At 69.8% G+C, this 52,694-nt stretch carries 51 protein-coding genes and 2 pseudogenes; 31 read left to right on the top strand and 22 right to left on the bottom strand.

Going from position 1 to position 52,694, the window contains the following annotated elements; all coding sequences use genetic code 11:
- Both C1I98_RS40265 and C1I98_RS41085 read right to left on the bottom strand, forming a co-directional pair.
- A pseudogene (locus C1I98_RS40265) lies at positions 1–579 on the bottom strand (hypothetical protein); the annotation flags it as partial.
- A gap of 35 nt (positions 580–614) precedes the next feature.
- Complete coding sequence (locus C1I98_RS41085; RefSeq protein WP_233506997.1) at positions 615–1,352, bottom strand: CAP domain-containing protein; 738 nt, start codon at positions 1,350–1,352, stop codon at positions 615–617.
- A 444-nt stretch (positions 1,353–1,796) separates the two neighbouring features.
- Here C1I98_RS41085 and rplM point away from each other — a divergent pair, with 444 nt between their 5' ends.
- The 3 genes from rplM to glmM are packed head-to-tail and all read left to right on the top strand — an operon-like array spanning position 1,797 to position 4,201.
- Complete coding sequence (gene rplM, locus C1I98_RS01850; protein ID WP_111165294.1) at positions 1,797–2,240, top strand: 50S ribosomal protein L13; 444 nt, start codon at positions 1,797–1,799, stop codon at positions 2,238–2,240.
- Between the two features lie 45 nt (positions 2,241–2,285).
- Positions 2,286–2,807 carry a 30S ribosomal protein S9 gene (gene rpsI, locus C1I98_RS01845; protein WP_111165293.1) on the top strand — a complete coding sequence of 174 codons (522 nt, stop codon included), beginning with the start codon at positions 2,286–2,288 and terminating at the stop codon, positions 2,805–2,807.
- Complete coding sequence (gene glmM / locus C1I98_RS01840; RefSeq protein WP_111165292.1) at positions 2,804–4,201, top strand: phosphoglucosamine mutase; 1,398 nt, start codon at positions 2,804–2,806, stop codon at positions 4,199–4,201. The genes rpsI and glmM overlap by 4 nt, the downstream gene beginning before the upstream one ends.
- 62 nt (positions 4,202–4,263) lie before the next feature.
- Here glmM and C1I98_RS01835 read toward each other — a convergent pair whose 3' ends face one another.
- Positions 4,264–4,845: a TetR/AcrR family transcriptional regulator gene (locus C1I98_RS01835; RefSeq protein ID WP_111165291.1), complete on the bottom strand. Its 582-nt coding sequence runs from the start codon at positions 4,843–4,845 to the stop codon at positions 4,264–4,266.
- A gap of 69 nt (positions 4,846–4,914) precedes the next feature.
- Between C1I98_RS01835 and C1I98_RS45265 the strand changes: the two genes are divergently transcribed.
- Positions 4,915–5,550: a heavy-metal-associated domain-containing protein gene (locus C1I98_RS45265; protein WP_306461830.1), complete on the top strand. Its 636-nt coding sequence runs from the start codon at positions 4,915–4,917 to the stop codon at positions 5,548–5,550.
- On the opposite strand, the gene C1I98_RS01820 is transcribed toward C1I98_RS45265, so the two are convergent.
- The 11 genes and pseudogenes from C1I98_RS01820 to coaA all read right to left on the bottom strand — a co-directional run bounded on the left by C1I98_RS01820 (position 5,532) and on the right by coaA (position 14,573).
- Entirely contained in the window at positions 5,532–5,936 is a 405-nt protein-coding gene (locus tag C1I98_RS01820) for an alpha/beta hydrolase (RefSeq protein WP_158557857.1), read from the bottom strand. The genes C1I98_RS45265 and C1I98_RS01820 overlap by 19 nt on opposite strands.
- Positions 5,937–6,622: 686 nt before the next feature.
- Entirely contained in the window at positions 6,623–6,949 is a 327-nt protein-coding gene (locus C1I98_RS01810; RefSeq protein ID WP_111165287.1) for an STAS domain-containing protein, read from the bottom strand.
- Between the two features lie 90 nt (positions 6,950–7,039).
- Complete coding sequence (locus C1I98_RS01805; protein ID WP_146607243.1) at positions 7,040–7,510, bottom strand: DUF5994 family protein; 471 nt, start codon at positions 7,508–7,510, stop codon at positions 7,040–7,042.
- A gap of 176 nt (positions 7,511–7,686) precedes the next feature.
- Entirely contained in the window at positions 7,687–8,208 is a 522-nt protein-coding gene (locus C1I98_RS43485) for an MmyB family transcriptional regulator (RefSeq protein WP_233506995.1), read from the bottom strand.
- A gap of 139 nt (positions 8,209–8,347) precedes the next feature.
- A pseudogene (locus C1I98_RS43480) lies at positions 8,348–8,488 on the bottom strand (helix-turn-helix transcriptional regulator); the annotation flags it as partial.
- A gap of 456 nt (positions 8,489–8,944) precedes the next feature.
- Positions 8,945–9,661 (bottom strand): ABC transporter permease, encoded by a 717-nt coding sequence (locus C1I98_RS01795; protein ID WP_111165285.1) that lies wholly within the window; start codon positions 9,659–9,661, stop codon positions 8,945–8,947.
- A gap of 49 nt (positions 9,662–9,710) precedes the next feature.
- Positions 9,711–10,682 (bottom strand): ABC transporter ATP-binding protein, encoded by a 972-nt coding sequence (locus tag C1I98_RS01790; protein WP_233506993.1) that lies wholly within the window; start codon positions 10,680–10,682, stop codon positions 9,711–9,713.
- On the bottom strand, positions 10,679–11,575 hold the full coding sequence (locus tag C1I98_RS01785) for an ABC transporter permease (RefSeq protein WP_111165284.1): 897 nt from the start codon (positions 11,573–11,575) through the stop codon (positions 10,679–10,681). Before C1I98_RS01785 ends, C1I98_RS01790 begins: the two co-directional genes overlap by 4 nt.
- Positions 11,572–12,549, bottom strand: a complete 978-nt coding sequence (locus tag C1I98_RS01780; RefSeq protein WP_111165283.1) for an ABC transporter ATP-binding protein — start codon at positions 12,547–12,549, stop codon at positions 11,572–11,574. Before C1I98_RS01780 ends, C1I98_RS01785 begins: the two co-directional genes overlap by 4 nt.
- 60 nt (positions 12,550–12,609) lie before the next feature.
- Positions 12,610–13,575 carry a DUF389 domain-containing protein gene (locus C1I98_RS01775; protein WP_233506998.1) on the bottom strand — a complete coding sequence of 322 codons (966 nt, stop codon included), beginning with the start codon at positions 13,573–13,575 and terminating at the stop codon, positions 12,610–12,612.
- Positions 13,576–13,631: 56 nt separating this feature from the next.
- Complete coding sequence (coaA, locus tag C1I98_RS01770; protein ID WP_111165281.1) at positions 13,632–14,573, bottom strand: type I pantothenate kinase; 942 nt, start codon at positions 14,571–14,573, stop codon at positions 13,632–13,634.
- Positions 14,574–14,635: 62 nt separating this feature from the next.
- Between coaA and C1I98_RS01765 the strand changes: the two genes are divergently transcribed.
- The 11 genes from C1I98_RS01765 to tsaD all read left to right on the top strand — a co-directional run bounded on the left by C1I98_RS01765 (position 14,636) and on the right by tsaD (position 24,842).
- Positions 14,636–14,986, top strand: coding sequence for a holo-ACP synthase (locus tag C1I98_RS01765; RefSeq protein ID WP_111165280.1), 351 nt, complete (start codon positions 14,636–14,638; stop codon positions 14,984–14,986).
- A gap of 15 nt (positions 14,987–15,001) precedes the next feature.
- On the top strand, positions 15,002–16,465 hold the full coding sequence (locus C1I98_RS01760) for an NAD(P)H-hydrate dehydratase (protein WP_111165279.1): 1,464 nt from the start codon (positions 15,002–15,004) through the stop codon (positions 16,463–16,465).
- Between the two features lie 64 nt (positions 16,466–16,529).
- On the top strand, positions 16,530–17,648 hold the full coding sequence (gene alr, locus C1I98_RS01755) for an alanine racemase (RefSeq protein WP_111165278.1): 1,119 nt from the start codon (positions 16,530–16,532) through the stop codon (positions 17,646–17,648).
- Positions 17,649–18,222: 574 nt separating this feature from the next.
- Positions 18,223–19,272, top strand: coding sequence for an alpha/beta fold hydrolase (locus tag C1I98_RS01750; RefSeq protein ID WP_111165277.1), 1,050 nt, complete (start codon positions 18,223–18,225; stop codon positions 19,270–19,272).
- Positions 19,273–19,277: 5 nt separating this feature from the next.
- On the top strand, positions 19,278–19,742 hold the full coding sequence (gene tsaE, locus C1I98_RS01745; RefSeq protein ID WP_111165276.1) for a tRNA (adenosine(37)-N6)-threonylcarbamoyltransferase complex ATPase subunit type 1 TsaE: 465 nt from the start codon (positions 19,278–19,280) through the stop codon (positions 19,740–19,742).
- A gap of 646 nt (positions 19,743–20,388) precedes the next feature.
- The gene (locus C1I98_RS01740) at positions 20,389–21,039 is read left to right on the top strand and encodes a hypothetical protein (protein ID WP_146607242.1); all 651 of its coding nucleotides are present in this window, start codon (positions 20,389–20,391) and stop codon (positions 21,037–21,039) included.
- A gap of 30 nt (positions 21,040–21,069) precedes the next feature.
- Positions 21,070–21,621, top strand: coding sequence for a class F sortase (locus C1I98_RS01735; RefSeq protein WP_111165274.1), 552 nt, complete (start codon positions 21,070–21,072; stop codon positions 21,619–21,621).
- Positions 21,622–21,676: 55 nt separating this feature from the next.
- On the top strand, positions 21,677–22,636 hold the full coding sequence (locus C1I98_RS01730; protein ID WP_111165300.1) for a phosphotransferase: 960 nt from the start codon (positions 21,677–21,679) through the stop codon (positions 22,634–22,636).
- A gap of 70 nt (positions 22,637–22,706) precedes the next feature.
- The gene (gene tsaB, locus C1I98_RS01725) at positions 22,707–23,357 is read left to right on the top strand and encodes a tRNA (adenosine(37)-N6)-threonylcarbamoyltransferase complex dimerization subunit type 1 TsaB (protein WP_111165273.1); all 651 of its coding nucleotides are present in this window, start codon (positions 22,707–22,709) and stop codon (positions 23,355–23,357) included.
- Positions 23,354–23,818: a ribosomal protein S18-alanine N-acetyltransferase gene (gene rimI / locus C1I98_RS01720; protein ID WP_199536654.1), complete on the top strand. Its 465-nt coding sequence runs from the start codon at positions 23,354–23,356 to the stop codon at positions 23,816–23,818. The genes tsaB and rimI overlap by 4 nt, the downstream gene beginning before the upstream one ends.
- Positions 23,811–24,842 (top strand): tRNA (adenosine(37)-N6)-threonylcarbamoyltransferase complex transferase subunit TsaD, encoded by a 1,032-nt coding sequence (gene tsaD / locus C1I98_RS01715; RefSeq protein ID WP_111165272.1) that lies wholly within the window; start codon positions 23,811–23,813, stop codon positions 24,840–24,842. Before rimI ends, tsaD begins: the two co-directional genes overlap by 8 nt.
- Positions 24,843–24,859: 17 nt before the next feature.
- On the opposite strand, the gene C1I98_RS01710 is transcribed toward tsaD, so the two are convergent.
- Positions 24,860–26,308, bottom strand: a complete 1,449-nt coding sequence (locus C1I98_RS01710; RefSeq protein ID WP_111165271.1) for an apolipoprotein A1/A4/E domain-containing protein — start codon at positions 26,306–26,308, stop codon at positions 24,860–24,862.
- A gap of 208 nt (positions 26,309–26,516) precedes the next feature.
- On the bottom strand, positions 26,517–27,761 hold the full coding sequence (locus C1I98_RS01705) for a class I SAM-dependent methyltransferase (RefSeq protein WP_111165270.1): 1,245 nt from the start codon (positions 27,759–27,761) through the stop codon (positions 26,517–26,519).
- 309 nt (positions 27,762–28,070) lie between these two features.
- Between C1I98_RS01705 and C1I98_RS01700 the strand changes: the two genes are divergently transcribed.
- The 9 genes from C1I98_RS01700 to C1I98_RS01660 all read left to right on the top strand — a co-directional run bounded on the left by C1I98_RS01700 (position 28,071) and on the right by C1I98_RS01660 (position 36,312).
- Positions 28,071–28,718, top strand: a complete 648-nt coding sequence (locus C1I98_RS01700) for a hypothetical protein (RefSeq protein ID WP_146607241.1) — start codon at positions 28,071–28,073, stop codon at positions 28,716–28,718.
- A gap of 886 nt (positions 28,719–29,604) precedes the next feature.
- Positions 29,605–29,844: a hypothetical protein gene (locus tag C1I98_RS01695; protein WP_111165268.1), complete on the top strand. Its 240-nt coding sequence runs from the start codon at positions 29,605–29,607 to the stop codon at positions 29,842–29,844.
- 653 nt (positions 29,845–30,497) lie between these two features.
- Positions 30,498–30,755 carry a hypothetical protein gene (locus tag C1I98_RS01690; RefSeq protein WP_111165267.1) on the top strand — a complete coding sequence of 86 codons (258 nt, stop codon included), beginning with the start codon at positions 30,498–30,500 and terminating at the stop codon, positions 30,753–30,755.
- An 867-nt stretch (positions 30,756–31,622) separates the two neighbouring features.
- Positions 31,623–31,868 carry a hypothetical protein gene (locus C1I98_RS01685; RefSeq protein ID WP_111165266.1) on the top strand — a complete coding sequence of 82 codons (246 nt, stop codon included), beginning with the start codon at positions 31,623–31,625 and terminating at the stop codon, positions 31,866–31,868.
- Between the two features lie 546 nt (positions 31,869–32,414).
- A complete protein-coding gene (locus C1I98_RS01680; RefSeq protein WP_111165265.1) occupies positions 32,415–32,666 on the top strand; it encodes a hypothetical protein in 252 nt (83 codons plus the stop codon).
- Positions 32,667–33,054: 388 nt separating this feature from the next.
- Entirely contained in the window at positions 33,055–33,366 is a 312-nt protein-coding gene (groES, locus tag C1I98_RS01675; protein WP_055482820.1) for a co-chaperone GroES, read from the top strand.
- Positions 33,367–33,482: 116 nt separating this feature from the next.
- The gene (gene groL / locus C1I98_RS01670) at positions 33,483–35,108 is read left to right on the top strand and encodes a chaperonin GroEL (protein ID WP_111165264.1); all 1,626 of its coding nucleotides are present in this window, start codon (positions 33,483–33,485) and stop codon (positions 35,106–35,108) included.
- Between the two features lie 371 nt (positions 35,109–35,479).
- Entirely contained in the window at positions 35,480–36,106 is a 627-nt protein-coding gene (locus tag C1I98_RS01665; protein WP_111165298.1) for a sigma-70 family RNA polymerase sigma factor, read from the top strand.
- The gene (locus tag C1I98_RS01660; protein ID WP_111165263.1) at positions 36,103–36,312 is read left to right on the top strand and encodes a hypothetical protein; all 210 of its coding nucleotides are present in this window, start codon (positions 36,103–36,105) and stop codon (positions 36,310–36,312) included. The genes C1I98_RS01665 and C1I98_RS01660 overlap by 4 nt, the downstream gene beginning before the upstream one ends.
- Here the strand turns inward: C1I98_RS01660 and C1I98_RS01655 are convergent.
- Complete coding sequence (locus tag C1I98_RS01655) at positions 36,273–36,647, bottom strand: DUF5319 domain-containing protein (RefSeq protein ID WP_111165262.1); 375 nt, start codon at positions 36,645–36,647, stop codon at positions 36,273–36,275. The genes C1I98_RS01660 and C1I98_RS01655 overlap by 40 nt on opposite strands.
- Before the next feature lie 133 nt (positions 36,648–36,780).
- The gene (locus tag C1I98_RS01650) at positions 36,781–37,803 is read right to left on the bottom strand and encodes a helix-turn-helix transcriptional regulator (protein WP_111165261.1); all 1,023 of its coding nucleotides are present in this window, start codon (positions 37,801–37,803) and stop codon (positions 36,781–36,783) included.
- Between the two features lie 563 nt (positions 37,804–38,366).
- Here C1I98_RS01650 and guaB point away from each other — a divergent pair.
- From guaB to C1I98_RS01625, 5 genes are all read left to right on the top strand, one after another.
- On the top strand, positions 38,367–39,845 hold the full coding sequence (gene guaB / locus C1I98_RS01645) for an IMP dehydrogenase (protein WP_111165260.1): 1,479 nt from the start codon (positions 38,367–38,369) through the stop codon (positions 39,843–39,845).
- Between the two features lie 35 nt (positions 39,846–39,880).
- On the top strand, positions 39,881–40,984 hold the full coding sequence (locus C1I98_RS01640; RefSeq protein WP_111165297.1) for a GuaB3 family IMP dehydrogenase-related protein: 1,104 nt from the start codon (positions 39,881–39,883) through the stop codon (positions 40,982–40,984).
- Positions 40,985–41,727: 743 nt separating this feature from the next.
- The gene (locus C1I98_RS01635) at positions 41,728–47,274 is read left to right on the top strand and encodes a LamG-like jellyroll fold domain-containing protein (protein ID WP_111165259.1); all 5,547 of its coding nucleotides are present in this window, start codon (positions 41,728–41,730) and stop codon (positions 47,272–47,274) included.
- 107 nt (positions 47,275–47,381) lie between these two features.
- A complete protein-coding gene (locus C1I98_RS01630; protein WP_146607240.1) occupies positions 47,382–47,804 on the top strand; it encodes a hypothetical protein in 423 nt (140 codons plus the stop codon).
- Between the two features lie 310 nt (positions 47,805–48,114).
- The gene (locus C1I98_RS01625; RefSeq protein WP_111165257.1) at positions 48,115–48,561 is read left to right on the top strand and encodes a hypothetical protein; all 447 of its coding nucleotides are present in this window, start codon (positions 48,115–48,117) and stop codon (positions 48,559–48,561) included.
- Here the strand turns inward: C1I98_RS01625 and C1I98_RS01620 are convergent.
- Both C1I98_RS01620 and C1I98_RS01615 read right to left on the bottom strand, forming a co-directional pair.
- Entirely contained in the window at positions 48,521–48,766 is a 246-nt protein-coding gene (locus C1I98_RS01620; protein ID WP_111165296.1) for a DUF397 domain-containing protein, read from the bottom strand. The two genes, C1I98_RS01625 and C1I98_RS01620, sit on opposite strands and share 41 nt — an antisense overlap.
- Positions 48,751–49,569: a helix-turn-helix domain-containing protein gene (locus tag C1I98_RS01615; RefSeq protein WP_146607239.1), complete on the bottom strand. Its 819-nt coding sequence runs from the start codon at positions 49,567–49,569 to the stop codon at positions 48,751–48,753. The genes C1I98_RS01620 and C1I98_RS01615 overlap by 16 nt, the downstream gene beginning before the upstream one ends.
- A gap of 158 nt (positions 49,570–49,727) precedes the next feature.
- Between C1I98_RS01615 and C1I98_RS01610 the strand changes: the two genes are divergently transcribed.
- Together C1I98_RS01610 and C1I98_RS01605 are read left to right on the top strand one after the other, a co-directional pair.
- On the top strand, positions 49,728–50,207 hold the full coding sequence (locus C1I98_RS01610) for an ATP-binding protein (RefSeq protein WP_111165255.1): 480 nt from the start codon (positions 49,728–49,730) through the stop codon (positions 50,205–50,207).
- A 463-nt stretch (positions 50,208–50,670) separates the two neighbouring features.
- Positions 50,671–51,453: a nuclease-related domain-containing protein gene (locus C1I98_RS01605; protein WP_146607238.1), complete on the top strand. Its 783-nt coding sequence runs from the start codon at positions 50,671–50,673 to the stop codon at positions 51,451–51,453.
- A gap of 129 nt (positions 51,454–51,582) precedes the next feature.
- Here the strand turns inward: C1I98_RS01605 and C1I98_RS01600 are convergent, their stop codons facing one another.
- Both C1I98_RS01600 and C1I98_RS01595 read right to left on the bottom strand, forming a co-directional pair.
- Entirely contained in the window at positions 51,583–52,407 is an 825-nt protein-coding gene (locus tag C1I98_RS01600; RefSeq protein WP_111165253.1) for a class II fructose-bisphosphate aldolase, read from the bottom strand.
- 4 nt (positions 52,408–52,411) lie between these two features.
- A partial coding sequence (locus tag C1I98_RS01595; RefSeq protein ID WP_233506992.1) for a PfkB family carbohydrate kinase occupies positions 52,412–52,694 on the bottom strand: 283 nt, incomplete at its 5' end.

Here is a 52,694-nt window from a genome sequence, read left to right as displayed (position 1 = left end):
GCTCCGGAAGGGTTCGCCGAGCCCGAACGGCTCGCCGAGCCCGGAGCCCGGGCCGGTCCTGATGTCGGGGTTCGTGCTGGCCCCGGGATCGGTGTTGGGACCGTTGTCGAAGTCCTGCGGCCCCGGTCCGCCACCGAGGATCGGACCGACCCCCAAAGGGTCCGCCGAACCAGAGCCGACAGGGCCAGAGCCGGAGCCAGGACCCGAACCCGGCCCCTCGGGACGCCCGCGCCCGAAGACCTCGCTCGTCCCCAGCCCCAACGGGTCGCTCCCCGGCACGCTCTCCCCAGAAGGGGCCGCCCCCGTCGGCCTCGGCGCGCCCAGCGGCCGGCTGAGGTCCAAGGGATCGAAGTCCGGGTCGAGCGCCCGCTCGAACCCCGGGTTCAGCCCGTAATCCGGGTGGTCGGGATGGTCAGGGCCGGTCTCCGGGCCGGTGCCGGGCGCGCGCTGGGAGTCGTGCGGCGGCTCGGCGGGCTGCTGGTTGTGCGGCGAGGCCGCGAACCAGTTCTCATTGGCCGGTGGCGAAGAGCCGGACTGCTCATACGGCTGGCGACGTGACGGTTCCCCGGGGTTACCCATGCGCAGAGATTAACTGTGAACGGGCACCGAGATGGTCATGAATATCCGAAGTCCTGTGTCCACCACAGCCCGCCGGGCCCCTCCGCGACCCCCACTCCGATGGCCACCATCCTGCAGTTGAGGATGTTCGCGCGGTGGCTCCGGCTGTTCATCCAGCCCTGCACGGCCTCCTTCGCGCTGAGGTACCCACGGCCGATGTTCTCCGCGCCGCCGTCCTTATAGCCCGCCCGTTCCATCCGCTTCCACGGCGACGAGCCGTCCGGAGAGTTATGGGTGAATTGCCCGCTTTCCGCCATCTCGGCGGAGTGCTGCCGCGCGGACCGCACCAGCCGCTGGTCCAGACGCAACGGCCGGCAGCCGTGCTTGCGCCTGGCCCGGTTGGTCAGTCGTACCGCCTGGCTCTCCATCGCGCGCAGCGAGCCGTACGGCGAACTCGGGACGATCCGCGGCTGCTCACTGAGCTGCCCGCCGACATCGGCGCCGACGGTCGCCTGCGCCCCCACGGCGTCCTGCGGCCCTGGCATGTGCTCGCCGGTGGCATCGCTGGTCGAGCGGGGACGTGGGGCCTGCGTGTGCTTGGCGTGCGGCGCGGAGGGCGTGGGGCGCATGACGGCGCCGAGCGGCGCGCGGCTGCGGCCGGCGCGCGGTTGGGCCAGTACGGTGGGCGTCGCCGGCTCGACGTTGTTCAGGAACACCGGCTCCGGCTCCTCCGGGCCGCGTGAGACCCGTCCGATGACGATGCCGGTGATGAGTACCGACACCAGGCACGCCACGATCCCCAGGTGACTCCGGCGCCGGAGCATCGCCTGGGGTGACCGAACGTGAGGGGGCTGCCGCATTCCGCCCCCAACGATAGAGATGTTGAGTCTTGGGGAAAAAGGGAATCGCGGGAACGAAACCCAACCGTTCTCCTTCCGTCCCCCGTGCGCATCAGCGATCTTCGCCGTGGAGCCCGGTCCAAGTCCCGTAGGAGCCCCGCAGGAGCCTTGGGGCAGCGTGGTCCGGCGCGGCTGTTTTGACCCATGCCGCCAAGGGGCGGTATTCTGCTTGTTCGTTGTGTGCGAGCCAGTCCTTGGCGACTGGAGCGCGGCGCGTCCGGCGTCTTCTCCCGTGTGCGGAGACGGAAGGTCCGGGTCGCCGTGTGCCCGCACCTTCCCACCACAGGCTGCCATCCCGAAGGCAGCGCCGAAGACGCGAGCAAAGAAGGCCATACGACCGTGCGCACGTACTCAACCAAGCCCGCCGAAGTTCAGCGCCAGTGGTTCGTGATCGACGCGACCGACGTCGTGCTGGGCAGGCTCGCCAGTCAGGTGGCGACGCTGCTTCGCGGTAAGCACAAGCCGATCTTCGCCCCGCATGTCGACACCGGCGACTTCGTCATCGTCGTCAACGCCGACAAGATCGCGTTGACCGGTGACAAGCTTCTGCAGAAGAAGGCGTACCGCCACTCGGGCTACCCCGGCGGTCTGCGTTCCGTCAGCTACGGCGAGCTGATGGAAAAGCGCCCCGACCGCGCCGTGGAGAAGGCCGTCAAGGGAATGCTCCCGAAGAACGCCCTCGGCCGGAGGATGGTCAAGAAGCTGAAGGTCTACGCCGGTGGGGAGCACCCGCACCAGGCGCAGCAGCCGGTCCCGTTCGAGATCACCCAGATCTCTCAGTAGCCCAGAGCATCCCACCAGTAGCGCCGAGAAAGTAAGAGGAGAACCGTGGCCGAGCCCACCGGTGTCGAGACGCCCGTCGAAGGCGAGCTGGAAGAACTCTCCGGCGAGGACTTCCCGACCGAATACACCAGCGAGTCCGTCCCCGCCGGCGACGCGCCTGTCCGCAAGCCCATCACGACGGGCAACTCCTACGGCACCGGCCGCCGCAAGGAGGCCGTGGCGCGGGTCCGCATCGTGCCCGGCACGGGCAAGTGGAAGATCAATGGTCGCACCCTCGACACCTACTTCCCGAACAAGGTCCACCAGCAGATCGTGAACGAGCCGTTCGTCACGCTGGGGGCCGAGGAGCAGTTCGACATCGTCGCGCGGATCGACGGCGGCGGCGTGACCGGCCAGGCCGGCGCGCTGCGCATGGGCCTGGCCCGTGCGCTCTCCGTGCTCGACGTCGAGACCAACCGCCCGCCGCTGAAGAAGGCCGGCTTCCTGACCCGCGACGCGAGGGTCAAGGAGCGCAAGAAGTACGGCCTGAAGAAGGCCCGTAAGGCTCCGCAGTACAGCAAGCGTTGACGGCGCGGCTTTTCGGCACCGACGGGGTCCGTGGGGTCGCGGGACGCGACCTCACGGCCGAGCTCGCCATGGAGCTGTCGGTGGCGGCGGCGCACGTGCTCGGTGACGCGGGAGCGTTCGCCGGGGGCACGGGCGACATGGCGGGCGTCGGCGCGGCCGGCAGCGCCGCTGGGCGTGGCCGCCCGGTGGCGGTCGTGGGCAGGGATCCGCGGGCCTCGGGGGAGTTCCTTGAGGCCGCGGTGGTCGCCGGGCTCGCCTCCTCGGGGGTGGACGTGCTGCGGCTCGGCGTACTGCCGACGCCCGCGGTCGCCTACCTCACGGCGGCGCTCGGCGCCGACCTCGGGGTGATGCTCTCCGCGTCGCACAACCCGGCGCCCGACAACGGGATCAAGTTCCTCGCCAAGGGCGGCTACAAGCTGCCCGACACCGTGGAGAACGAGATCGAGGAACGGCTGGGCGAGCGATGGGAGCGCCCGGCCGGATCCGGTGTGGGCCGGGTCCACGAGGCGTACGGCGAGGCCGACCGGTACATCGCGCACCTGCTGACCACGCTGCCCGTCCGTCTTGAGGGCATCAACGTGGTCGTGGACTGCGCCAACGGCGCCGCCCACACCGTCGCCCCCGAGGCCCTGGTGCGCGCGGGCGCGACGGTGGAGGCCATCGGCGCCCGCCCGGACGGCCTGAACATCAACGCCGGGTACGGCTCGACGCACCTCGACCGGCTCCAGCAGGTCGTGGTGTCGCGCGGCGCCGACCTCGGGGTCGCCTACGACGGCGACGCCGACCGCTGCCTGGCGGTCACCCACGAGGGCGAGATCGTGGACGGCGACCAGATCATGGCCATTCTCGCGCTCGCCATGCACGCCAAGAAAGAGCTGGTCAAGGACACCGTGGTGGCCACGGTCATGTCCAACCTGGGTTTCAAGATCGCCATGCGGGGGGCCGGTCTCAACGTCATCGAGACGGCCGTCGGCGACCGGTACGTCCTTGAGGCGATGAAGGCCGGCGGCTACAACCTGGGGGGCGAGCAGTCCGGACACGTCCTGCTGCTGGACCACGCCACCACCGGCGACGGGCTCCTGACGTCGCTGCACCTGCTCGCGGAGGTGGCCAGGCAGGGGCGTTCGCTGGCCGAGCTGGCCTCGGTGATGACCCGGCTGCCGCAGGTCCTGATCAATGTGAAGGGCGTGGACAAGGCCAAGGCCGCGGCCTCTGCCGAACTCGCGGCGGCGATCGGCCGCGCGGAGGGCGAGCTCGGCGAGACCGGCCGCGTGCTGATCCGGCCCAGCGGCACCGAACCCATGATCCGCGTCATGGTGGAGGCGTCCTCCGAGGCCATGGCCCAGGAGATCGCGGGCCGGCTGGCGGAGACGGTCCGCACCACCTGCTCCTGAACCTCTACGTCGCACGTCACCCCGGCTCTGTTTCGCAGCCGGGGTGTCGTGTTCTCCGGCCGTCATGGGGTGAGGGCGCGCAGGAGCGTGGTCCGCAGTGCCTGCGCGGCCTCCTCGGGCGGCATGCGCCCCGCGGTGACCTGCTCGCTCGCCGCGTGCGCCAGTTTGACGGTCACCATGGCCAGCCACTCCGCCGGCAGGCGGTCATCGAACTCCCCGGCCAGTCTCCCCCGCTCGATAACCCGGATCAGGCGCTCGCTGATCGGCGCGTGGACCTTGCGGTCGGTGTGCGGGCTCACGGGCGTCGTGACGATCGCCTGGATGAGCCCCGGGTAGCGCTCGGCCGTACGGGCGGCGGCGTCGAGCACCCGTAGCAGCGCCTCGGTGGCCGGGCCCGTGTCGGGGTCGGCGGCGTCCATCGCGGCGGCGGTCTCGTCGGTGACCTGCTCGACGACGGCGGCCAGCAACTGCTCGCGCGAGCGGAAGTGCGCGTAGACGGTCTGGCGGGTCACGTCGGCGGCGATGGCGATGGCCTCGACGCTGGCGTCGGGATCGGTGCGCAGCAGCCGTAGCGCCGCGTCGAGGATGGCCGCCCTGCTGCGCAGCGCGTCGGCACGGCGGTTGCGGGCCTGGTACCGAGACAACTCTTACACCTTGCCAAGGTTTTCGTCGGGTGTATATCTTACGGGCTGTAAGAGATAGTAGGTGATGGGATGACCATGTTCAAAGACAGCCTGCTCAACGGCACCTCGCTCAACGGGACCGACCCCAAGGAGTTCATCACCGGGTTCTACCGGGCCCTGAACGACGACCTGATCAACACCGACGAGGACGCGGGGGTGATCATCGACCGCTACCACACGCCGGACATCGTCCAGGTCGCCGACGGGCACCGGATGGACCGCTACAAGCTCGTCGCGCACACCCGCCCGGTGCGCAAGAACCGCCCGGCGGTCCGCATGGAGGTGCACGAGGCGCTGGGGGGGCGACACGCTCGCCGCCAGAAACACGCTGCACGTGCGAAACCCCAAGCGGGATCTCGCCATCGAGGTGTGCTTCTTCGGGCGGTTCGCCCCCGACGGGCGGATGCGCGAGGCCAACATGCTCACCCGCATGCTCCCCGGCCAGGAGGAGGCGCAGGCATGACACAGAACACCTACCGGGTGAGCGGCATGGTCTGCGGGCACTGCGCGCGGTTCGTCGGCGAGGAGATCGAACGCGTCCCCGGCGTGAACGCGGTGACGGTGGACGTCGACGGCGGCACGGTCGCCGTCACCAGTGACCGTGCCCTGGACGTCGGCGAGGTCCGCGCCGCGGTCGAGGAGGCCGGCTACGAACTGGTCTCGTAGACCGGCCGGTCGGTGAGGTCCCGCAGGAGGAAGTCGTGCGACTCGCGGGCCTGCGCGGGCGGTTCCAGCGGTACGGCGGGGCAGCTCGCCCGGTAGGCGGGCGGCTTCAGCGTGATCAGGTAGCGGTCGATGGTGCTGATCGTGCAGTCGCTGCGGTCGTAGACGCCGTGTCCCACGCCCTCGTAGGTGAGCAGCCGGCCGGTCTTGCCGAGCTGGCGGGCGACGCTGACCGCCCAGGCGTGACCGGTGGAGGGGTCGTGCCGGAAGTTGACGACCAGGATCGGCGGCGCGCCGCGTACGCGCAGGCGGTGCTGCGGGTTCGGGATGGGCTTCGGCTCGCTCAGGCACCAGGTGTTGAGCGTCAGGTGGGACGGGTTCAGCTCCACGTCGGGCGCGACCGCCTTGGCGCGGCGCAGGTACCTGGCGTACTGCCGGTAGTCGCGGATCGACGTGTCGAAGTCCGCGCGGTCGAGCTGCCAGGCAAGGTGGATGCCATCCGCCTGCGCCTGCGCCTGCGCCTTTGGCCGTGCCTGCGCTCGCGTCGAGGCGGGCGATCTGGTCGGCGACCGACCACCACGCGGGCGCGTACGAACCGCTGGAGATGATGCGGGCCACGCTCCGCCTGGTGTACGTGCCCAGCTCGCCGCGTTCGGCCCGGTCCATCAGCCGCGTCCAGATCGCCCGCACGTCCTTGCCGTGCAGCGCGCACCGGGTCTCGCCCGCGCACCACTTCACGAAGGCGTCGAAGGCGTCCTGGGCGAATGCGGCCGTGTCGCGGAACGCGCGGCCCTCATCGATGCTGTGGTCCACGACGCTGTCCAGGACGAGGGCGCGGACGCGGCGGGGGAGGCGAATAATGGGCCGGCTTTACGCATGTGATCTCCAATCGCCAGCGCACGTCCATTACCTGGACGCCCAGATTGTCGATCACCTGGTTTTCCGTGGCCATAGGCCGGAATGACCATTTGAGATCACGGAAGCGCCTCCACGGGCGCCGAACAAGACCCGACACCGTTATCAGAGGATTCCACGCTTTACGCGCGAATATGGCCGACTCCAGGGCCCGCTTTGATTACCACGCCACCACCGGCAGCCTGCGGTCCAGGCCGGTGATGTACAGGAGCCGGGACATGTACGGGCGCGGTGCGGTCAGCACCAGTGTGATGCCCTGCGCGCTGGCTCGGTGCTGGATGCCGACCAGGACGGCCAGCCCGCTGGCGTCGCAGAATGTCATCGCGGACAGGTCGAGGACCAGCAGGCTCGTGCTCCGCTTCAGCTCCTCCAGCAGTCGCCGGCGAAGCGCCGCGCTGGTGAAGATGTCGATCTCGCCGTACAGACGAACGGTGGTGGGCATCGATGCCCTCGCCGCGCTGAGCGGAATACTGTCGATTACCGTCATGGGTTTCTCCGATCGGAGAAGTGTGAGAAAGCCGCCGGGGTGTCCGCCGCCGTGCGGTTGACAGGAGTCGGGCCGGTCGCGCAGGCGACGTCAGGATCGCTCTGCAGGGCCGGTGAGCGGTACCGGGCAGTTCGGCACGGTCGGTCGGCCGGTCCGGTGCTCATCCGCGGCGGGACGTGCCGCGTTGTCCGGCTCGACGACCAGCAGGGTGATCGACTCGCCGTCCGCCGATGTCAGGCGGACCACCCGTGGGTCATCGCGAACGAGCGGGCCGACCTGGATGTGACGCCCTCGGGCCGGGATGAGACGCGGGATGTGGTCCCATGCGTCGGGATGCACACGGACGCTGACGGTGGTGTGGTCCAGTCGCTGATCTACGGCGGCGATGAGGGCGGGCAGTTCGGCGTCGGCGTCGCACGAGCGGGGCCACCACGCCCCGTCGACGCCTGCCCGCCGGCCGCGTGCCGGATTGAGGCTGAGCCGGACGGCGGAATCGATCGTGGGAGTCGCGCGGGCGATCACGGTCAGCGGCCTGCGCCGCGACAGAGGTGTCGGCATCATGGTTTGCCTGGCCTGACCGGGCCTTGCGGGGCCCGCTGATGTATCTATCGCCGCGGGCGACGCCGACCTGAATGCCAACGCACGAGAAGTCCTCGGTACAAGCAGTCTACCTTGTCGCCTCCTGGGCCGGACCGATACCCGAAGCCGATTTCGGCAATTCCTTGGCCGTCAGTTCGTCAGTTCGTCAGCTCGCCGGCTCTTCGGCCGGGCACCCGGCCGAAGTGGTGGATCGTGGTCGCGTCGCCGGGAAAGAACGCCTCCACGGCGATGTCGTCCAGGGTGATGTCGAACGCGGTGCCGAAGGTGGTGACGGTGCTGATGAAGGTGAGTTCGGTGCCCTGGTGGCGGATGCGGATGGGGAGCGCGATGTCGGCGGGGTCGAGTGGCGGCGGATCGTCGTCCGGCCCGTAGGACCGCACATCCTCGTACAGGGCGGTGAGCTCCGGGTCGCCGGTCCTGGCGGCCTGGCGGGCCAGGCGGGGGAGCAGGAACGCGCGGACCTGGGCGAGATTGAGCAGCCGGGGCGCGTAGCCGCTGGGATGCAGGCCCACCCGCATCATGTTGACCCGCGGCCGCAGCAGCGCCGGATCGACCCCCTCCAGGAAGACGTCGATCGCCGAGTTGGCGAACAGCATGTTCCAGCGGCGGCCCATGGCGACCGCGGGATAGGGCTCGTGGCCGCGGACGACCTGCCGCATGGCGTCCCTGGCCGGCTCCAGATGGGGATCTTGCAGTGGCCGCTTGCGGACGACGGGGCGCGTGCCCGGCGGCCACCAGCAGGCGGTTGCGCTCCCGCAGCGGGACGTCCAGGTGCTCGGCCAGCCGCAGGACCATCGCGCTGCTGGGGACCGTGCGGCCGGTCTCCACGAAGCTGATGTGCCGGGTGGACACCCCGGCCTGGATCGCCAGGTTGAGCTGGCTGAGCCCCCTGCGGTGCCGCCATTCGCGCAGCAGCTCACCGGCCGGCCGATCTCCCATCATGGGGACATTATCGCCCGCAGTGCCGATCCGCTCGATTACCTCGTGGGTAATCGACACGGCCGCACGAATTCTGGAACGGTCGGGCCCATGACCGAGACCAGTGAAGGTAAAGCCGCGAACAACAAGGAACTCGGGAACCCGCCCGAATTCCGCACGGGATGTTCTGACCTTTTGCGCTGGCGGCTATTCCCTGATCAGGGTTGAGCGGCGTCGCCGTAAGATTCGGATAGGTCTCCAGGAAACGGATCTCCACCCCGCCTTTCCGCAGGGACGAGACGCCCTACGCGGCAGGGGCCTGCTCGCCGGCGCAGGCGGTCAATGCCGCCACCGTCTGCATGGCACCGGTGAGGGCGAGACCGCGCCGGAGCGCAGAACTCATCACCGCCGCGTTCGGTCGGGCCGTGTCGCGCGTGTGCGCCCCGCCCTACCGTACGGGGCGCACACGCGCGGATGTCACTCCTCGCCGGCGAGGGTGAAGGACCGCAGGCGCTGGCCGGCCCAGAGGACCGCGCCGACGGTGACGACGGCGATGGCGATGAGGGCGAAGCCGATGCCGACGCTGGGCTTGGTGAAGAAGCCCGAGGTGTTGAACTGGAAGGCGACCGACTGGGCCCACTGCTGGATGGAGAAGTTGCGGGCCCCGGGGACGAATACGCCGACGACGGACTCCCAGATCAGCGCGTACGCGATGCCGATCGCCACCGCGTGCTTGGTGATCACGCCGAGCAACAGGAACAGCGCGGCGTAGGCGAGGCCACCGGCGAACGCGCCGACCGCGAACCCGAAGGCGATCCCCGCTTCCATGCCGACCAGCAGGTAGGCGGCGGCGAAGGCGGGCAGCGCGCCGAACAGCGCCAGCAGCGAGGCGGCCACCCCGAACTTGGTGATCGCGATCGCCGGGCGGGAGATCGGCTTGGACAACAGGTGGACGATGGTGCCGTCGTCGATCTCGGGCGCGATCACGCCGGTGCCGGCGATCAGGCCGAGCAGCGGCAGCATGGTGCCCACGCCGAAGATCTGCATGAGCATCAGCGCGGACCGCTCGTCGGCGCTGCCCAGCATGCGAAGCAGTACGGCCAGCGCGATGAGCCCGGCGGGCAGCAGGACCATCAGCCAGATCCGCCGCCGCCCGATGACCATCCGGTAACTGATCCCCGCGACCGTACTCATGGCCTCACTCCGTTCGGGTGGCGGGGGCGCGGGTGGCCGGTGGGCGCGTTCATGTGGCGCTCCTGGTGATGAGGTAGGAGAACACGCTCTCCAGGTCCTCGTCGGCGGGGGCGACCTGCCAGACGTGGATGCCGGCGCTCTTGGCGACGCGGGGGAGGAGGCGTGTGAAACGGGCGAAATCGACCGCCTGGGCCTGTAGGCCGTTCTCGGTGAGGGAGACGGCGCCGGAGGAGGGGTCGGCGATGAGGGCCGCGGCGAGGGCGCGGTCGTCGCTGGAGCGGATGGTGAACAGGTGCGGCCGGTCGGTCATCCTGCGGCGGATCTCGCGGAAGTCGCCGGAGGCGGCGTGCCGGCCGGCGACCAGGACCTCGATCTGCTGGGCGACCCGCTCGACCTCCTCCAGGATGTGCGAGCTGAACAGGATGGTCTTGCCCGCCGCGCCCATCTGCCTGACCAGGTCCATCAGGTGCAGGCGCTGGCGCGGGTCCATGCCGTTGAACGGCTCGTCCAGCAGCAGTACGCGCGGATCGTGGACCATCGCCGCGGCGACCTTGACCCGCTGGCGCATGCCCTTGGAGTAGGTCTCGATCCGGCGCTCGGCGGCGTCCAGCATCTCGACCGTGGTCAGGGCGCGGCGCGCCGCCTCCGCAGCATCGGGCAGGCGGTGCAGCTTGGCGCTGGACAGCACGAACTGCCAGCCGGTGAGGAACCCGTACACGGCCTCCCGCTCGGGGACCAGGCCGATCGAGCGGTACACGTCGTGGTTGCGCCAGATGGGCCGGTCGTCCAGGGTCACGCTGCCGTTGGAGGGGGCCAGGAACCCGGCCATCATGTGCAGCAGCGTGGACTTGCCCGCGCCGTTCGGGCCGAGCAGGCCGGTGACGCCGGGGCCGATCGTCATCGTGACGTCGTTGACCGCGACGACGTTGCCGTACCAGCGCGACACCTGGCGAAGCTCGATGCGGGCGGGTGCGGTGGTGGCGGGTGGCGCGGTCACGCCCTCCGTTGCGGTGGTGGTCACGCGGATGCCGCCTTCCGGTAGCGCAGGATCAGTACGGCGCCGCCCAGCGCGGTCAGCGCGACGATGCCGAGGGCCGCGACCGGCCCGGAGGCTCCGCCGGGGTAGGAGTTGCCCATCGCGGCCGAGGCCCCGGTCAGCCACACCTGTACGGCGTCCACCAGGTAGAACGGGTTGATCAGCAGCGCCCAGCCGGCCGAGTCGTCCTGGCTCATCGAGCCCAGGATCTCCGTGAGCACCTGGGAGACCGCGGTGGTGAACAGGTAGAACGCGATGACCGCGGCCACGCCGAGCCCGCGGCGCGGGGTGAGCGAGGCGATGGCGAGGCCCAGGCAGGCCAGCATCAGCGAGTAGACGACCGAGAGGACCATGCTCGCCAGGTAGCGGCCGGTACCGGGGTCGCCGGGCGGGTTGACCAGCAACTCGCCGACGAACGTCACGGTCAGCGGCAGCCACTGCAGGATCAGCAGCGCCAGCGACATCGCGGTGACCTTGGCCACGACGTAGTCGCCGACCGTCACCGGCCGGGAGAAGTACAGCGGCAGGACGCGGAAGCGCAGGTCGGGGGCGACCAGTACGGGCGACTGGGTGGCCAGGAAGATGGCCAGCACGACCGACATGGTCGCGGCGAAGTTGGGGTAGTCGATCACCGGCCCGCGCTGCTGGGCCAGCGCCATCCCCGCGATGGACACGATGGCCGGCAGCAGCATGATGACCAGCAGCACGAACGGCATGACCTTCGCGCGGAACGAGCGGCCCAGGCCGAAGGCCCCGCGCAGGCTGTGCCGGGTCAGCGCGACCCTGGCGTGGCCGCGGCCCAGCCGCGCGCCGTCGTAGTGCCGGTAGCCGATGTCGTGGATGACGCCCGCGGGCTCGGGGGTCGATATGGCCGTCATACTGTCACGCCCCCGGAGGCTGCGGCGGAAGTCGTCTCGTGGGTCCGGCCTGCCTGGCCGGTCTCGTCGATCTCCGCGGCCGAGCCGCGGAAGACGTCCTCGATCCGCCTGCGGCCCTGCTCCAGCCGGATCAGCGACATGTCCAGGTCGCACACGGCGTCGCGTACGGCGTCGTAGGTCTCCGGGCCGCGTACCTTGACCATGAGCAGGCGGCCCGCGGCGCTGACGGTCTCGCCCAGCTCGCCGAGCCGGGCGGCGAGCGGCCGCGAGTCCTCCTCGACCTCGACCGTCACGGTCTGGGTCACGCCGGTGAACTCGCCGATCGCCGATGAGCGCAGCAGCTTCCCGCCGTCGATCACGATCAGGTGGTCGCAGACGCGCTCAAGCTCGCCCAGCAGGTGCGAGGTGACCAGCACGCTGATCCCGAACTCCGCGCCGATCCGCCGGATCAGCCGGAGCATGTCGTCACGGCCCTGTGGGTCCAGGCCGTTGGTCGGCTCGTCGAGGAACACCACGCGCGGGTCGTGGACCAGCGCCTGGGCGAGCTTGACCCGTTGCTTCATGCCGGTGGAGTAGCCGCCCACCGGGCGGTAACGCTCTTCGTACAGGCCGACGTGGCGCAGCGTGTCGGCGGCGCGTTCGCGGGCCGCCGTACGCGGCAGCCCGGACATCTGAGCCATGTGGACCACGAATTCGGTGGCCGACAGATCGGGAGGCAGGCAGTCGTGCTCGGGCATGTAACCGACCGAACGCCGGATCTCGGCGCCCTTGGTGGCCACGTCGAGGCCGAGCACCTGGGCCGTGCCGGCGGTCGGTTCGAGAAGGCCCAGCAAGATCTTGATGAGCGTCGACTTGCCCGCGCCGTTGGCCCCCACTAGACCTGTGACCCCCGGCGTGACCGTGACGCTGAGCGTGTCGAGCGCGGTCACCCGGGGGAAGCGTTTGGTCAACCCTTCGGTCGCGAGGATCGTCATGTGGCGGACTCTATCGCCGCATATCCGGCTGTGCCCTCGTCCGAATGTAGGATCTGACCCTTAGCCCCGGGTCAGGGTCGTGTGCTGCAGCGTCTTCCGTAGCTGACCGGGATAGGGGCCGCGGAGGCGCGACCACAGCAGCCGCTGCGAGTACAGCGTCGCCGTGCCCGAGATGGTCATGCCGAGCACGTTGATCGCGACCTGGGCGACCGAGGAGCCGAGGTCGCCCCAGCGGCCGAGCGCCAGGGCCAGGGCGGCGTAGCCGGCCGCGGGCACGGTGGTGACCGAGATGAAGACCCCGATCAGCGCGGTCGACTTGGCGGCCGTGATGGACAGTACGCCCGCCGCGCCGGCCAGCAGCGCCACGATGAACGACCAGCGGTCGGGGTTGACGATGAACTCGACCTCGGCGTGGGAGTCCAGCGTCGTGGGGCCGATCCAGCCGATCACTAGCGAGACCAGCGCGCACACGAACGTCACCGCGATGCCCACCAGGAACCCGGCCGCCACGCTCCTGGCCGCCCGGCCGATCAGGGCGCCGTCGCGGCGTAGCAGGCCGAAGCACATCGCCGATATCGGCCCGAACTCCGGCCCCAGCACCATCGCGCCGACCAGCACGATCGGCGAGTCGACCACCACCGCGATGGCCGCGATCTGCGTGGCGATGGCGAAGAACGCGAAATAGGCCCAGGTCATCCGGCTGTCGTCGGCGACCCGCTGGCTGAGTTCCTCCCACACCACGGCGTCGTCGGGGTCGCCGGGGGCCTCGGCCTCGGCCCGGTCGGCGACCTCGGAGAGGATCAGGCCCGCGCTGTCGGCGCTGATCGAGCCCACCTCGTGCAGGCGCATCTCCTTCAGCCGGCCGAGCACGTCGTTGGCGACCTCGCGGGCCACGTCGAACAGCAGTACGTCGCCCTGCGGGCGGGTGGCCACGCCCGGAAGTACGACCAGGTCGACCACGCCGGGGGCGTCGGTCAGATACTCGACGGCCGCGGCCGTGTGCGTGGCGGGACTTATGACGCGCATGTGCAGCACGTGGCCCACCCTAGTGAGAGCGCTCGGCGGCGGGCCCGGAACGGGTTTTACGTGCGGCGCAGCAGTACGCGCTGCACGGCGTGGTCGCGGCCCTTGTGCAGCACGAGCGCCGCCCTGGCCCTGGTCGGGGCGATGTTCTCGACCAGGTTGCGCTCGTTGACCTCGCGCCACACGTCGCGCGCGAACGCCGTCGCCTCGGTCTCCGACAGGTCGGCCAGGTGCCGGAAATAGGACTTCGGGTCGGCGAACGCGGTGCGGCGCAGTTTGTGGAACCGGTCCACGTACCACTCCCGGACGTCTTCCACCTGGGCGTCCACATAGATCGAGAAGTCGAAGAAGTCGCACACGGCCAGCGCGGTCGGCGGGGCCGGCTGGAGTACGTTGAGCCCCTCGACGACGAGGATGTCCGGCCGCCGCACGCTCTGCGTCGCGCCCGGCACGATGTCGTACTCCAGATGGCTGTAGACGGGGGCGGTGACCTCGGCCGCGCCCGCCTTCACCGCCGACACGAACCGGACCAGCGCCCGCCGGTCGTAGCTTTCCGGAAAGCCCTTGCGGTGCATGGTCCCGCGCTCTTCCAGGACCGCGTTGGGATACAGGAAGCTGTCGGTGGTGATCAGCTCGACGCTGGAGTGCTCGGGCCAGCGGGCCAGCAGCGTGTGCAGCAGCCTGGCGGTGGTCGACTTGCCCACGGCCACGCTGCCGGCGATGCCCAGGATGTACGGGGGCGGCGCGTCCTTCTCACCGAGGAACGCGCTGACCGCGGCCCCCCGCTTGCGCGCGCCGGTGAAGTGGAGGTTGAGCAGCCGGGTGAGCGGCAGGTAGATGTCGGTGACCTCGGCCAGGTCGATGGGGTCGTCCACGCCGCGCAGGTCTTCGAGTTCGGCCTCGGTGAGCGTGAGCGGGGTGTTCTTGCGCAGATCCCGCCACTGCTCACGGCCCAGCTCGACGTACGCGGACGTCTCGACCGCGGTTGCCTCGGTGACCATGACGGAAGCCTACTCAGCGCGAGACGGCGGCCACTCGGTGGCCCGCGGTCTAGGCTGGGCCGGTGATCGTGGGAATCGGCGTGGACGTGGTCGACGTCACGCGCTTCGCCGCCACCTTGGAACGTACCCCCGCGCTGGCCGCACGCCTGTTCACCGAGGCGGAGCGGGGGCTGGCCGTACACTCGCTGGCCGCCAGGTTCGCGGCCAAGGAGGCGGTGGCCAAGGCCCTCGGCGCGCCGCCCGGCCTGCGTCACCTCGACGCCGAGGTGCACACCGGCGAGCACGGCAGGCCGCTGCTGCGGGTGTCCGGCCGGGTGGCCGAGACCGCCGAGGCGATGGGCGTGCGGCGCTGGCATCTGTCGCTGACCCACGACGGAGGTGTCGCCATCGCGTATGTGATCGCCGAAGGCTGAGATAACTTCGGCAGCATGCGCATCGCGTACACCAGTGACCAGATTCGCACCGCCGAGCGGGCGCTGATGGCCCGCCTGCCCGAGGGCGCGCTGATGCGCCGGGCCGCCGCCGGCCTCGCCGCCGCCTGCGCGGGCCTGCTGCCCCGTGTGTACGGCTCGCGGGTGCTCGTCCTCGTGGGCAGCGGCGACAACGGCGGCGACGCCCTCTACGCGGCGGCGACCCTGGCCGGGCGCGGCGCGCGGGTGGACGCCCTGCTCGCCGGCTCGCGCACCCACCAGGGCGGGCTGGCCGCCCTGCGCGCGGCGGGCGGCAGGGTGCTCGGCGGTTCCGAGTCCGAGGCGGTACGCCGGGCGGCCGGCCGGGCCGACCTGATCATCGACGGGCTGGTCGGCATCGGCGGGACGGGCCCGCTGCGCGAGCCGTACGCGGCGCTGGCCGAGATCGTGAACGACACGCCCGGGATCGTCGTCGCGGTGGACGTGCCGAGCGGCGTGGACGCGAGCAACGGGCAGGTGGACGGCGCCGCCGTGCGCGCCGACCTCACGGTGACGTTCGGCGCGTGCAAAACCGGTCTGTTCATCGACCCCGGCGCTGGGCAGTCAGGGGTCGTGGAACTCGTGGACATCGGGCTCGGGCCCTACCTTCCCGACGCCGACGTGGTTGCGCTGACCGATCTCGACGTGGCCGGGCTGCTGCCCAGGCCCGGGCGGGAGTCCGACAAATACCGCAGAGGAGTCGTCGGGATCGTCGCGGGCGGCAGCAGGTTCACCGGGGCCGCGGTCATGACGGTGGCGGGCGCGATCAGGTCCGGCGCGGGGATGGTCCGCTACGCCGGGCAGGACGAACCGGCCTCCGCGGTCAGGGACCGCTGGCCGGAGGCGGTGATCACCACGCTGGCGCCCGGCGAGGGTGTCGATCGGGTGGGCCGCGTGCAGGCGTGGGTGCTGGGGCCGGGCCTAGGTACCGACGACGACGCGCTCGCGGTGGCCGAATCCGTGCTGGCGGGCGACCTGCCCGTGGCGCTGGACGCCGACGCGCTGACCCTCGCCGCCGCCGAGCCGTCCCTGCTGCGCAGGGACGCGCCCACGGTGATCACCCCGCACGCGGGCGAACTGTCCCGGCTGACCGGCGTACCCAGGCAGGACATCGAGGCCGCCCGCCTGCACCACGCCCGCGAGGCCGCGCGGACGCTCGGGGTGACCGTGCTGCTCAAGGGCTCGACCACGATCGTCGCCGAGCCCGGCAGACCGCCCAGGATCAACCTCACCGGCACCCCGTGGCTGGCCTCCGCGGGCACCGGCGACGTGCTTTCCGGCATCCTCGGTACGCTGCTGGCCGCCGGACTGGACTGTTACGATGCCGCCTCATGCGCGGCCTACCTGCACGGCGCGGCGGCACGGGTGGCCGCCGACGGTGCTCCGCTGGCCGCGTCCGACGTGGCCGACGCGTTGCCGCAGGTGGCGCGGTCCTTGACCTGATGCGTTCCCTGGGGAGTGAGAGTCCTATCGCTGAGCAGAGTCCCTCACCTGTCATTCTTGTAAGATGGATTTCCCGACAGTAGCGCGCGTGGACCTCGCGGCCATCAGGCACAACGTCGAGGTCATGCGCGAGCGCGCCGCAGGCGCGGAGCTGATGGCGGTGGTGAAGGCCGACGCCTACGGGCACGGGCTGGTGCCATGCGCGCACGCGGCTCTCACCGCGGGGGCCGGTCGGCTGGGCACCGCTTTCATCGGTGAGGCACTGACCCTGCGGCAGGCCGGCATCGGCGCGCCGATCCTGGCCTGGATCATCACGCCGGGAGATCGGCTGGAAGAGGCCATCGCCGAGGACATCGAGGTGTCCGTGGGCGCCCTCTGGCTGCTGGACGACCTGATGGAGGCGGCTCGCCGCCGGAGCCGTACGGCGCGGATCCACCTCAAGATCGACACCGGCACCTCGCGGGGCGGGGCGACCGCGACCGAGTGGGAGAAACTCCTCGACCGCGCGGCGGCGGCGCAGGCGGAGGGCCTGGTCGAGGTCACCGGCATCTGGTCACACCTGGCCTGCGCGGACACCCCCGGGCACCCGTCCATCGGCGCGCAGACGCACAGGTTCGACGAGGCCATGGCCATGGCCGAGAAGGCGGGCGTGGCCGGGTCGCACGTGATCAGGCACCTGTCCAACTCCGCGGCGACGCTCACCCTCTCGCGCGCCCGGTTCGACATGGTACGGCTGGGCAGTGCCATCTACGGCCTGCCGTCCGTCCCCGAACTCGGCGACTGCGAACTCCGGCCGGCGATGACACTGGTATCGACCGTGTCCCTGGTCAAGCGCGTGCCGCCGGGGTCGGGGGTCTCCTACGGGCACGAGTACGTCACCGACCGGGAGACCACCCTTGCCATGATCCCCCTCGGCTACGCCGACGGCATCCAGCGCCGGGCGACCAACCGGTGCGACGTGTTCGCGGGGGGACGGCGGCGCACGGTGGCGGGGCGGGTCTGCATGGACCAGTTCATGATCGACGTAGGCGACGACGCCCTGTCCCTGGGCGACGAAGTGATCATTTTCGGGCCGGGCGAGCACGGCGAGCCCACAGCCCAGGAATGGGCCGACCGCCTCGGCACCATCTCCTACGAAATCGTCACCGGAGTAGGCACCCGAGTCCCCCGCATCTACGTATAGATTGCACTCGCTTCGCTCGCGCGGGCCCGGGCGCTCTTGAAGGTCGCGTCCTTCTCTCCTCGCTCAGTCGTTCGTTCCTCACTCCCTCTCTCGTCGCTGCGGACACGACCGCGCCCGGGCCGTGCGTGGTTACGGCCCGCGCAGCACTTGGCAGGGCGCCTTCAAGGTCGCGGCCCTCCTCCCCGCCTGCCTATGGCGACGCTGGTGCGTCGCGGCTCGGGTGCTGATGGTCTGCGCGCTTTCCTCGGTGCTCATCCGCTCGTTTCTCGCTCCTTCCCTCCTCAGTCCAGAGCGCCGACGCGCCCTCGCGGCACCCGCTTGCCCCTCACCTACTCCCTCCGGACACGACCGCGGCGACGACGGCGGCTCGGGCTGGTGACCCGTGTGCGTCGTTCCCTGGTCCTGGGGTGAAAGTAATGGGACGGAGTACTGGTCGGGCGGGAAATAATGGGCGTACGAGGGGTTGGGGCGGGGGTGCCGTTGGGTTTCGTGGATGGTCAGGGCAGAATGCCCGGGATGTCGTATACCCGGTGTTCTCCCACGCTGGGGACTCGGACACCGCGAGGAGGCCCGGATGAGTAGGCGGCGGAGGGCCGGTATCGTAGGCGCGGTCGTCGGTGTCGCGTCCGCCGGGGTGGCGGCGGTGGCGCTGGCCAAGCGCTATGCCGTGGGCCGCATCCGGTTGCGCCCCGACCCGGAGGCCGGCGAGCCGTTCGGCGAACTGCGCGGCCGTCCCGCGACCGTGGTCACCTCCGACGGCGTCACCCTGCACTGTGAGGTCGACGGCGTGGAGGACGCACCGCTCACCGTGGTCCTTTGCCATGGGTACACGCTCAACCTCGACTCCTGGCACTACCAGCGGCGCGACCTGGGCGGCACCCACCGCGTGGTGCTGTGGGACCAGCGCTGCCACGGGCGCTCGCAACGCAGCCCCGCCGAGGACTCCACGATCGACCGTCTCGGTGAAGACCTCGCCGAGGTGATCGAGGCCCTGGTACCAGGCCCCTGCGTGCTGGTCGGTCACTCCATGGGCGGCATGACCATCATGGCGCTGGCCGACCGCCGTCCGGACCTGTTCCGCGACCGGGTGCGCGGCGTGGCGCTGATCTCCACCTCGGCGGGCAAGCTCGCGGAGCTGACGCTGGGGTTGCCCGCGCTGGTGTCCAAGGCGGTGCACAAGGTCGCACCGACCGCCGTGTCGGCGATCGGCCGCCGCGGGGCGTGGGTCGACCGTGGCCGGCAGGCGGGCAGCGACGTGGCATTCTTGGGATTGCGGCTCTTCGGTTTCGGCGATTCGGCGAACGCGAGCCCGACCGTCGTCGACTTCGTGGAATCGATGATCAGGTTCACGCCGACGGAGGTCATCGCCGAGTTCTATCCGGCGCTGATGTCGCACGACAAGCTGAGCGCGCTCGGCGTGCTCGGCGACGTGCCCACCGCGATCCTGGTGGGCGAGAAGGACTGGCTGACCCCGCCCGAGCACGCGGGCGCCATCGCGGCGGCGCTCCCGCACGCCCGGTTCACCCAGGTGCCGGACACCTCGCACCTGGTGCAACTGGAGCGCCCGGGCGTGGTCAACGACGCGCTGCGCGACCTGCTGAAGCAGGCCGCAGGGGAAGGATGACCGCGATGGAGGAGCGCCGGGTCGCGGCGACCGCCGACGACATGCGGGCGCTGGGAGCGGAGCTGGCCGAGCTGTTGTCGGCCGGTGATCTCGTGGTGCTGTCCGGGCCGCTCGGGGCGGGGAAGACGACCCTGGTCCAGGGGCTGGCCGACGGCCTGAAGGTACGCGGGCCGATCACCTCGCCGACGTTCGTGATCGCACGCGTACACCCGTCGCTGTGCGACGGACCGCCCCTGGTACACGCCGACGCCTACCGCCTCGGCGGCCGGCTGGAGGTCGACGACCTCGACCTCGACGCCTCTCTGGAGGAGTCGGTGACGGTCGTCGAGTGGGGCGAGGGCCTGGTCGAAGGGCTCACCGACGATCGCCTGGAGGTCTCCATCGAACGCCCAGAAGAGGGCGGCGGCGACGAGACCCGCATCGTCCACCTGCACGGCATCGGCCCCCGCTGGTCCACGCTGACCGCCTGAAGTCTCTCCACCGGCCGGCCCGTTGCGGCCGGCCGGACCCAGGCTCTGTCCGAATTCGGGCTGTCAGGGCCATGGCGTCGGTGTTCCCTGGCCTGCGGTGATCGGCTGAGGTCCCCGGCTCCGCCCCGAATCCGGGGTTCTGTGTCATGGCTGCGCTGTGACCGTCGGCTGAGGCTTCGGCCCGTCTGCATCCGTGTGGTCCGCCTCTACGGCGGCGGTGTCCGCTGGACCCCCGGCCCTGTCCGAATCGGCGTGGTCCTTCTCCGTGGTCTCCCTGTCGCTGGTCCATGGTGGCCGGACGGAGTCCCGGCTCCGCCCGAATCCGAGGCGTCCGACGGCCTGGCGACGGCACCCCGCTACTTCATCCGCCCGTCGAGGGGCCGGTGTTCGGTCGGGCGGTGTGTGGGGCGGTCTCATTGGGTGGGTGGTTTGTCGTTTCATGGGGGCGGTGGGCGTATCCGCTAGGTAGCTCTTACGTTTTCTCCCACCATGTGGGGCGGGTTTTTGGCACGCTTGACGTCAGTCCCGGTTGATATAGATCATCGGTCTTGAAGATCGCCCGGGGCGGGTTGGGCTGATATTTCGGGGTATCAGGTCCATTGGGCGATCAACAGTCGACGGCGAAGTGGAGCACGCGGTGGCAGCGGTGTCGAGAATCAGGCGTGTCACGGCCGTGGGGGCCCTCGCGATGATCGGTGTGGTGGGGTGCAGCGCGGAGGCCGGTACCGGTGCGCCCACGCCCGCGCCGACGCCGACCGACTCGGGCGCCACTCCGACGCCGAGCGGCCCCGGCCGCCAGAACATCACGGTCCGGCTCAACCCCGACAGCGTGATCGAGGGCCAAGAGTCCAGCGTGTGGATCCTGGCCAACTGCCCCGTGCCGAACGGCGGCCCCGAGCACAGCGGCAGCGCCACCTCCGACGCGTTCGTCCGTGCCGTCACCCTCGACCCCGTGCCGCCGCCCACGCCCACCGCGACCGCCGAGGGCCAGCCCGCTCCCGTACCGTGGGTCCGCGGCGAGGCCCAGGTGCGTAGCGGCGCCGACCCCGGCCGCTACAACGTCGACGTCAAGTGCGAGGGCACCAACGACACCGGCAGAGGACGACTGCGGGTCACCGCCGACAAGGACGAGCCCACCGTGGTGCCCACCAAGGCCCCGAAGGCGGGCGGTGGCGGCACCGCGGCCGGGGCCGCCCAGAACGACGAGGGCCTGTCGCCCGGCCTGACCGCGCTGCTCCTCGGCGGGGCGCTGGCGGGCGGCGTCGGCGTGGCCGTCGTACGACGTCGCCGCTCGTAGGCGACCCGGCGAGCAGCAAAAGCACCTGGCATGGCGGAAACACGGTGGGGCCGCATCGTCCTGGCGGGCGTGGTGACCGGCGCGGTACTGGTCGCGATCAACCGCGGCGGGCAGGAGGAACGGCCGGCCCAGGCCGCCGTGGTGCCCCGGACGATCGACATCCCGGCGCTGAAACTGGAGGCGCCGCTGATGAAGCTCGGCATGTCCGGCGACGGCGAGGTCGAACTGCCCCCCTATGAGAAACCGGACACGGCGGGATGGTTCCGGCACAGCGCGGTCCCCGGGGACAAGGGCGCGTCGGTCATAATCGGCCACGTGGACACCAAGACCGCGCCCGCCGTGTTCTACCGGCTCAAGCAGCTTCGCAAGGGCCAGGAGATCCGGGTCGAGCGCAGCGACGGCAAGGTGGCGAAGTACCGGGTCGAATCGGTGGAACAGGTGGACAAGAACCGCTTCCCCGCCCGCCGGGTCTACGTGGAGGACGGCCTGCGCCTGGTCACCTGCGGCGGCTCGTTCGACTGGGCCGAACGCGAGTACCGCGACAACGTCATCGTGTACGCCTCGCTGGCCGAACGGGCATGATCCGCGTGGGAAGAACAGCTCGCCGGACGTCGGCCCGATGCGAAAGCATGTGTGGATGAGCCCCCAGGACGAGATCGCCGCCCCCCTGGCGGCCGGTGTCCGGCTGCCCTGGCACGAGGTGCCCCCGGCCGTGCGCGCGGCCGTGGAGGCGCACCTGGGCGGGCGCGTCGTCGAGGCCGTCACGCAGATCGGGGGGTTCTCGCCCGCCGCGGCGGCCCGGCTGCGGCTCGCCGACGGGCGGCGGGCGTTCGTCAAAGCGGTCGGGTCCGATGTCAACCCCCACTCCCGGGGGATGTACCTCGAAGAGGCTGAGATCTCCGCCGCGCTGCCCGCCACGGCTCCCGCGCCGCCGCTGCGCGCCGCCTTCGACACCGACGGCTGGGTGGCGCTCGTCTTCGACGACGTGGATGGACGGCAGCCCACCATGCCCTGGCGGCCCGACGAACTGGCCCGGGTGCTCGGCGCGCTGGGCGAGCTGGCGCGGGTGCCGGCCCCACCGGCCCTTCCCGCCCTGGCGGACCGCCTGGCGCGGGCCTTCGTCGGCTGGCGCAGGCTGGCCGGCGGCGAAGACGTCACCGGCCTGCACCCATGGGCGGTGCGCCACCTCGACACGCTGGCCGCCATCGAGGCGGACTGGCCGCTGGGGGTGGCGGGCGAGACGCTGGTACACGCCGACATCCGCGCCGACAACGTGCTGCTCACCGCTGACCGGGTGGTCATCGTGGACTGGGCGTGGGCGAGCCGGGGGGCGGCGTGGTTCGACCTGGTGCAGATGTTGCCGAGCGTGCGGATGCAGGGCGGGCCGCCGCCGCAGGAGGTCCTTGCGGGACACCCGCTCGGCCGCGCCGCCGACCCCGGCGCGGTGACCGCGGTGGTGGCGGCGCTCGCCGAGTTCATGCTGAGGATGAGCCGCCGGCCCGATCCGCCCGGTCTGCCCACCGTGCGGGCCTTCCAGCGCGCCCAGGGCATCGTGGCGCTCGACTGGCTGCGCGCCCGCACCGGCTGGCCCGACTGACCCACCCGCCCGGTCGCCGGCACGCGTCGGCGGGCGTGGGCACGGTAGAGAGCCGATAGGCTAGACGTTCGTGCTGGTCCTGGCCTTTGACACGGCGACCCCCGCGGTCACCGCTGCGATATACGACGGTGCCCGGGTGCTCGCGGAGTCCACCACCATCGATGCCCGGCGACACGGTGAGCTGCTGGTTCCCGCCGTGCAGGCGGTGCTGCGCGAGGCCGGTGCGACGCCGCGCGAGCTGACCGCCATCGTCGCGGGCACCGGTCCCGGCCCCTACACGGGGCTGCGGGTCGGCCTGGCGACCGCCCAGGCGCTCGCCGCCGCCGCGCAGGTCCCCGCGTACGGCGTGTGCACGCTCGACGCCCTGGCCCACGCCGCGGACATGTCCCGGCCCTTCATCGCCGCCACCGACGCCCGGCGCAAGGAGGTCTTCTGGGCCCGCTACGCCGCCGACGGCACGCGCGAGGCCGGGCCGTTCGTGGACAGGCCGCACGACCTGCCCGCCGAGCTGCCGGTGATCGGGGCGGGCGGCCTGATGTACGCCGAGGTCATCGGCCCTCACCGGGTGCAGAGCGCGCCCGAGCACCCGTGGGCGGGCGCGCTGGCGGCGATCACCGTGGCCCGCATCGCCGAGGGCGCGGAGCTGGACCCGCCGCTGCCGATCTACCTGCGCCGTCCCGACGCGCAGGAGCCCGGCGCGCCGAAGCGGGTGACGGCATGACCGGCGAGCCCTCCGTGGCGCTGCGCCCCATGACCATGGACGACCTGCCCGCCGTACTTGAGATCGAGCGTGCGACGTTCCCCGCCGACGCGTGGAGCGAGGGCATGCTCCGCGGCGAGCTGGCCGACCAGCCGCGGACCCGCCACTACGTGGTGGCGCTGATGGGCGGCGAAATCGTGGGATACGCCGGGCTCGCCGCCGCGGGCGACCAGGCCGACGTACAGACCATCGCCGTCACGGCCGCGCACCAGGGCACCGGCGTGGGCGGGGCCATGCTGCGCGAACTGCTGGCCGAGGCGGTACGGCGCGGCACCGTCGCCGTCTTCCTTGAGGTACGCGCCGACAACCCGCAGGCCCGAGGCGTCTACGAGCGGTTCGGCTTCACGGAGATGGGCGTACGCCGCGGCTACTACGACGACGGCACCGACGCGATCACGATGATGAGGAAGCTGCATGGCTGACCAACCGCTCGTGCTGGGCATCGAGACCTCCTGCGACGAGACCGGCGTGGGCATCGTCCGGGGCCACACGCTGCTGGCCAACACCATCGCCTCCAGCGTGGAGCAGCACGCCAGGTTCGGCGGGGTGGTGCCCGAGGTGGCCTCCAGGGCCCACCTGGAGGCCATGACGCCCGCCGTGGAGCGGGCCCTGGCCGAGGCCGGGGTGGGCTTCGGCGACATCGACGCCATCGCGGTGACGGCCGGCCCCGGGCTCGCCGGGGCGCTTCTGGTCGGGGTGGCCGCGGCGAAGGCGTACTCCCTCGGGCTCGGCGTCCCGCTGTACGGCGTGAACCACCTGGCCGCGCACGTCGCGGTGGACCAGCTCGAACACGGGCCGCTGCCCAAGCCGTGCGTGGCCCTGCTGGTGTCGGGCGGGCACTCCTCGCTGCTGCTCGTCCCCGACGTGGCGCGCGATGTGATCTCGCTCGGCTCGACCGTGGACGACGCGGCGGGCGAGGCGTTCGACAAGGTCGCCAGGGTGCTCGGGCTGCCGTTCCCGGGCGGCCCGCACATCGACCGCGAGGCCCGCGACGGCTCGGGCACGGCCGTCGCCTTCCCGCGCGGCAAGTACGACGACGGCACGCTGGACTTCTCCTTCTCCGGGCTGAAGACGGCCGTGGCGCGCTGGGTGGAGGCCCGGCGGGCGGCCGGCGAGTCGATCCACGTTCCCGACGTGGCGGCGTCGTTCCAGGAGGCGGTCGTCGATGTGCTGACCCGCAAGGCCATCGCCGCCTGCCGCCGGTACGACGTACGCGACCTGCTCATCGGCGGCGGCGTGGCGGCCAACTCGCGGCTGCGCGCGCTGGCCAGGGAACGCTGCCAGGCCGCGGGCATCCGGCTGCGCGTGCCGCGTCCGGGCCTTTGCACCGACAACGGCGCGATGGTCGCCGCGCTCGGCGCCGACCTGGTGAGCGGCGGCGCCGCTCCCTCCGCCCTCACCATCCCGGCCGACTCGTCGCTCCCGATCACCACCGTCCACGTCTGAGCGGCCGGTCCCTCCGGTCAGTCCTTGGTGGTCCTGGCCGGGCGCAGCAGCGCCTCGGCCAGGGCCAGCATGGTCTCCTCAAGCGCGCTGAGCCGGCGGGTGAGGTCGGCGTGGGCCGGCTGGACGACCTCGCTCACCGCCTCGGTGAGCTTGTCGCGATCGGGGTGCGCGTCGATCAGCTCGGTGAGCGCGGCGGCGGCCTTGGCCAGGGCGTCGAAGCGCCTGGCGTGGTCCTCGCTCTGCGCGTCGAGGAGTTCGCCGACCTTCTCGCCGACGCGTTCGCCGATGCCCAGCGTGGCCGGGAGCTGGCCGACGCGCTGGTTGACCGCCTCCACGTGGTCGTCCACCGCCCCGATCTGCTCCTTGGCCTCCTCGGCCCCGCTGACCAGCTCGGTGAGCCGGGTGTCGACCCCGTCGAGGCGGCCGCCGAGCGCGGTGAGCCTGCCGTCGAGCCCGGTCAGTACCTCGGCCGCCGCCGCGACCCGGGCGTCGGCCTGCCCGATCCGCTCGCCCAGCGACTCGATGCGCCTGCCCGCCTGTTCGCCGGCCGCCGGGCCGACGGCGTCGATGCGCTCGCCCAGCCTTGATTCGGCCTCGTCGATGTGTTCCGCGACCTTGGAACCGGCCGCGTCGATCCGCTCGCCGACCCTCGCCGCACCGCCGCCGACGATCTCGCCGATCCGCCCCTCCAGCGCGTCGATCCGCTCGCCGAGGCCGGACTGCATCGCGTCCAGACGTTCGTCCAGGCCCGACCGTACCGCGCCGAGGCGTTCCGACAGCCCCTCCACCCGCTCGGTCATCCGGGCCTCGGAGACGTCGATCAGGCCGCCGATCCGCTCGATGGCCGTCTCGACGCGCGCGGTGAGGGCGGTGGTGTCGTCCTGCCCGCGCTGGGCGAGGTCGGCCACCGCCTTGTCCAGCCGGCCGAACCGGCCCGCCGCCGCCTCCATGCTGCTCTGCAACTGACCGAGGCGGGCGGCGAAGTCGCTCACCCGCTGGGACACCGCCTGGGTGCCCTCCAGCAGCACCGCGAGGCGGGACAGGGCCTGCTCCACGTTCTCGCCCACCGCGCCGATGTCGGCCCACACGCTGGGCAGTTCGGCGAGGGGCTTGACCTGCTCACCGACCGCGTCGATGTGGACACCGACCACGTCCACGTGGTCGCGGACGGCCTCGATGTGCTGCGCCAGCCCCTCGGCCCAGGAGGGCGGCCGGGCGGTGATCTCGTCCAGGCGCCCGGACACGGCGTCGAGGCTGCCGCTGAGGCCGCCCAGCTCACGCTCGCGTACCTCGCGCAGCAGCCACTCCATGCCCTCCAGCCGCTGCCGGATCTCGTCGAGCACCGCGCCCTGCGTGCGCTGCTCGTAGACGTGGTCCTGGGCAGCGCGCGCGAGGAGTTCGCGCATGCGCTCGGAGATGGCGGTCTGACTGCCTGCCTGCAACAGGGTGTTGCCGGAGTGGTCCACCGAATGGCTCCTTCGCTCGCCGACGGTCGGCCGCACAGCGGTGGGATGGTCGAGGCTCGGAGCCCGGGGGGCCGCATGGGCCCGCCCGGTGTGGACGACCTCACCGCGTCGCCGGCGGCGGATCCCTCCGAGGCTCCAAAACTGTAGCCCGTCCTGGCGGGATCGGATGCCGGTAATCAAAAACTTGGTGATTGTCGAGGAATCGTCCCTAAGTCAGGGAAGCAGCGTGTTTCGCCGGGGCGGCGGCGGTGCAGAGAAGGGCGAACGGCTTTTCGGCAATACGGGTAAGTACCACGGTGAGGGAATTCTCCCCGGAAAGCCGGAGATCCCGCCGCAGCCGTTCGATGTCCACGGCCGAGCCGCGCTTCTTCAGCGTCACGGTGCCGACCTGCCGCTCGCGCAGCGCCGCCCGCAGCCGCTTGAGGGAGAACGGCATCACCTCGGCGACCTCATAGCGCGCGGCCCACGGCGTGGCAACGTCCTCATCGCCGGTGATGTACGCGATCCGCGGGTCCAGCAGCCGCCCGCCGACCGAGGCGGCGATGTCGGCGACCAGGTGCGCGCGGATCGCGGCGCCGTCCGGTTCGTACAGGAAACGGCCGGGCGGTCCGATCTGTGGAATCTGCTCGGACGAGCCCGGCCCGGCCGTCAGGGTCATTCCGGACGGGAGCATCGTCGCCCTCCGCAGGAACGGCCATTCCGTGCCTTCGGGGGCCGTCTCCGGCCCGGCGAGGTCGCCGAGCCAGATGGCCGCCTCCTTGACCTCGCCGCGGTGGGAGACCCACTCGGCCTCCGCCCCGTCCGGCACGAACGTGTACGGCAGGCCCGGGGCCACCTTCAGGCACGCCCCGCGGGCCGCCGCCGCCATGGCCAGCGCGTCGGGGAGGGGAGGGGAGTAGGACATCGGGTCGAAAACCCGCCTGGCCGAGGTACGCCGGGCCGGGTCCAGGAACACGACGTCGTGGCGGCGGGGATCGACGGACCCGGCCTCGGCCGTACCGACCTGGACGAGGGCCGAAAGGCCGAGCGCGTCGACGTTGGCCCGCGCGACGGCGGCGGTGAGCGGGTCGCGGTCCACCGCCGCCACGCCGAGCCCGGCCCGGGCCAGCTCGATCGCGTCGCCCCCGATGCCGCAGCACAGGTCCGCCACCGACACGCGCGCCGCGCCCGCGACGATCCGGTGGGCGCGATGGGCGGCGACCTCGGGGCGGGTGGCCTGCTCCAGGCCGTCCGGGGTGAAGTACATGCGCTCGGCGTCCGGCCCGAACTTGGCCTGCGCGCGTGCGCGCAGGCGCGCCTGGGTGAGGGCCGCCGCGGCCAGGTCCGCCGGGTGGTCGCGGCGCAGCGCGGTGGCCGCCGCGACCGGATCGTCCCTTGACACCAGCTCCGCCGCCATGGCCAGGGCGGCCTGCCCGCGGCTCGTCAGGAGCTCAAGAAATGCGTCAAGGTTCATGTTCCCGACGCTATCGCAGGGAGCCGTCCGGACGGTCGGCGAGCGGTGCATATGAGGGGATAAAAGACCATATTTGGGTCATAAGTGATAGATCTTGCATAGTTGCGATTTACCCGGCACCCAACAGGAGTGCCGTTGCTGGGCAAACGTGGCGCAATTGGGTGATGCCAGGAAAAGAGATGGTGTTGTTTGTCTTTCTGGGATCAGCGGTATTCAAGACGACGGAAGATTCGAGTGGCGAGTTGGTGAGCTCGATTCGAGACCATCCAACTTTTGCCTGGCGAGCACGAAGTACGGAGTCGCAAAGCGATGATCAGGAAGATGACAACCGCGGGCCTGCTGGCCGCAGGTCTGGCCATGACCTTCGCCGCCCAGGCGAACGCCGGCACCGAGCCGACGAAGCCTGCCGAGAAGAAGCACGAAACCGTCAACACGGTGTACTACGTCTACCTGTGTGACGTCGACAAGAGGAACATCGGTCACTGGGTGGGCACGTCGTTCGACGGCATCTACAACGCCCAGGACAAGAAGCAGAGCCGTAGCGACTGCGACCGGTACGTCTACACCGATGACTCTTTCAACAAGGACTTCAAGAACAAGAAGTCGAAGGACTCTCACGACCGTGAGCTCGAAGTCGAGAAGTCCTTCAACAAGGACGACTCCGCCAAGGGCTCCTACAACAAGGAGGCGACGGCCAAAGACTCGTTCAACAAGGACGACTCGACGGACGTGAACTACGAGGAAGACAAGAAGTACGAGAAGAACACGTACGTCGAGGTTGACAAGGCCGAGAACAAGAAGCACGAGTCGAAGAAGTTTGAGTACAAGAAGCCGGAGTACAAGAAGTCCGACTACAAGAAGCCGGAGTACAAGAAGCCCGGGCACAAGAAGTCCGGGCTTGAGCTTGAGGGCTGGGTCTTCGAGGAGTCGGAGCGCAACAGCGCCGTCCTGAGCTAGGACTGACACGACGACACGCGCACCCGGTCCCGCGACGAGCGGGGCCGGGTGTCGTTCACCCCAAGGGGCCGGCAGTGGTCATGCCGGCCCCCTTTTGTGGTGCCCCCCGCCGGGCGGGACTGCGCGGTCCCTTCGCACTCCCGCCGAGGCGCCCTCAGCAATGTGGTCTGGATTGAGACAGCGCCCGGCCTGGCAGGTCGCCCCTGGTGTGAGCGCCTTTTCCCGTAGTGCGATGCGGTTTCGAGGACCACTCCGCCCGAATCGGATCTGCGACGTCCCCCCGAGCCTGATCCCCGGCCCCTCCGCTGGCCGAGGCACCCGAGGCAGGTCCGCCTGGCGTGCGCGTCGGACCTGGCCAGGTGATGGCCCGCCGCCGAAGCCGCCCGGCGGTTCACACGCGAACGCAGGTCCGTCGCGCGCGCCGCAGAGCCCGCGAGCACGAAGCGCCACTGCCTCTGACCATGTACGGCCGGGCGGCCCTCAGCCGCGTTCTCACGGGGTTCGGTGTACGGGGCGGTGGTGGTTGCTCCGGCCGCCGGGCCGGTCCGCCACCTGCCCGCTGGGGGCGGGCTTGGTCGTCGCAATTCCAGCACGCTGCGGGACACGACCATCGCGCTTGCCATGGCGGCTCGCGATCGACCGGCTCTCGACATTGAACCGGAGGGAAATATTGCTACTGAGAGGTTTGGTGGGATGGAGTCCAATTTAGAGGGATACGCCCGCCCCGTATGTCGCATTTATCATACTAAGGGTGTACCGGTAAGAGTTGGGCTTTCTTTACCGCTATTCGCTTGCTATTAGCACAATGTCTCAGGTCTACTAATTAGTGGCTCGGCATCCAAGGAGGGAGGCCGGGCTATCAGACCAGATCGAACGGGAGATTGACATGCTCAAGAAGTTCATCGTCGGCAGTGCCGTTGTCGCGGGTTTCGCCGCCCTGGGACTTTCCTCGCCGGCGCATGCCGGTGATGGGTGGGACAGCAACGCTGCGGAGCAGAGCGGAAATGTTAACGTCTGCGGCAACCGCACCATCGGGGGCATCTTCATCACGATCATCCCGCTGGCCCCGGTCACGAACTCCAACAACGAGTCGACGGACTGCAGCTTCCGGGTGCACCAGAACTAAGGTGCCCCCGGCGAGCCTCGACGGGGGGGTGCCGGAGCATCGATTCGTTCACGGGGCGCTGCGGTGGAACCTTCGCCGCCGTGTACTTCTGGCCGGTCGGGCACCTTTGGCCGGCCGCTCACCTGCGGGAGCGGCCGGCCAGGGCCGGGGGAGCGAGAGGGGGCCGGGCGGCGGCGGGTCCGCTTATCGGCATTCCTGGTCTGTTCGTTCACTTTCGACGCGATGAGGATCGTAAGGTCTGCACGCGCCGGCGTGATCGGCGGACCTTCGAGGGTATACGCCTCTGATGCTACGAAATCCATTATTGGGGATGCATCGGCTTCGCGAGGATAAAGTTGGGCTTGCGGGTGTCGCGGTGAAAGCCGTGACACCCGCTTCCTTTTTTGTTCCGCCAGATCTGCGCCTAACCGGCTCTGGTGTCGGGGTTTGTCGTCCATGCCGCTAGGTCAAGCCATCGCTCAGTGCGCATTAGGGTACGCGCCCACCGGGCCCAGATCGTTGGAACGGCGCATGGCCTCCGTTGGGGTTCTTTTTGTGGTCGCCGGAGTGGTGATTGGCTTGCCGTTCGTGTCGCGTGCCGTTTTACTGGCTAGCGGCTCGGCCGTCAGTGGTACGAGCTGAATTCTCGTTCCGAGATCGATCGGGAGATTTAAATGCTCAAGAAGCTCGCACTCGGTGGGACCATGATCGCCGCATTCGCCGGCATGGGGCTCGCCGCACCGGCCCACGCGGCCACGCCGTGGCCCGGGGGCGAGATCAACGCCTCGCAGCAGAACGGCAACACGATCACCTGTGGCAACAGCGCCATCGGCGACGTGTTCGTCAACCTGCTCAACCTGACGCCGGTGACTCTCGCCGACCGCAAGCCGGTCGACTGCGGCATCCGGGTCACCCAGAACACCGGCAACTGAGCCGCAGACACTGAGTTCCCCTTCCTGATGGGTGGCGGAAGCAGAGGCCGCTAGGGAGACTTCGTGACGAGGGCCTCCAGCCCGCCGTCTCTACCTGGAGGCCGTCGTCCGAGGTACGGCGGGAGACGACGGCCCGTGAACCACCGTCGATCTCCATTCATCGGCCGTGCCGGCGACGAGGGGCGAGGACGGCCGTTGGCCGCCCTCGGTGCATTTGCCCGATCGGGTGCGATACCTCGCATGCCACCTCTGACCAGGGAACTCACGGCGACCGGTGAACCAATTCGGTGAACCGATCCGGCGAATCCGGCGGATCGTCCTCGGCGCATGGACGGCCACCGCCGGGTCGCCGGGGTCGCCGAGTTGCCGGGGTCGTTCAGGGTCGTTCATCGGGACTCCCTCGTTGGAGACCCCGGGCTTCAGCCCGGGGGAGGAAAGCGAACCCGCCGCGTAGCGGCCCCGCCCGGCGGCGAGAACCAGCCGCCGGGCCTGTCGCCGGTGAAGCGGGAAGATCCGGCTCGCGAGGGCTGGAATCCTCCGGATTCATCCATGCGGAGGAGTCAACGGACCGTTCCGGGAGATGTTCCGGCTGTGCGGGCACCGCTGCTGACGCTGCGGTGCCCCTTTTTTGTTGGTTGCGAATTTTGTAGTGGTAGGCACGCTGCGTGCGTGAAGTCCGATTTATTGGAATATGGGCATCAGGTGGTTGAAGTCCGCAAAGCGAAAATCCGGTTGATTGCCGTTTCTTTACGGCAATAACGGTGCTATTGGCTTGCTGTTCGTGACTGGTACGGGTCTACTTGCAATCGGTCCTGTGCTCGGGTGGCGAGTGCGGAACCTCACGCAAGATCGATCAGGAGAATTCAGATGCTCAAGAAGCTCGCAATCGGCGGGATGCTGACGGCTTTCGCCGTCTCGGGGGTCGCAGCACCGGCGGTGGCGGCCGCACCTTGGCCGGCGGACGAGACCAATACCGCCCAGCAGTCCGGCAACGTGATCGTGTGCGGCAACAGCGCCATTGGTGACATCATCGTCACACTGCTCAACCTCAGCCCGGTAAGCGTCGCAACGAAGAAGCCTGTGGACTGCAGCGTTCGCGTTTACCAGAACTGAGCCGCTTGAGTCGTTCACAAGGGGTGACCGGACGCCGGCGCGGACCTCGGGCCAGGGCCTTGGCCGATCGTTCCCGCGCCGGCGTACGCCTTCCACCACGGGCGCGCGCTGAACCTTCACGCTCCAGCTCGTGCGAAGGCCACGGGGGAGACACCGATGGGACCCTCCCATCCGGAGTCTCCCCCGATCGCATGTACGGCCGAACTCCCTGACTCCGCGGTGCTCCCGGCGGGGGTCTCGGTCACGCAAGGGTACGCGCTGGGTAGCGGGAAGATCCGGACAGTCTTCCTATAAGCCCCTGAGGTAGGAAATCTCCAATTCGCCTACCCGAAAACCGTCAGAAGCCTTAACCGTGAGAATTCCCCCGATGTGGCCCGCGAATGCTCGCATGAATTCACCTGCCCGGGATGGTGATTTGCCTTTTCTTTACGGCAGTTATGGTGCAATTGGCTTGCTGTTCGGGCCTCAGGTGGGTCTACTTGCTATCGGCTCGGCCTTCAGGTGGTACGAGCTGGATCCTCATCCGAGATCGATCGGGAGATTTAGATGCTCAAGAAGCTCGCATTTGGTGGTGCGGTGCTCGCGGCTTTTGCAGGAGTGGGGCTCGCCGCTCCGGCCCACGCGACCATCGGGCCCGACGACGGCGGCAATGTTGCTCGGCAGTCGGACAACATCGTCGTCTGTGGCAACCAGGCCATCGGCGACATCATTATCCCGGTGATTCCTCTCACCCCGGTTACCATCGCCACGCGCAAGCCTGTCGACTGCAGCATCCGGGCCTACCAGAACAACAACTAATCTGGTATCCGTGATCAACGGGGGATTTGATCGCCCACTGAGGGAGCCGGCGCCGCGAGGCGCCGGCTCCCTCGTGTGTCCGGTCTCTCGCGCGTCCTGGCGGGCCCCGAAGTCCAGACCACGAACCATGATCAAGTGTGTGGGCGTAGTGTGGACCCCTGCCTGCTCTTCCGCCCGTAGCGACACGCGTTCCTCTCTGGGCGGACAGGATAGGTCCTGACCTGCGAGCGGTTCGTGTTGACGACTCGCGCACCCTTGCATACTGTTTCGTGTTGGCACTCTCCCCTTGAGAGTGCCAACATGCGACGAGGCAGGTCTGACACCCGCGACGGCAGGCCCCGCTGGTCGCCTCTTCTAGATAATCGAAATCTGAAGGGGAGGTCCGATCGTGACGACCGCCACCAAGGTTCCCGTTAAGCCGCTCGGCGACCGCATCGTGGTTCAGCCGCTTGAAGCCGAGCAGACCACCGCCTCTGGCCTGGTCATCCCGGACACCGCCAAGGAGAAGCCGCAGGAGGGCAAGGTCCTCGCGGTGGGCCCCGGCAACTGGGATGAGGACGGCGAGAAGCGGATTCCGCTCGACGTCAAGGAGGGCGATGTCGTCCTCTACAGCAAGTACGGCGGCACCGAGGTGAAGTACGGCGGCGAGGAGTACCTGGTGCTCTCGGCGCGCGACGTGCTCGCCATCATCGAGAAGTAAGCGCCCACGGGGCTTACTCACATGACGTATCCGAGCCCCGGGCGCACCTCACCCGGGGCTCTGATGCGTCTTCCGCTGTGCCCCCGAGCCTCCCTGGCTCGTTAGAGAGGACTGTCATGCCGAAGATCCTGGCTTTCGAGGAGGACGCGCGCCGCGCTCTTGAGCGTGGCGTGAACGCCCTCGCCGACGCCGTCAAGGTGACCCTCGGCCCGCGTGGCCGCAACGTGGTCATCGACAAGAAGTTCGGTGCGCCGACCATCACCAACGACGGCGTCACCATCGCTCGCGAGGTCGAGCTCGATGCGCCGTACGAGAACCTCGGCGCCCAGCTCGCCAAGGAAGTCGCGACGAAGACCAACGACGTCGCCGGTGACGGCACGACCACCGCCACCGTGCTGGCCCAGGCGATGGTCCGCGAGGGTCTGCGCAACGTCGCCGCGGGCGCCCAGCCGATGTCGCTCAAGCGCGGCATCGACAAGGCCGCCAAGGCGGTCAGCGAGAAGCTGCTAGAGTCGGCCCGCCCGGTGGTCGACAAGAAGGAGATCGCCGACGTCGCGACCATCTCCGCCCAGGACGCCAAGATCGGCGACCTGATCGCGGAGGCGTTCGACAAGGTGGGCAAGGACGGTGTGATCACCGTCGAAGAGTCCAACGCGATGGGCCTGGAGCTGGAGTTCACCGAAGGTCTCCAGTTCGACAAGGGCTACCTGTCGCACTACATGGTCACCGACCAGGACCGGATGGAGGCCGTCCTTGAGGACGCCTACATCCTGCTGACCCAGGGCAAGATCGCCTCGGTGGCCGACTTCCTGCCGCTGCTGGAGAAGGTCGCCCAGACCAAGCGGGCGCTGTTCGTGGTGGCCGAGGACGTCGAGGGCGAGGCCCTTGCCGTACTGGTGACCAACAAGATCCGCGGCACCTTCACCTCGGTCGCGGTCAAGGCCCCCGGCTTCGGCGACCGCCGCAAGGCGATGCTCCAGGACATGGCCATCCTGACCGGCGGTCAGGTGGTGTCCGAGGAGGTCGGCCTGAAGCTGGAGCACGTCGGGCTGGACGTGCTCGGCACGGCCCGCCGGATCGTGGTCACCAAGGACACCGCCACCATCGTGGACGGCGCCGGTGAGGCGTCCGCGATCGAGGACCGGATCCGCGAGATCAAGCTCGCCATCGAGCAGAGCGACTCCGACTGGGACCGCGAGAAGCTCCAGGAGCGCCTTGCGAAGCTGGCCGGCGGCGTGTGCGTGCTCCGGGTGGGCGCGGCCACCGAGGTGGAGCTGAAGGAGAAGAAGCACCGCCTGGAGGACGCGATCTCCGCGACCCGCGCTGCGATCGAGGAGGGCATCGTCTCCGGCGGTGGCTCGGCCCTGATCCACGTCGGCAAGGACCTCGGCGACCTCGGCCTGACCGGTGACGAGGCCACGGGCGTGGCCATCGTCCGCCGGGCCCTCGTCGAGCCGGCCCGCTGGATCGCCGAGAACGCCGGCCTCGAAGGCTACGTGGTGACCTCCAAGGTCACCGAGCTTGCGGCGGGTCACGGGTTCAACGCGGCCACGGGCGAGTACGGCGACCTGATCGCTCAGGGCGTCAACGACCCCGTCAAGGTGACCCGCTCGGCCGTCCAGAACGCCGCGTCGATCGCCGGCATGCTGCTGACGACCGAGGCGCTCGTCGTGGACAAGCCCGAGGAGGAGACCGAGGCCGCAGGCGGCGGTCACGGTCACGGTCACGGCCACGGGCACTGACCGCCCCCGCGTAAGGGCTCTCACGTACGGCCCGCGGCCCTCTCACGGGGGGTCGCGGGCCGTTCGCGTACCAGCGGGCCGTACGCCCGCGGGCCGTCGCCCCGCCCCCGTGTGGCGGCGCCATTCCGCGGGCATGTGATCAGTGAGACGCAAGTGTGTCGGATAGAAATCTGTTTCGCGGTAAACCTACGCCGGGCTTAAAGCGTCGTCCAAGGATCGCCCCAATAGGCCGCATATTGGCTAATCCCCGGAAATATTGCATGGCAATTAATCCGCACTGTCGTCATTCGATTACGGGGGGTCAGCGTCCCGTCAATGTGACCAATCCGTAGCCGTTCGCCATGACGACAGGCCCGATCAGTACGGGCATCATGCCTAACGTGACCGAGGGAAGCGTCGCCGACGCCATAGGTGGGGTAAGGCTTGCGACGAGATCGGATGAGTCCGACCTCAGGGAACTGACGAGCCTGGCCGTTCAGGGGGATCGCAGTGCGATCGAAACACTGCTCGGGCGGTTGCGCCCGATGGTGGTGCGTTATTGCCGTGCACGACTGGGCCGAGTAGCGGGGCAGTATCACATTGCCGATGACGTCGCTCAGGAAGTGTGCATTGCGGTGCTGTCCGCGCTGCCGCGCTACCGCGACATGGGACGGCCGTTCGCGTCCTTCGTCTTCGGCATCGCCTCGCACAAGGTGGCCGACGCGCTCCGGAGTTCGGTGCGCTCGGCCGTACCGACACAGGACCTGCCCGACGGGCCTGACGACGGCCCTGGGCCCGAGGAGACCGTGGTCCGCTACATCGAGGCCGAGCACGCGCGGCGGCTGCTGTCGCGGTTGCCGGACAACCAGCGCGAGCTGATCATTCTGCGCGTGGTCTCCGGACTGTCCGCCGAAGAGACCGGTAATGTACTCGGCATGTCACCAGGTGCGGTTCGGGTCGCCCAGCACCGGGCGCTGGCGCGACTGCGCGCGATGGCCGAGCTGGAGTCGATCGCTTGAGCGCGCTCGACCCCTACTGTCAGGCTCGCTCGCTGCGGCCCGGCGGCGAGGAGTCGGGTGTGGTCGCCGACGACATGATCTGCCGCGAGCTGTCCCGCCGGGAGGCGCCCGCCGACTCGGGTGACCCGGCGGTCCGCCTGCTACAGGCGCTGATCGACGACGTCGATCAGCGCCGCTCCTCGGTGTCGATCACGCCGTCCACGTAGCCCCTGGCGTACTCCCAGCTCACGTAGTCGGTCGGGTTGGGCTGGAAGGCGGGCTCGTGTACCTGCGGGCGGCCGTTGTCGATCATCTGGCGCAGGTTGCCGCGGAGCAGGTCCCAGTCGAAGTAGTGCTGTTCACCGCATTCCGGGCAGTCGAGCACCAGGCCCAGCACGCCCTGCGGCTCCAGCAGCGAGCGGAACACCTCCACGTCGGCGAGGTCGGTGATCGCCTCGTCGCGCTCGGCGGGCGTCAGCGGTTCGCTCTCCGTGAGCCCGCTGAAGGCTCCGGCCGGGTCTTCAGGATCGTCCGCGAACGGGTCGCGGGGGAGATCTTCCACGCATCCCACCTTGTCAACGACTATGGGGAAAGAGCCTATAGTCTGGCTCCCCGTCTTGCTCGGTGTGTGACGCGCCTGATGAAGCACTGTTTGCCGTCGCCGTTCGCGCTCGGTGTTGGGGTCGCCGTGCGCCTCACCGGTCCGCCTCCTTCAGCCATCCTCGCCGCGCGGCCCGCACGCCCGCGTGAAAGCGGGACTGCGCGCCGAGTTCGGTCATCGCGTCGGCGAAGCGTGCCCGTACCGTGCGTACCGAAACCCCCAAATTCCGGGCGATCAGCTCATCGCACATCCCCTGCGCCGCCAGCCGCAGCACCTGCACCACGCCGTCGGCCGAACCGGCCCAGGGCAGCGGCTCGGCCCGCGCCCACAGCTCCTCGAACAGCGAGCGCAGCCCCCCGACCATCACTGAGGCCCGCACGAAGTAGCACTTGTAGCCGTGGTCGGGCGGGTTGCCGCCCCACAGGGCGGGCAGCCCCGCGGTGTCGTGCCCGGCGGTGAAGAACCAGCTCGGCACGCGGTCGAGGGTGCGCGCGCTGCCGCCGCCCGCGGTCAGCTCCTGGAGCTTGCCGGCCAGGCCGGGGACGCTCAGCGACTCCACCGGGACGATCATGCGTAGCGACATGAGCCCGCGCCGCTGCGTATCGACCCACGTGTCGGCATATCTCCTGGCGAAGTCGGCCATCGTGCGATGGTCCGGAATCGCCGCGCAGACGTCGAGCGGGGGCGCGTCCACCGCCATGCCCACCACGCTCTCGAACAGCTCGTCCGCGCCGCTGACCTGCTCCACGGGGAACGGGCCGCTGCGCAGGTCGTGCCCCGCGTCGTAGTCGCGCATCAGCTCTCTGATCGAACTCAGCGCCGAGTCGATCTGCCTGCTCTCGGCCGCCAGCCGGTCCAGCCGGTCGGCGACCAGCCGGCCGAGCGCCGCCGCCGGGTGCCTGGCGAAGTACTCGCCCGAACGCTGGTCGACCACGCCCAGCCGTACCAGGGCGGCGAGCTGCTCGCCCAGCCGCTCCTGCGGGTGGTCCGTCGCCGCGGCCAGCTCGGCGGGTGAGGCGCGGTGCAGCCGGAGGATCGTGGTGTAGAGCACGGCCTGGGCCGGGGTGAGGCCGAGGCCGCCGAGCGGGTCGGGTAGCGTGTGGGAGTCGTTGCGCATCGGCGGGGCTCCTGGGGGACGCGATGTGCCGTGAGGATAACCCGGTCACGGCGCGGTGGTCCTGGGCTTGGGCGGAGTCCGTGCAACCTGGTTGCAACTTTGTGCAGTTGCACGTTCTTTCGTTGCGCAATGACGCGGGGTGACGCAGGCTTGACACAGCGTCGGCATCGCCCGTCGGAGGCGGCCCGCTGACCGGAGACGGAGGGGGATCCGGTGGCAGGCGCTTTCCGCCGGTCGGTGCCGGTGGCGGGGGATCGGGGGAACACCGACCTTTCCGATCTCCCGTCTTCTCGTCTCCGGCCACGTGCCCCCGAGCACGGACCGGGGCCGGTCGTCGCCCGGCCCCGTGCCATGTCGGTGGGTGTCACGACTCGTGGGCCCGTGGCCGGACGGCGGTACGTGGGGATCGTCGTCCGACCTCGGGCCCACGCGCCGCCCCCGGTGCTGGCCCCGCATGTCAACGCTCCATGCGCCCACTAAACTGATCTGGTACCGCTCCACAAGGGCTTCGCCACGGCCGGGGTCCAGCATCATGGGCGCGCCACGGCAGAGGGGTTACCAGCATGGCCAAGTTCACCGAGACCGGGCTCACGTACGATGACGTCCTGCTCGTCCCGGCGTATTCCGACCTGCAGCCCGGCGACGCCGACACCACCACGCGGCTGACCAGGTCACTGAACCTGCGCATCCCGCTGATCTCCGCCGCGATGGACACCGTCACCGAGGCCCGCATGGCGGTGGCGATGGCCCGCCAGGGCGGCATCGGCATTCTGCACCGCAACCTGTCCATCGAGGAGCAGGCCCAGCAGATCGACCTGGTCAAGCGGTCCGAGGCCGGGATGGTCACCAACCCGGTCACCTGCTCGCCCGATGACACCCTGGCCGACGTCGAGCGGCTGTGCGCCCACTACCGCATCTCCGGCGTCCCGGTCACCGATGACAAGGGCGTGCTGGTCGGCATCGTCACCAACCGCGACATGCGCTTCGAGACCGACCAGAGCCGCCCGGTCCGCGATGTGATGACCCCGATGCCGCTGGTGACCGCCCCGGTCGGCGTGTCCCGCGACGAGGCGTTCGAGCTGCTGCGCTCGCACAAGGTGGAGAAGCTGCCGCTGGTCGACGCGGGCGGCCGGCTGCGCGGCCTGATCACGGTGAAGGACTTCACCAAGAGCGAGCAGTACCCCCTGGCCACGAAAGACGTGAACGGCCGGCTGGTGGTCGGCGGCGCGGTGGGCGTCGCGGGCGACGCCGAGAAGCGCGCGATGGCGCTGCTGGAGGCCGGGGCCGACGTGATCGTGGTGGACATCGCGCACGGCCACTCCCAGGGCATGTACGAGATGGTCGCCAAGGTCAAGAAGAACGGCGCGGCCGATGTGATCGCCGGCAACATCGCCACCAGGGCGGGCGCCCAGGCATTGATCGACGCGGGGGCCGACGCGGTCAAGGTCGGCGTCGGGCCGGGCTCGATCTGCACCACCCGGGTGGTCGCCGGCGTCGGCGCGCCGCAGGTCACCGCGATCTACGAGGCGTCGCTGGCCTGCCGCCCCGCCGGGGTCCCGGTGATCGGTGACGGTGGCCTGCAATACTCCGGCGACATCGCCAAGGCCCTCGCGGCCGGGGCCGACACGGTCATGCTGGGCAGCCTGCTCGCCGGGTGCGAGGAGTCGCCGGGCGAGCTGATCTTCATCAACGGCAAGCAGTACAAGTCCTACCGCGGGATGGGCTCGCTGGGCGCGATGCGCAACCGCGAGCGCGGCGGCTCCTACAGCAAGGACCGCTACTCCCAGAGCGACGTCGCCAACGAGAGCCTGCTGATCCCCGAGGGCATCGAGGGCCAGGTGCCCTACCGCGGCCCGGTCGCGGCGGTCGCCCACCAGTTGATCGGCGGGCTGCGTCAGGCGATGTGGTACACCGGGTGCCGCACGGTCCCCGAGATGCACGAGCGGGGCCAGCTCATGCCCATCACCGCGGCCGGCCTGACCGAGAGCCACCCGCACGACATCCAGATGACGGTCGAGGCGCCCAACTACCACGGCCGCTAGCAGTTCCGGCCAGGAAGAAGCACAGCATGACTCAGGTGGAGATCGGCAGAGGCAAGAGCGCGCGGCGTGGCTACGCGCTCGACGAGATCGGCATCGTGCCGTCCCGCCGCACCCGCGACCCCGAAGAGGTCTCGATCGCCTGGCAGATCGACGCCTACCGGTTCGAGCTGCCCGTCGTGGTGAGCCCGATGGACAGCGTCGTGTCCCCCAAGATCGCGATCGACGTGGGGCGGCTGGGCGGGCTTGCCGTACTCGACCTCGAAGGGCTGTGGACCCGCTTCGACGACCCCGAGCCGCTGCTCGCCGAGGTCGCCGAGATGGAGGGCGAGGCGGCGACGCGGCGGCTCCAGGAGATCTACTCCGCGCCGATCAGCGACGAGCTGATCGGGCGGCGCGTCGAGGAGATCCGCGCCGCGGGCGTGATCGCCGCGGGCCGGCTGTCACCCCAGCGCACCGCCCAGCACCACAAGGCGGTGATCGACGCCGGGGTCGACATCTTCGTCATCCGTGGCACCACCGTGTCGGCCGAGCACGTCTCCGGGCAGGCCGAGCCGCTCAACCTGAAGCAGTTCATCTACGAGCTGGACGTACCGGTGATCGTCGGCGGCTGCGCGACCTACACGGCGGCGCTGCACCTGATGCGCACCGGCGCGGCCGGCGTGCTCGTCGGCTTCGGCGGCGGCGCGGGCCACACCACCCGCACGGTGCTCGGCGTGGCCGTGCCGATGGCCACCGCCATCTCCGACGTGGCCGCCGCCCGCCGCGACTACATGGACGAGTCGGGCGGCCGGTACGTTCATGTCATCGCCGACGGCGGCATGGGCACCTCGGGTGACATCGCCAAGGCCATCGCCTGCGGGGCCGACGCCGTCATGGTCGGTTCACCGCTCGCCCGGGCCGCCGAGGCCCCCGGCCGGGGCCACCACTGGGGCTCGGAGGCCCACCACCCCGACCTGCCCCGCGGCAGGCGCGTGACCTTCGGCACGGTCGGCACTCTGGAGCAGATCCTGCACGGCCCCTCCACGGTGGCCGACGGCTCGATGAATTTGATGGGCGCACTGCGCCGCACCATGGCCACCGCCGGTTTCTCCGACATCAAGGAGTTCCAGCGGGTAGAGGTCGTCGTCGCCCCCCGCTGATCGACCACTCCGGCCACACGCCGACGCCGGTCCTGCGCCGGCTCTGACGGGTGTGGCCGGATCTCTCACCCGGACGCCAAGCCGCCCGGTGCTGACCGTGGCGATGGACCGCCCGCCGCGCGAGCGGCCGGTCGCCAAGGCGCATATGGCCTGTGGGCAGGGGCGAAGGGCACTGCCCAGGGCGCTCACCGCGCGCGACGGCACGGCAAGGTCCCCGGCCACGCACTTATGAGTGGTACTTCCGGGCGTGATAGGACCGCCTGACCCGCCGTTCACCGCCGCGAGTCGGCGGTATCCGGTGCCATGCCTTGAATGCGGGCGACCCGAGGCCCAGGCCGGGTGCGGCATCAAGGCCACCATCCCCGCGAGGTAGTCCAGGGGCCCCCGCCTTCGGCCCGGTGCTCGACCGGTTACGCCACGCTGTGGAGCGAGGTATCGCCCGGCTCGACCAGCATCGTGCCGTCGCCATCGGATGCGACGAACTCCCTGTTCACGATGCCTCTGCTCACCTTCGATCATGCGCTGAGCCGCAAGTGGATCACTTCACGTAATGACGGAGGATCCCGTTCCCGTTACTCGAAACGATCTTTACTTTTCTACCTTCCTTATGTGATGATCGGCCCACTTTCATACATCTGTTCGAAAGGTTGTGCATGAACAAGCGCCGATTAGCGTCCCGCCGACCTCGCCGGACGCGCCGCCCCGCCGCCCTGATCACGGCTCTGACGCTGCCGCTCTCCCTGATGAGCGCGCCCGCCATCGCCCAGGAAACCAAACCGCCCCCCGCCTCGACTTCCACACCAGCAGGCGCCACGCAGGACCCCGCGCTCGAAAGCGCCTGGGACAAAGCCGCCAAGACCGGCAAACCCATCGAAGTCCCCGCCCAGTTCACCGAGACCATGAAGGTCTGGGCCGACCCCGACGGCAAGAAGCTCAAAGCCGAGCTGCACACCCGCCCCATCCAGCTCAAGAACAAGGCCAGCGGCGCCTGGGAACCCATCGACACCCGCATCGTCACCCGCGACGGCAAGCTCCAGGCCGCCCGCGTCAAGACCCCGCTGACCTTCGGCGGCCGAGGCGCCAAGCACCTGGTGTCCGCGACCGGCGAGCACGGCGGTACCGGCCTGGGCGTGACCCGTGCGCTGCCCGAGCCGAAGATCTCCGGCAACGCCGTCACCTACCCCGACGCCATCGCCCCCGGGGCCGACCTGGTGGTGCAGGCCCAGGCCGACGGCTTCGTCTCCCAGGTGGTCTTCCGGCGCAAGCCGGCCGGCCCGGTCACCGTACGCCTGCCGCTCACCCTGCCCGAGGGCACCGAATTCGGTGAGACGTCCCAAGGGCTGCCGCAGCTCAAGGACGCCAAGGGCAGGGCCAAGGCCGCGCCCGTCGTGCTGACCGCGACGGACGCCAAGGTGGAGGCCGCCCCCGGCGAGGGCAGGACCTCCCCGGTCAAGGCCCGGGTGGAGACCTCCGGCAAGACCTCGGAGCTGGTGTTCTCCCCGGACGCGAAGTTCCTGGCCGACCCGGCGGTGGCCTACCCGGTGACCATCGCCGCCGCCTCCGAATGGTTCGGCGGCGGCGCCCCCGAGGACGCCTGGGTCAGCAAGAACGACCCTTACAACAACAACGCGGCGGCCGGGTACCTTCGCGCGGGCACCACCTCGACCAGCGCGGACATCGCCCGCGTCTACATGAAGTTCGACACCACGGACCCTGTGCTGAAGGGCGCCACCGTCGTTCAGGCCGACCTGAGGATGTGGAACTACAAGTCCGGCGGGCCCAACGGCCAGTTGTGCGGCGACCCGCTGGGCGCGGGCATCGTGGCCGCGCGCGTCACCGGCCCGTGGACCCTGGACGGGACGGCCGACAGCCTGGACTGGACCAACCAGCCCTCGGCCACCGGCACCGAAGGGCTGAACCGGGCCGGCTACAACTACGACGCCGACCCCGCCACCTGGTGCGCCAAGGACGACGAACTCTTCTACCGGGTCACCGGCATGGCCCGCGCCTGGATCGAGCAGGGCGTGCCCAACCACGGCATGGTGCTGCGGGCCGCCAGCGAGACCGCGGCGATCAACTGGCGTCAGTACTACTCCAGCCAGTTCGGCGGCGGCCAGCCTTATCCCGGCTACCGCCACCCGCCCGCCCTCATGATCGAGTACATCCCGAGCGTCAAGGAGCACCAGATCGTGCTCCGCACGTACCCGGGCGACCAGGAGCCGCCCGCGGCGTCGTACGCCGACGACCAGGCATGGGTGGCCGCGGGCAACGTCCACTACGACGAGCTTCCCCCGTCGCGCGTCATGACCGACGACGAGGCGCTGGCCAACGCCGTGGCCGGCAACAGCTCGGCGCAGACCTCCCTGACCGAGGCCTACTATCCGGAAGGGCTCACCGACGAGGAACTGATCGAGGGGATCGACACGGATCCCGAGGCGCCGCCGGAAGAGCCCGAGCCCGACATCAACCCACTCCCCGAGGACGACACAACGCCCCCCACGGTGACGGAGACCAGCCCGGCGAGCGGCCAGGTCGGGGTCCCCACCACGACGTCGGTCGTGGCGGTCTTCAGCGAGTACGTCACCGACGCCGCCGTCACCGTCAAGAACCCGCAAGGGGCGCAGGTCGCGGGGAACGCCGTCCTGGACGCCTCCCACAAGGTGCTGACCTTCACCCCGGACGCGGCGCTGGCCGGCGACACGGCCTACACCGTCGAGGTGAGCGGCGCCAAGGACATCGCGGAGAACGTGATGACCCCCCGGACGTGGTCCTTCACCACCGCCGCGCCGGACACCGCCCCGCCGGTCGTGTCGGGGACGAGCCCGGCCGCGAACGCCACCGGAGTGCCGGTCGACGCACCGGTGCGGGCGACCTTCGGCGAGAAGGTGTCGGACGCGCAGATCACCGTCAAGAACGCCCAGGGCGCCGCAGTCGCCGGCACGTCCGCGATGGACGCCGAGGGCAAGGTGCTGACCTTCACCCCGCAGCAGCGGCTGGCCGGCACCACCGTGTTCACGGCCGAGGTGAGCGGGGCCAAGGACACCTCGGGCAACGTCATGGCCGCGCCGCACATCTGGTCGTTCACCACGGCCGCGGACGCGCCGCAGCCGATCCCGGGGCTGGTGGCCGCCTACGGCATGAACGAGGGCTCGGGCACGAACGTGGCCGACGCCTCCGGGAAGAACAACACCGGCACCGGCAGCGCCACGACCTGGGCGAACGGCAAGTACGGCAAAGCGCTGTCGTTCAACGGCTCCTCAAGCTGGGTCACCGTCCAGGACGCCGCCTCGCTACGGCTGACGACCGGGATGACGCTCTCGGCCTGGGTCAACCCGGCCACCGTGTCCTCCTGGAGCCCCATCTTGGGCAAGGAACTGAGCGAGGAGGCGCTCTCCTACACCCTGTACGCCTCCAACAGCACGGTCCCCTCCGGCTGGGTGCAGACCGATCCGGAGACCCCCACGACCGTCGACGGGGCCTCACCCTTGCCGGTCAGCACCTGGAGCCACGTAGCGCTCACCTACGACGGAGCCGCGCTGCGGTTGTTCGTCAACGGACAGCAGGCCGGCCAGACCGCGTTGGCCGGCAGCCTGTACGACGACGGCAGCCCGCTGCGGATCGGCGGCAACGCCGCCTGGGGCGAGTTCTTCGCCGGCCTGATCGACGAGGTACGCGTCTATGACCGCGCCCAGAGCGCGACCGAGATCCAGACCGACATGAACACCCCCGTCGGCCGGCCGCCGGTACAGGACACCCAGGCGCCGAGCGCACCCGGCTCGCTCACCGCGACGGGCGGCGCCGGCACCGCGCAACTCACCTGGACGGCCTCGACGGACAACGTGGGCGTGACCGGCTACTCGATCCACCGCTCCACGACGCCGCAGTTCACCCCGTCGGCCGCGAACGCCGTCGGCTCCTCGACGGCCACCACGTTCACCGACGCCGGCCTCGCCGCCGCAACCTACCACTACCGGGTCCGGGCCTTCGACGCGGCCGGCAACCTCAGCCCGTCATCGAACGAGGCCGCGGCCACCGTCACGGACCCACCGGCCAACCCGGGCCTGGTGGCCGCCTACGGCATGGAAGAGGGCGCGGGCACCATCGTCGGCGACTCCTCCGGCAAGAACAACATCGGCACGGCCACCGACACCACCTGGGCGGCGGCCGGCAGGCACGGCAAGGCCCTGTCCTTCAACGGCTCCACCAGCTGGGTCACCGTCCCGCACGCCCAGTCGCTGCGCATGACCGACACACTGACGGTGTCGGCCTGGGTACGGCCCACCGCGTCGGGCGGCTACCGCACCGTGCTGATGAAGGAGAACATCACGGACGGCTCCTACACCCTCTACTCCGACTCCGGCGGTTCCCTGCCCATGGGCTCGGTGGAACTCGCCGACGCGCCCCGCGGGGTGCGGGGCGAGGACCCGCTGCCGCTGAACCAGTGGAGCCACCTGGCCCTCACCTACAACGGCAACGTCGCCTACCTGTACGTCAACGGCGTGCAGGCCGACGCCTACCCGATCACCGGCGAACTCGTCGACGACGCCGGTGACCTGCGCCTGGGCGGCAACGCCGTCTGGGACGACGAGTACTTCAGCGGCCTGATCGACGAGGTACGCGTCTACAACCGGGCCCAGACCGCCGCCGAGATCCAGGCCGACATGAACAAGCCGGTCGGTGCCGCCGCGCCCGCGCGGCAACAGCGCGTGGACATCACCACGAACTCGGCACCCGAGATCGCCAGGCTGACCGTGGACGATGCCCGCACCGCGGACGGCGTCGCCGTCACCTCCACCCTCACCCCCCGCCTGACCACCTGGCTGCCCGCCAGGCGCGACGGCGAGGCGAAGGTGGACGTCGAAGTCGCCCGTGCCCCTGCTGCCAAAACCGGCGCCAAGACCGGCAAGGCGGACAAGCCGGGCGCGGACCGGCGGCCGATCTGGTCCGGCCAGGCCACCGCCGGACCCGGCGACGCGCAGGCCACACTGCGGGTGCCCAAGGACCGGCTGCGGGCGGGCTCAGAGGTGCGCTGGCGGGCCCGGGTCACCACCGGCGGCGTCACAGGCGACTGGACCGGCTGGCAGACCATCATGGTCGACCGGAACCCCAAGGTCACGGCGCGCCCCGCCGCCGACCCTCCGACCACCCCCGATGACCTCAAGACCACCCTGCCCACCGGGGCGGAGCAACCGAAGTGGGCGACCCCCCAGGACTGTTACCGGGAGGCCGGGCGCGCGTCCTCCGGCGGCGTCTACACCCTCAACCGCTTCTCACACTGCCGCCTGACCAGGTTCGTGGTGAACGTCTGGGAGGGGACGCCGGGCAGTTCCTCGGCGGTGCTCAGGGGACAGTTGCACGGCTTCCAGATGATGCACACCGGTACCCGTGTCTCCCAGCGGATCTTCCAAGTGGACAAGAGGATCTCGCTGCTCCCCGACAAGAGCTGGGGCTACCAGCCCAAGAGGGTGGCGTTCGGCTCGGAGGTGCTGACCACGGTGCCGGCCGACCAGAACCCGACCCGCTGCTACGACAAATCGGATTCCGGCATGCTCGGCATGCACACCGTCGCCCAGTGGGCCACGGCGTCGTCGCAGCAACCCGGCTGGCACATGACGGAGACTTACTCCGACCCGTACCGGGAGGGCTTCCACAAGCTGGGCAGGTGCACGGTCAATAGCTACGTGCACGGCGAGAGCCCCTTCGACAAGGGACCACGGGAGTTCAGCAGCACGGTCGGCCTCCCCTCCTTCGTCCGCTGCGACGCCTCGCCGACGATCGGCTGGCACAACAAGAACGGCGGCGGCTGCGTGCACATGAACGCCGTCACGAAGATGGTCATGCGGCTGGACGACGTCAACCCGCGGGGAGTCCACTTCAACGACATCTACTTCCACGTCTCAAGGGCCTTCTACGATCCGGACCAGACCTACCCTCTGGCCGGCGGGAAGTCATTCCCCGACACCGAGAACGAACGCAAGAACATTCCCGGGAACAGCATCGCGTCAAGGCTGACCCGGGCGGCGTTCAAGGCCACGAGGGAGGCGAACTACAAGGCGACAGCCCGTGTCTGCAAGAATGAGGTCCCGGTCGAGGATCAGAACAAGAAGAGCTGCGACGAGTTCCCCTTCGAGTCGACCTATCAAGGGGCGGCACGCGCGAATCCTGACCACAACTTCTCCGTCGCCAGGATCAACAAGACCATGAACTTTCAGCACGGCAACGTGCTGAAGGCCTGGTACTGGAACAACCGGATCATCAACAAGGACGGTTTCTACATCGAGCTCCCGTAGCGCCGTAGCCGTCCGATGAGGTGGGATGGGGTCACCGCGCTCGCGCGGTGACCCCATCCCGACATCGCCACCACCCTCGAACCGCGGAGGCAGGCAGCATGGCCGCATTGATCAGTGAATTACTGGACGACGACCCGACTCATGGCCTCGCCGGCGTGGTGGACACCGCAGCCCAGGAATCCCCTGACGAGTACGCCATCGAGCCGGGAGGATGGGCCGCGGCCAGGGACAACTGGATCGTCATCGACGAGCCGATCGAACAGGGCTGCCTCGTCAGGTACGAGTTGTGGGACGGCGAGCCGGCGGCGCACCCGCCCGGGGCATCGACCTGGCAGGGGACCGTCTATCTGGAGTCCGGGATCATCCAGCCCGAGGCCATCGACGGCACCTATCTGGCCGACAGCAAGTTCGATCTCGGTCGGCCCGGCCGACGGTGGAACGTCCGCGTCCACCGCGAGCGGCTCGGCCACGGGGCGTTCCCGCCGGAGGTCGTCCAGCGGACGTTGATCACCCTGCAGTTCTGGCCGTGAGAGGCCGAGCGCGGCGGCCGAGGGCCTGAAGGAGCCGGGGTCGGCGACGAGCGGCCCAAGAACATCCCAGGCGGTAGCTGGAACAAGTTGCCAGAGTGTAACGGCGTCTCCAAAAAGGAACTCGACCCGTCGGATCGACCCTGCAAGGGGTGGTACGTGTCAACCCTCCGCACAATTTCTCGGTCGCCTGGATAGACGGCACCGAGAATACTGGGTCGATCTCCAGTGGCCTCATAGGATTGGCCGGGCCGCGCTGGGCGGTCCGGCCAAGCCGCACTCCCGCCTGTGACGTATTGGAATATCCTCAGCCATGGCCGGTATTATCGCCGAACTTCTCGACCCGAACGAGATATCGAAGTATCTGCACGGTGTCTCGGACGCCGAGGAGACGTGGGCTCTCTACGACATCAGCGGCGATCCGGCGGAGTGGATCACGACCGGCGAGAACGGGATCGTGATCAACGAGCGCCGGAGCGAGAGGTGCCTGATCAAGTACGAACTCTGGGACGACACGCCCCCGCTCCTCGCCTCCTGGGACAGGAACTGGACCGGAAGCGTGCGCTTCACGACGGGGCGAGTGCCCGCGATCAGCGGAGCCTCGGGCGGGACGTCCTACGGCGAGGAATTCGACCTCGGCCGGCCGGACGGCGACTGGAATGCCAGGGTCTACCGTAAATCCCTCGGGCATGAAGAATTCACTCCGGACCTGGTCAGCTTCACTCTGTTGAAGGTTCAGTTCTGGGCCGCATCGCCGTAGGCCCCACGCCGTCGTTGACCCGGTGGAGGAACGCGGTCCACTCGGCTGGGGTGCAGGTGAGGGTGGGGCCGGTGGGGTCTTTGCTGTCGCGTAGGGCGATGAGGCCGGGGAGGTTGGTGGCCACCTCTACACAGTCACCCCCGTTGTCGGAGGAGCGGGTGCTTTTCCGCCATATCGCTCCATCAAGGCCTACTTGCTGGTCCACGAGTCCCGCCACCTCTTGATCACTTGTTGTGATTCGCTAACGCGAAGAGCGCCCGCCCTAAGTTTGTCATATCTACGCAGAATGATGGATACCAGCTCAGGGTCTGATGTCACTTCTGCCTGCGCCGCTGAATCTATGTAAACCGTGGTCGGCTGGTCGTCGATCTCCGCGATCATGAAGCCTCCGGCCAGCCCTGCGGTGGTCTCCGGGTCGGCGGGCAGCACTTGGATGTGCACCCTGGAGCGTCCTGAAAGCGTTAGCAGGTGGTCGAGCTGTCTCGCCATCACTTCCGGGGGGCCGACCTGGCGCTGGAGTGCCCATTCGTCAACCAGTACCCACAGCGTAGGCGGCTTCTCGCGCCCCAGGATGGTCTGTCGGGCCAACCTCGCACGTACGTGATCTTCGACTTCTTCCTCCTCGACAATGCCGAGTGTGAACATCGCGCGGGCGTACTCCTCGGTCTGGAGCAGCCCAGGGATCATCAGCGGAACCCAGGAGCGAAGGGTGCGCGCCTCGGGTTCGATCTCGTCGGCCCAGTGCGCGTACCACTGAGCTCCGCTGAAAGCGTTGTTCATCCGCTTCCAAAGCTTGACGAAGCGCTCATCCAGGCCAAATGCCTCATCGCACTTCTCCGCGAACCTGAGCTGCGGATTTCTGGTACCTCGCTCGATGGCCCCCACGAGGCTGTGGCCGCAGTTGAGGCGGCTGGCCAGTGCCCGATGCGTCCACTGCTTGGCGGTTCGGCACTTCCGCAGCTCTTGCCGGAATTGATCCTTTGGGGAGGTATTCTTTTCCTTGGCCATAGGCGGCTCCTCGAGGGCCGGACGCAAGAAGCTCACATCTGGGCACACCAGTTGGAGCCACCTGACGTTCTGTGTCGGACGATATTCGGATCGGCCGAGTCGTTGCTACGGCAATGTATGAGACACGATTCTTCGCCACTACGCAAGGGTGACGTCAAATGACGGCTATCCAAATTAGTGCAACCATCGCGAGTCGCCGCGATTCACTTACCCTCGTCGCGCTCCCCAATTCCGCGTACCTCGCGCGCGCATATTCGGCGGCGACTATTCGCGGATGGGGACTCGTGGACGAGGAGTTCGTGGACAACGCCCGGTCAGTGGTGAGCGAACTGGTCACCAACGCCATCGAGGCCGCCGGCCTTTCCGAAAAGCAGCCGAAGCTGAGTGCCCTGCTCGCCGGGGAGTCCCTGATCCGCCTCGTCCTGGAAGTGCCTGCCGACATCGACGCCCTGGTCATCGAGGTATGGGACGCCCACCCGCACGCCCCCGAGCCACGCGGAGAGGTCGCCTTCGATTCCCTCAGCGGCAGGGGCCTCGCCCTCGTCGATGCCCTGGCGGCGAGCTGGGGATACCGCTTCCCAAAGGACGCGCCCCCACCTTGGACAAAGGTGGTCTACGCGCTCATGCCCCTTCCCTAGTACCGTGCTGGTCGCCCCGAACCAGTGCGGGGTGCGCGTGTCGAACTCCGCGGGCTTGGCCGGAGCCTTCCGTTGAGTACGTAGACCCAGTCGTATCCCTCGTGGGGTGTCGTCGCTGCCGCCCATTGGCGCAGTTCGTCGGCGGTCTCGGCGAAGTCCCGCCACCCCTGAAGCCGCTGGATCTCCCCGTCATGCGCGTCGCACGAGTGTGGGCCAGGGCGTGAGCGGCCCGCTCGCCGGGCGGCTGGTCAGCCACCGCGCCACCCGGATCAGCACGACGTCGGGCACTTCGGCCTCCAGCGCGGCGGTGATCCGGTGAGCACGCCGACAACATCCTGAGCGCCTTGCCCGAGCCGCCGGCTTCTATGGATTCGCCCCCTTTTGTCGGTGACCACACGTACGCTCTGTGTAGCTCCTCCGCACGCGCATTCCCCCGGTATCTGCTCGCTTGGAGGTCCTTCCGATGGCTTCGGCGTCCCCCGTTCCCCCGGCGGCTCCATCGCCGCGTCCTCGGTCGTCTGGTGCCGGCGCGTCCGCGTACGCCCGCTACCGCGCCGAACTCGCCGCAGGCCGCACCCGGCGGCTGGTGATCCGCGGCGCCGTGATGGCCGTCGCCGGCGTCGCGGGCTGGATCGTGATCGGCTTCGAGGGCGGCCTGCTGTTCGCGGTCGTCGCCGGAGCGGCCGACACGGTGTATCAGTGGCGCAGGCATGAGGCGGTCCGTACCTGGCGTCGCGGTGCGCAGGGTGAGCGGCGGACCGCACGCCGGCTCCGCCGTCTGGAGGCCGCCGGATACCTGGTGCTCCACGACCGCGCACTGCCGACCGGCCGCGCCAACCTCGACCATCTGGCCATCGGCCCGTCCGGCGTCTACGTGATCGACAGCAAGGCGTGGTCCCGCGACCGGCGCATCACCCGCCGCGGCCGATACGTCAACGTCGGCCGCCGCTGGGGCTCCGATGAGGTCAAGTCGGTACGGTACGAGACCCGCTCGGTGGCCGCCGCGCTCAGCGGCCGGCTGAACACGCCGGTGGAGGTCACGCCGGTGCTGGCGGTACACGGCCCGCATGTGCCGCTGCGCGGCCTGAGCGTGGACGGTGTGCGCATGTTGCGCGCGTCGATGGTCGCGGGCTGGGTCTTACGCCGCCCGGCGCGGCACTCCCCGGCCGACGTCGCACGGCTGGAGGCGGCGGCGGCCGAACTGTTCCCCGCGTACACCGAAACCGAGCATCCCCGCAGCCGGTGACGCTGGTCGGCACGGGTCGAGTGGGTCGCTCCAGACGCCGTCCTTGCCGCAAAGTCGTATCGTCGCTCGCGCGCCCCGATGTGATCGGCCACCGGCTCTATGAACGCCGACGAAGGCCCGGGGAGGAGGTCAAAGAGTCAGAACCGTCAGCAGATGGGCGACCTCTTGGGATACCGCGTCGCGGGCTGTGGCGAGGTATTTGCGGGGGTCCACGAGGTTCGGGTCGGCGGTCAGGCGGTCGCGCAGGGCGGTGGTGAACGCCTTGTTGAGGTGGGTGGCGATGTTGATCTTCTGCATGCCGTGCCGGACGGCGGCGCGCAGGGTCTCCTCGGGGACGCCGGAGGAGCCGTGCAGGACGAGGGGCACGGGGACGGTCGCGTGCAGGTCGGCGATCAGGGCGAGGTCCAGCGTGGCGTCCCTGGTGGTCATCGCGTGCGACGTACCCACGGCGACGGCCAGCGCGTCCACGCCGGTGTCGGCGACGTAGCGGACGGCCTCGTCCGGGCGGGTGCGCGCGCCCGGCGCGTGTACGCCGTCCTTGCCGCCGACCTCGCCCAGCTCGGCCTCCACCCACACGCCGCGCTCGTGGCACCACGCGGTCACCTCGGCGGTACGGCGTACGTTCTCCGCGTCGGGCAGCGCGCTCGCGTCGTACATCACCGACCCGACGCCGAGTCCGACGGCCTCCTCGACCAGCGCGCGGTCCGTGGCGTGGTCCAGGTGTACGGCGACGGGTACGGCGGCGGCCCGCGCCACGGCCAGCGAGGCGAGCGCGATGGGGGCGAGCGCGCCGTGGTAGCGCACGCAGTTCTCGCTGATCTGGAGTACGACCCCGGCCCCGGCCCGCTCGGCGCCGGCCACGATGGCCTCGGCGTGCTCAAGCTGGATCACGTTGAACGCCCCGACTCCGCCCACGCTCGCGCGGACGATGTCCCCGGTGCTGACCAAAGGCAAGGTGTCACTCCTCTTCCTGGACGTCTATGCGATGGCGAATGCTCTGAAAGAGGGTGACGTCGAAGTCGCCGGCGACGGGCGCGGCCACGGCGGCGGCTCCCAGCGCGGCGGCGGTACGGAGGCGGTCGGGCCAGGGGACGCCGGTGACCAGGCCCTGGGCGAGCCCGGCCACCACGGCGTCACCCGCGCCGGTCGGGTTGCCCGCCACCGGGTACGGCATGCGCACCCGCCACGTACCCTCCGCCGTGACCGCCACCAGCCCGTCCGCCCCGAGCGACACCACCACC

Origin of the sequence: Spongiactinospora gelatinilytica, assembly GCF_003236385.1 — a bacterium.
Taxonomy (GTDB): domain Bacteria; phylum Actinomycetota; class Actinomycetes; order Streptosporangiales; family Streptosporangiaceae; genus Spongiactinospora; species Spongiactinospora gelatinilytica.
This window is presented reverse-complemented; position numbering and strand designations above follow the sequence as displayed.

Coding starts and splice junctions, on each gene's coding strand:
- C1I98_RS45265 (WP_306461830.1), top strand. CDS start 4,915: ATGACCATGTTCAAAGACAGCCTGCTCAACGGCACCTCGCTCAACGGG.
- C1I98_RS01810 (WP_111165287.1), bottom strand. CDS start 6,949: ATGACGGTAATCGACAGTATTCCGCTCAGCGCGGCGAGGGCATCGATG.
- C1I98_RS01805 (WP_146607243.1), bottom strand. CDS start 7,510: ATGATGCCGACACCTCTGTCGCGGCGCAGGCCGCTGACCGTGATCGCC.
- C1I98_RS43485 (WP_233506995.1), bottom strand. CDS start 8,208: ATGCGGCAGGTCGTCCGCGGCCACGAGCCCTATCCCGCGGTCGCCATG.
- C1I98_RS01795 (WP_111165285.1), bottom strand. CDS start 9,661: ATGAGTACGGTCGCGGGGATCAGTTACCGGATGGTCATCGGGCGGCGG.
- C1I98_RS01785 (WP_111165284.1), bottom strand. CDS start 11,575: ATGACGGCCATATCGACCCCCGAGCCCGCGGGCGTCATCCACGACATC.
- C1I98_RS01780 (WP_111165283.1), bottom strand. CDS start 12,549: ATGACGATCCTCGCGACCGAAGGGTTGACCAAACGCTTCCCCCGGGTG.
- C1I98_RS01775 (WP_233506998.1), bottom strand. CDS start 13,575: ATGCGCGTCATAAGTCCCGCCACGCACACGGCCGCGGCCGTCGAGTAT.
- coaA (WP_111165281.1), bottom strand. CDS start 14,573: ATGGTCACCGAGGCAACCGCGGTCGAGACGTCCGCGTACGTCGAGCTG.
- C1I98_RS01760 (WP_111165279.1), top strand. CDS start 15,002: ATGCGCATCGCGTACACCAGTGACCAGATTCGCACCGCCGAGCGGGCG.
- alr (WP_111165278.1), top strand. CDS start 16,530: ATGGATTTCCCGACAGTAGCGCGCGTGGACCTCGCGGCCATCAGGCAC.
- C1I98_RS01750 (WP_111165277.1), top strand. CDS start 18,223: ATGAGTAGGCGGCGGAGGGCCGGTATCGTAGGCGCGGTCGTCGGTGTC.
- tsaE (WP_111165276.1), top strand. CDS start 19,278: ATGGAGGAGCGCCGGGTCGCGGCGACCGCCGACGACATGCGGGCGCTG.
- C1I98_RS01735 (WP_111165274.1), top strand. CDS start 21,070: ATGGCGGAAACACGGTGGGGCCGCATCGTCCTGGCGGGCGTGGTGACC.
- C1I98_RS01730 (WP_111165300.1), top strand. CDS start 21,677: ATGAGCCCCCAGGACGAGATCGCCGCCCCCCTGGCGGCCGGTGTCCGG.
- rimI (WP_199536654.1), top strand. CDS start 23,354: ATGACCGGCGAGCCCTCCGTGGCGCTGCGCCCCATGACCATGGACGAC.
- tsaD (WP_111165272.1), top strand. CDS start 23,811: ATGGCTGACCAACCGCTCGTGCTGGGCATCGAGACCTCCTGCGACGAG.
- C1I98_RS01705 (WP_111165270.1), bottom strand. CDS start 27,761: ATGAACCTTGACGCATTTCTTGAGCTCCTGACGAGCCGCGGGCAGGCC.
- C1I98_RS01700 (WP_146607241.1), top strand. CDS start 28,071: ATGATCAGGAAGATGACAACCGCGGGCCTGCTGGCCGCAGGTCTGGCC.
- C1I98_RS01695 (WP_111165268.1), top strand. CDS start 29,605: ATGCTCAAGAAGTTCATCGTCGGCAGTGCCGTTGTCGCGGGTTTCGCC.
- C1I98_RS01690 (WP_111165267.1), top strand. CDS start 30,498: ATGCTCAAGAAGCTCGCACTCGGTGGGACCATGATCGCCGCATTCGCC.
- C1I98_RS01685 (WP_111165266.1), top strand. CDS start 31,623: ATGCTCAAGAAGCTCGCAATCGGCGGGATGCTGACGGCTTTCGCCGTC.
- C1I98_RS01680 (WP_111165265.1), top strand. CDS start 32,415: ATGCTCAAGAAGCTCGCATTTGGTGGTGCGGTGCTCGCGGCTTTTGCA.
- groL (WP_111165264.1), top strand. CDS start 33,483: ATGCCGAAGATCCTGGCTTTCGAGGAGGACGCGCGCCGCGCTCTTGAG.
- C1I98_RS01665 (WP_111165298.1), top strand. CDS start 35,480: ATGCCTAACGTGACCGAGGGAAGCGTCGCCGACGCCATAGGTGGGGTA.
- C1I98_RS01650 (WP_111165261.1), bottom strand. CDS start 37,803: ATGCGCAACGACTCCCACACGCTACCCGACCCGCTCGGCGGCCTCGGC.
- guaB (WP_111165260.1), top strand. CDS start 38,367: ATGGCCAAGTTCACCGAGACCGGGCTCACGTACGATGACGTCCTGCTC.
- C1I98_RS01635 (WP_111165259.1), top strand. CDS start 41,728: ATGAGCGCGCCCGCCATCGCCCAGGAAACCAAACCGCCCCCCGCCTCG.
- C1I98_RS01625 (WP_111165257.1), top strand. CDS start 48,115: ATGGCCGGTATTATCGCCGAACTTCTCGACCCGAACGAGATATCGAAG.
- C1I98_RS01615 (WP_146607239.1), bottom strand. CDS start 49,569: ATGGCCAAGGAAAAGAATACCTCCCCAAAGGATCAATTCCGGCAAGAG.
- C1I98_RS01610 (WP_111165255.1), top strand. CDS start 49,728: ATGACGGCTATCCAAATTAGTGCAACCATCGCGAGTCGCCGCGATTCA.
- C1I98_RS01605 (WP_146607238.1), top strand. CDS start 50,671: ATGGCTTCGGCGTCCCCCGTTCCCCCGGCGGCTCCATCGCCGCGTCCT.